Annotated in this window: 57 protein-coding genes (2 of these 57 cut by a window edge); 26 read left to right on the top strand and 31 right to left on the bottom strand. The window is 65.3% G+C overall.

Annotation, left to right across the window (positions count from 1 at the left end; all coding sequences use genetic code 11):
• The 5 genes from VAPA_RS03300 to VAPA_RS03280 all read right to left on the bottom strand — a co-directional run.
• Nucleotides 1-218: the 5' portion of an NAD-dependent epimerase/dehydratase family protein gene (locus VAPA_RS03300; protein ID WP_021005354.1), read on the bottom strand. The gene continues 682 nt to the left of window position 1, outside the view; only the first 218 of its 900 coding nucleotides appear in the window; its start codon is at nt 216-218; its stop codon lies off the left edge, out of view.
• A 16-nt stretch (nt 219-234) separates the two neighbouring features.
• Entirely contained in the window at nt 235-2,115 is a 1,881-nt protein-coding gene (locus VAPA_RS03295) for a TRAP transporter large permease (RefSeq protein WP_021005353.1), read from the bottom strand.
• Nucleotides 2,116-2,131: 16 nt separating this feature from the next.
• On the bottom strand, nt 2,132-3,142 hold the full coding sequence (locus tag VAPA_RS03290) for a TRAP transporter substrate-binding protein (RefSeq protein ID WP_021005352.1): 1,011 nt from the start codon (nt 3,140-3,142) through the stop codon (nt 2,132-2,134).
• An 86-nt stretch (nt 3,143-3,228) separates the two neighbouring features.
• On the bottom strand, nt 3,229-3,999 hold the full coding sequence (locus tag VAPA_RS03285) for an SDR family NAD(P)-dependent oxidoreductase (protein WP_021005351.1): 771 nt from the start codon (nt 3,997-3,999) through the stop codon (nt 3,229-3,231).
• 5 nt (nt 4,000-4,004) lie between these two features.
• Nucleotides 4,005-4,526 carry a VOC family protein gene (locus VAPA_RS03280; RefSeq protein WP_230558950.1) on the bottom strand — a complete coding sequence of 174 codons (522 nt, stop codon included), beginning with the start codon at nt 4,524-4,526 and terminating at the stop codon, nt 4,005-4,007.
• Nucleotides 4,527-4,822: 296 nt separating this feature from the next.
• Between VAPA_RS03280 and VAPA_RS03275 the strand changes: the two genes are divergently transcribed.
• From VAPA_RS03275 to VAPA_RS03260, 4 genes are all read left to right on the top strand, one after another.
• A complete protein-coding gene (locus VAPA_RS03275; RefSeq protein ID WP_207917619.1) occupies nt 4,823-5,599 on the top strand; it encodes an HTD2 family dehydratase in 777 nt (258 codons plus the stop codon).
• Entirely contained in the window at nt 5,599-6,807 is a 1,209-nt protein-coding gene (locus VAPA_RS03270; protein WP_021005348.1) for a CaiB/BaiF CoA transferase family protein, read from the top strand. Before VAPA_RS03275 ends, VAPA_RS03270 begins: the two co-directional genes overlap by 1 nt.
• A 7-nt stretch (nt 6,808-6,814) precedes the next feature.
• Nucleotides 6,815-7,819 (top strand): Bug family tripartite tricarboxylate transporter substrate binding protein, encoded by a 1,005-nt coding sequence (locus VAPA_RS03265; protein WP_021005347.1) that lies wholly within the window; start codon nt 6,815-6,817, stop codon nt 7,817-7,819.
• Nucleotides 7,820-7,994: 175 nt separating this feature from the next.
• Nucleotides 7,995-8,864 (top strand): IclR family transcriptional regulator, encoded by an 870-nt coding sequence (locus VAPA_RS03260; RefSeq protein WP_021005346.1) that lies wholly within the window; start codon nt 7,995-7,997, stop codon nt 8,862-8,864.
• A 649-nt stretch (nt 8,865-9,513) separates the two neighbouring features.
• Here VAPA_RS03260 and VAPA_RS03255 read toward each other — a convergent pair.
• From VAPA_RS03255 to VAPA_RS03235, 5 genes are all read right to left on the bottom strand, one after another.
• Nucleotides 9,514-10,344 carry a metallophosphoesterase gene (locus tag VAPA_RS03255; protein WP_021005345.1) on the bottom strand — a complete coding sequence of 277 codons (831 nt, stop codon included), beginning with the start codon at nt 10,342-10,344 and terminating at the stop codon, nt 9,514-9,516.
• A 47-nt stretch (nt 10,345-10,391) separates the two neighbouring features.
• Entirely contained in the window at nt 10,392-11,261 is an 870-nt protein-coding gene (locus tag VAPA_RS03250) for a metallophosphoesterase (RefSeq protein ID WP_021005344.1), read from the bottom strand.
• A 106-nt stretch (nt 11,262-11,367) separates the two neighbouring features.
• On the bottom strand, nt 11,368-11,859 hold the full coding sequence (locus tag VAPA_RS03245; protein ID WP_021005343.1) for an HAD domain-containing protein: 492 nt from the start codon (nt 11,857-11,859) through the stop codon (nt 11,368-11,370).
• Complete coding sequence (locus VAPA_RS03240; protein WP_021005342.1) at nt 11,856-12,266, bottom strand: hypothetical protein; 411 nt, start codon at nt 12,264-12,266, stop codon at nt 11,856-11,858. The genes VAPA_RS03245 and VAPA_RS03240 overlap by 4 nt, the downstream gene beginning before the upstream one ends.
• A 17-nt stretch (nt 12,267-12,283) precedes the next feature.
• On the bottom strand, nt 12,284-12,688 hold the full coding sequence (locus VAPA_RS03235; RefSeq protein ID WP_155248045.1) for a hypothetical protein: 405 nt from the start codon (nt 12,686-12,688) through the stop codon (nt 12,284-12,286).
• Nucleotides 12,689-14,192: 1,504 nt separating this feature from the next.
• Between VAPA_RS03235 and VAPA_RS03230 the strand changes: the two genes are divergently transcribed.
• Genes VAPA_RS03230 through VAPA_RS33725 form a run of 4 tightly spaced genes read left to right on the top strand, consistent with a single transcriptional unit; the run spans nt 14,193 to nt 20,394 of the window.
• Nucleotides 14,193-15,167, top strand: a complete 975-nt coding sequence (locus VAPA_RS03230; RefSeq protein ID WP_021005340.1) for a PDDEXK family nuclease — start codon at nt 14,193-14,195, stop codon at nt 15,165-15,167.
• Nucleotides 15,164-17,530, top strand: a complete 2,367-nt coding sequence (locus VAPA_RS34805) for a hypothetical protein (protein WP_021005339.1) — start codon at nt 15,164-15,166, stop codon at nt 17,528-17,530. The genes VAPA_RS03230 and VAPA_RS34805 overlap by 4 nt, the downstream gene beginning before the upstream one ends.
• Entirely contained in the window at nt 17,527-19,062 is a 1,536-nt protein-coding gene (locus tag VAPA_RS03220; protein WP_021005338.1) for an ATP-binding protein, read from the top strand. The genes VAPA_RS34805 and VAPA_RS03220 overlap by 4 nt, the downstream gene beginning before the upstream one ends.
• Before the next feature lie 6 nt (nt 19,063-19,068).
• Nucleotides 19,069-20,394: a TniQ family protein gene (locus VAPA_RS33725; RefSeq protein ID WP_021005337.1), complete on the top strand. Its 1,326-nt coding sequence runs from the start codon at nt 19,069-19,071 to the stop codon at nt 20,392-20,394.
• A gap of 112 nt (nt 20,395-20,506) precedes the next feature.
• Here VAPA_RS33725 and VAPA_RS34380 read toward each other — a convergent pair whose 3' ends face one another.
• The 3 genes from VAPA_RS34380 to VAPA_RS03210 all read right to left on the bottom strand — a co-directional run bounded on the left by VAPA_RS34380 (nt 20,507) and on the right by VAPA_RS03210 (nt 23,550).
• The gene (locus VAPA_RS34380; RefSeq protein ID WP_155248044.1) at nt 20,507-21,664 is read right to left on the bottom strand and encodes a TnsD family Tn7-like transposition protein; all 1,158 of its coding nucleotides are present in this window, start codon (nt 21,662-21,664) and stop codon (nt 20,507-20,509) included.
• A gap of 954 nt (nt 21,665-22,618) precedes the next feature.
• Nucleotides 22,619-23,104, bottom strand: coding sequence for a ferritin-like domain-containing protein (locus VAPA_RS03215; protein WP_021005335.1), 486 nt, complete (start codon nt 23,102-23,104; stop codon nt 22,619-22,621).
• Nucleotides 23,105-23,292: 188 nt separating this feature from the next.
• On the bottom strand, nt 23,293-23,550 hold the full coding sequence (locus tag VAPA_RS03210; RefSeq protein WP_021005334.1) for a hypothetical protein: 258 nt from the start codon (nt 23,548-23,550) through the stop codon (nt 23,293-23,295).
• A 196-nt stretch (nt 23,551-23,746) separates the two neighbouring features.
• Between VAPA_RS03210 and VAPA_RS03205 the strand changes: the two genes are divergently transcribed.
• Entirely contained in the window at nt 23,747-24,091 is a 345-nt protein-coding gene (locus VAPA_RS03205) for a hypothetical protein (protein WP_021005333.1), read from the top strand.
• Between the two features lie 16 nt (nt 24,092-24,107).
• Nucleotides 24,108-24,335, top strand: coding sequence for a hypothetical protein (locus VAPA_RS03200; protein WP_021005332.1), 228 nt, complete (start codon nt 24,108-24,110; stop codon nt 24,333-24,335).
• Between the two features lie 29 nt (nt 24,336-24,364).
• Here VAPA_RS03200 and VAPA_RS03195 read toward each other — a convergent pair whose 3' ends face one another.
• Nucleotides 24,365-24,817 (bottom strand): hypothetical protein, encoded by a 453-nt coding sequence (locus tag VAPA_RS03195; RefSeq protein WP_021005331.1) that lies wholly within the window; start codon nt 24,815-24,817, stop codon nt 24,365-24,367.
• A 20-nt stretch (nt 24,818-24,837) separates the two neighbouring features.
• Nucleotides 24,838-25,200: a hypothetical protein gene (locus VAPA_RS03190; protein WP_021005330.1), complete on the bottom strand. Its 363-nt coding sequence runs from the start codon at nt 25,198-25,200 to the stop codon at nt 24,838-24,840.
• Between the two features lie 256 nt (nt 25,201-25,456).
• On the opposite strand from VAPA_RS03190, the gene VAPA_RS03185 reads away from it, so the two are divergent.
• The gene (locus VAPA_RS03185) at nt 25,457-25,906 is read left to right on the top strand and encodes a beta/gamma crystallin domain-containing protein (RefSeq protein ID WP_021005329.1); all 450 of its coding nucleotides are present in this window, start codon (nt 25,457-25,459) and stop codon (nt 25,904-25,906) included.
• 21 nt (nt 25,907-25,927) lie between these two features.
• On the opposite strand, the gene VAPA_RS03180 is transcribed toward VAPA_RS03185, so the two are convergent.
• Entirely contained in the window at nt 25,928-27,325 is a 1,398-nt protein-coding gene (locus VAPA_RS03180) for an aminotransferase-like domain-containing protein (RefSeq protein ID WP_021005328.1), read from the bottom strand.
• Nucleotides 27,326-27,676: 351 nt separating this feature from the next.
• Here VAPA_RS03180 and VAPA_RS03175 point away from each other — a divergent pair, with 351 nt between their 5' ends.
• From VAPA_RS03175 to VAPA_RS03145, 7 genes are read left to right on the top strand one after another with little or no spacing between them, the layout of a single operon-like run.
• A complete protein-coding gene (locus tag VAPA_RS03175; protein WP_018904096.1) occupies nt 27,677-28,159 on the top strand; it encodes an MSMEG_0572/Sll0783 family nitrogen starvation response protein in 483 nt (160 codons plus the stop codon).
• A 15-nt stretch (nt 28,160-28,174) separates the two neighbouring features.
• Nucleotides 28,175-29,227, top strand: coding sequence for a Nit6803 family nitrilase (locus VAPA_RS03170; protein WP_021005326.1), 1,053 nt, complete (start codon nt 28,175-28,177; stop codon nt 29,225-29,227).
• Complete coding sequence (locus tag VAPA_RS03165) at nt 29,190-30,272, top strand: MSMEG_0568 family radical SAM protein (RefSeq protein ID WP_021005325.1); 1,083 nt, start codon at nt 29,190-29,192, stop codon at nt 30,270-30,272. The genes VAPA_RS03170 and VAPA_RS03165 overlap by 38 nt, the downstream gene beginning before the upstream one ends.
• Nucleotides 30,273-30,274: 2 nt before the next feature.
• The gene (locus VAPA_RS03160) at nt 30,275-30,835 is read left to right on the top strand and encodes an MSMEG_0567/Sll0786 family nitrogen starvation N-acetyltransferase (RefSeq protein WP_021005324.1); all 561 of its coding nucleotides are present in this window, start codon (nt 30,275-30,277) and stop codon (nt 30,833-30,835) included.
• Entirely contained in the window at nt 30,832-31,830 is a 999-nt protein-coding gene (locus tag VAPA_RS03155) for a sll0787 family AIR synthase-like protein (protein WP_021005323.1), read from the top strand. Before VAPA_RS03160 ends, VAPA_RS03155 begins: the two co-directional genes overlap by 4 nt.
• Nucleotides 31,821-32,105 carry an MSMEG_0570 family nitrogen starvation response protein gene (locus tag VAPA_RS03150; protein ID WP_041945989.1) on the top strand — a complete coding sequence of 95 codons (285 nt, stop codon included), beginning with the start codon at nt 31,821-31,823 and terminating at the stop codon, nt 32,103-32,105. Before VAPA_RS03155 ends, VAPA_RS03150 begins: the two co-directional genes overlap by 10 nt.
• 35 nt (nt 32,106-32,140) lie before the next feature.
• Nucleotides 32,141-33,472 (top strand): MSMEG_0569 family flavin-dependent oxidoreductase, encoded by a 1,332-nt coding sequence (locus tag VAPA_RS03145; RefSeq protein WP_021005321.1) that lies wholly within the window; start codon nt 32,141-32,143, stop codon nt 33,470-33,472.
• 20 nt (nt 33,473-33,492) lie between these two features.
• Here VAPA_RS03145 and VAPA_RS03140 read toward each other — a convergent pair whose 3' ends face one another.
• Complete coding sequence (locus tag VAPA_RS03140; protein ID WP_021005320.1) at nt 33,493-34,176, bottom strand: response regulator; 684 nt, start codon at nt 34,174-34,176, stop codon at nt 33,493-33,495.
• 263 nt (nt 34,177-34,439) lie between these two features.
• Here VAPA_RS03140 and VAPA_RS03135 point away from each other — a divergent pair, with 263 nt between their 5' ends.
• Nucleotides 34,440-35,768 (top strand): DotU family type IV/VI secretion system protein, encoded by a 1,329-nt coding sequence (locus tag VAPA_RS03135; protein WP_021005319.1) that lies wholly within the window; start codon nt 34,440-34,442, stop codon nt 35,766-35,768.
• Between the two features lie 22 nt (nt 35,769-35,790).
• Entirely contained in the window at nt 35,791-36,909 is a 1,119-nt protein-coding gene (locus VAPA_RS03130) for a type VI secretion system protein (protein WP_021005318.1), read from the top strand.
• A gap of 19 nt (nt 36,910-36,928) precedes the next feature.
• On the opposite strand, the gene tssJ is transcribed toward VAPA_RS03130, so the two are convergent.
• Complete coding sequence (tssJ, locus tag VAPA_RS03125; protein ID WP_021005317.1) at nt 36,929-37,441, bottom strand: type VI secretion system lipoprotein TssJ; 513 nt, start codon at nt 37,439-37,441, stop codon at nt 36,929-36,931.
• Between the two features lie 71 nt (nt 37,442-37,512).
• Here tssJ and tssA point away from each other — a divergent pair, with 71 nt between their 5' ends.
• The 6 genes from tssA (at nt 37,513) to VAPA_RS03095 (ending at nt 42,491) form a co-directional block, all read left to right on the top strand.
• The gene (gene tssA, locus VAPA_RS03120; RefSeq protein ID WP_021005316.1) at nt 37,513-38,544 is read left to right on the top strand and encodes a type VI secretion system protein TssA; all 1,032 of its coding nucleotides are present in this window, start codon (nt 37,513-37,515) and stop codon (nt 38,542-38,544) included.
• 72 nt (nt 38,545-38,616) lie between these two features.
• On the top strand, nt 38,617-39,135 hold the full coding sequence (gene tssB / locus VAPA_RS03115) for a type VI secretion system contractile sheath small subunit (RefSeq protein ID WP_012745713.1): 519 nt from the start codon (nt 38,617-38,619) through the stop codon (nt 39,133-39,135).
• A gap of 40 nt (nt 39,136-39,175) precedes the next feature.
• Nucleotides 39,176-40,669: a type VI secretion system contractile sheath large subunit gene (gene tssC, locus VAPA_RS03110; protein WP_018904086.1), complete on the top strand. Its 1,494-nt coding sequence runs from the start codon at nt 39,176-39,178 to the stop codon at nt 40,667-40,669.
• Between the two features lie 143 nt (nt 40,670-40,812).
• Nucleotides 40,813-41,295 carry an Hcp family type VI secretion system effector gene (locus VAPA_RS03105; RefSeq protein ID WP_021005315.1) on the top strand — a complete coding sequence of 161 codons (483 nt, stop codon included), beginning with the start codon at nt 40,813-40,815 and terminating at the stop codon, nt 41,293-41,295.
• Nucleotides 41,296-41,366: 71 nt separating this feature from the next.
• Nucleotides 41,367-41,927, top strand: coding sequence for a hypothetical protein (locus tag VAPA_RS03100; RefSeq protein ID WP_021005314.1), 561 nt, complete (start codon nt 41,367-41,369; stop codon nt 41,925-41,927).
• 27 nt (nt 41,928-41,954) lie between these two features.
• On the top strand, nt 41,955-42,491 hold the full coding sequence (locus VAPA_RS03095) for a peptidoglycan recognition protein family protein (RefSeq protein ID WP_021005313.1): 537 nt from the start codon (nt 41,955-41,957) through the stop codon (nt 42,489-42,491).
• A 22-nt stretch (nt 42,492-42,513) separates the two neighbouring features.
• Here the strand turns inward: VAPA_RS03095 and VAPA_RS03090 are convergent, their stop codons facing one another.
• From VAPA_RS03090 to VAPA_RS03035, 13 genes are all read right to left on the bottom strand, one after another.
• A complete protein-coding gene (locus VAPA_RS03090) occupies nt 42,514-43,353 on the bottom strand; it encodes a PP2C family protein-serine/threonine phosphatase (RefSeq protein WP_021005312.1) in 840 nt (279 codons plus the stop codon).
• Between the two features lie 75 nt (nt 43,354-43,428).
• On the bottom strand, nt 43,429-45,105 hold the full coding sequence (gene tagH / locus VAPA_RS03085; protein WP_021005311.1) for a type VI secretion system-associated FHA domain protein TagH: 1,677 nt from the start codon (nt 45,103-45,105) through the stop codon (nt 43,429-43,431).
• Nucleotides 45,106-45,218: 113 nt separating this feature from the next.
• A complete protein-coding gene (locus tag VAPA_RS34800) occupies nt 45,219-45,386 on the bottom strand; it encodes a hypothetical protein (protein ID WP_196232539.1) in 168 nt (55 codons plus the stop codon).
• Nucleotides 45,383-46,666: a TIGR02270 family protein gene (locus VAPA_RS03080; protein ID WP_021005310.1), complete on the bottom strand. Its 1,284-nt coding sequence runs from the start codon at nt 46,664-46,666 to the stop codon at nt 45,383-45,385. Before VAPA_RS03080 ends, VAPA_RS34800 begins: the two co-directional genes overlap by 4 nt.
• Before the next feature lie 20 nt (nt 46,667-46,686).
• On the bottom strand, nt 46,687-47,571 hold the full coding sequence (locus VAPA_RS03075) for a hypothetical protein (RefSeq protein WP_021005309.1): 885 nt from the start codon (nt 47,569-47,571) through the stop codon (nt 46,687-46,689).
• A 14-nt stretch (nt 47,572-47,585) separates the two neighbouring features.
• Complete coding sequence (locus tag VAPA_RS03070) at nt 47,586-48,734, bottom strand: PAAR-like domain-containing protein (RefSeq protein ID WP_021005308.1); 1,149 nt, start codon at nt 48,732-48,734, stop codon at nt 47,586-47,588.
• Between the two features lie 73 nt (nt 48,735-48,807).
• Nucleotides 48,808-49,851, bottom strand: coding sequence for a thiolase-like domain-containing protein (locus VAPA_RS03065; protein ID WP_021005307.1), 1,044 nt, complete (start codon nt 49,849-49,851; stop codon nt 48,808-48,810).
• Nucleotides 49,848-50,972, bottom strand: coding sequence for a DUF2169 family type VI secretion system accessory protein (locus VAPA_RS03060; protein WP_021005306.1), 1,125 nt, complete (start codon nt 50,970-50,972; stop codon nt 49,848-49,850). The genes VAPA_RS03065 and VAPA_RS03060 overlap by 4 nt, the downstream gene beginning before the upstream one ends.
• A 16-nt stretch (nt 50,973-50,988) precedes the next feature.
• The gene (locus tag VAPA_RS03055) at nt 50,989-51,471 is read right to left on the bottom strand and encodes a DUF6484 domain-containing protein (protein WP_021005305.1); all 483 of its coding nucleotides are present in this window, start codon (nt 51,469-51,471) and stop codon (nt 50,989-50,991) included.
• 21 nt (nt 51,472-51,492) lie between these two features.
• Nucleotides 51,493-53,871 (bottom strand): type VI secretion system Vgr family protein, encoded by a 2,379-nt coding sequence (locus VAPA_RS03050; RefSeq protein ID WP_021005304.1) that lies wholly within the window; start codon nt 53,869-53,871, stop codon nt 51,493-51,495.
• Between the two features lie 46 nt (nt 53,872-53,917).
• Entirely contained in the window at nt 53,918-54,313 is a 396-nt protein-coding gene (locus VAPA_RS03045) for a DUF4150 domain-containing protein (protein ID WP_021005303.1), read from the bottom strand.
• Nucleotides 54,314-54,325: 12 nt separating this feature from the next.
• Entirely contained in the window at nt 54,326-55,006 is a 681-nt protein-coding gene (locus VAPA_RS03040) for a DUF3540 domain-containing protein (protein ID WP_021005302.1), read from the bottom strand.
• A 41-nt stretch (nt 55,007-55,047) separates the two neighbouring features.
• On the bottom strand, nt 55,048-55,193 hold the end of the coding sequence (locus VAPA_RS03035) for a pentapeptide repeat-containing protein (protein WP_021005301.1). 907 nt of this gene lie beyond the right edge of the window; 146 of the gene's 1,053 nt are visible here — the last part of the coding sequence; the start codon falls outside the window, past its right edge — the gene reads right to left on this strand; its stop codon occupies nt 55,048-55,050.

Genomic DNA, 55,193 nt, shown 5'->3' with positions numbered 1-55,193 from the left:
TTGGCGGTGTTTACGACGCCATCCGCGTCGCGTGCCTCGCGGGCCAGGACTTCGCTGTCGTCCAGGCTGCCGGGAACGGGCTCGACGCCTCGCGTGCGGAGAAGGTCGGCCTTTGCGCCGTCGCGCACCAGCCCCCGAACAACATGGCCGTCGGCGACCAGTCGCGCGGCGATGCTGCCCCCGATATAGCCGGCGGCGCCGGTCATGAACACTTTCATCGTGGAGGTCCTCGCGCTACAGGGCAATGGTCGAAAGCGCCGGGACGGTCGCGATCACGATCACGCCGACGAGCAGGGCCGCCATGTAGGGCCAGATGGCCCGCATGACCTCCTCCGGCCGGCCTTCCCCGATCCGGCAGGCCACGTAGAAGCCCACGCCGACGGGCGGCAACATCAGGCCGATGTTCATCGAGGAGACGATGACCATGGCGTATTGGATGTCGTGGATCCCGAGCTTTTTCGCGATGGGAAACATGATCGGCGCAAGCAGCAGGACCGCTGGCAGCCCTTCCAGCAGACATCCGAGCACCACGAAGATCACGATGGAGGCGGCCATGAAGGCGAACGCACCGCCGGGCATCGTCGTCAGGAACTGCGACATCACCTGCACCACGCCGCTTTGGGTAATGCCCCACGCCATCGCTGACGCTGTGCCCAGGATCATCAGAATCGCTCCGCTCAACGCGGCCGTTTCGACCAGCATTCCGTAGAGCCTTCCGAAACGAAGGCCACCATAGAGCACATGTCCGACGATCAGCGCGTAGATCACGGCGATGGTGGACACCTCGGTTGCCGTCGCCACGCCCTCGCCCACTGCGCTGCGAATCAGGAAGGGAAGTGCAAGCGCCGGAGCGGCGATCAGTGCCAGGCGTCCGATCTTGTTCCACGCCGGTCGCTTCGTGCCATCGGTCTGCTCTTTCCTGGCCTTCCAGCGCGCAACGGCCACTAGCGTCAGCAGCAGCACCATCGCAATCACGAACCCGCTCTGGAACAGACCGGCGATGGATACGCCGGCCACCGACCCGAGAACGATCAGCACGATGCTCGGCGGCACGGTGTCCGCCATTGCCGCCCCCGTTCCCAGAAGCGCCACCATCTCGGGTCGCTTGTTCCCGCGCCGCGTCATTTCGGGGAACAGCGCCGGAGCGACTGTCGCCATGTCGGAGACCTTAGAGCCCGAGATGCCGGACACGATGAAGAGCGACCCCAGCAGCACATAGGACATGCCCGCCTTGATGTGTCCGATGAGGGCCGCGAGGATGTCGATGATGGCCTTCCCCATGCCAGTCGCGTCCAGGATGCACCCCAGCAGCACGAAAACGGGAACCGAGACGAGAACGAGATTTGACATGCCTTCGTCCATCCGGCCGACGATTACACCGATCGGGACCGCGGTCCCGAACGCGAGGTACCCCATGACGCCAATCCCGAAACAGAAGGCGATCGGTGTCCCTGCGGCCAGCAGCAGTGCCACGACGCCGACCAGGAACAGGACCAGGCTTCCCACCTTGAACTGGGCGATGAACGGCGACAAAAGGTAGAACGCTAGGGCGGCGCCGCCGACCATGACAGCGGCCCCTGCCAACTGGGCCTTGGGAACCGTGCGAGCCACGTGCAGCAGGACCACGGCGAGCATGAGCAGGGCGCCGACCGCGATGGCGCCGACGCGGAAGGTGTTCGGGATGTGCAGGGTCTGCATCTCGATCACCCATTCCTGCTTCGCGTGCTCGATCGCAGGCGGAATAAGCGCGATCAGGAACGCGGCAACGCACACAAGCGCGACTGCATTCACGAATTCACGGGTTCTCGGCGACAGCCTGTCCACGAATGTCGCCAATCGGAGATGCTCGTTTCTGTGCATCGCGATGGCCGCACCGATCATCCCGACCCAGATGAATGCCATCGACACGGTCTCGTCGATCCAGTCGATGGGCTGGGAGAAGACGTACCGGGACACGACTCCGCCGAACAGGAGCAGAACGATGCCTGCGATCAGGAGGGCGGCGACGACCTCGAGTGGGATGATCCAGCCGGATTTCGGTCGGCTCTCGCCCTCTGCGGGAAACATCCCGTCCTCCAGCATAGGCATGGCGCCTGCTTGGCTTGCGTGAGTCATGTCTCTTCCTTCCTGCTCAGGCCAGCTTGCCTGCGTACTTCTCGAGCAAGGCCCAGGTTTCATCGCCGAACTTGCTCTTCCATTCCTTGTAAGCCCCGGCCTTCTGCAGCGCTTCGCGGAACGGTTTGGGATCGACATTGTTGAACACCAATCCGCGCTTGCTCAGGCTTTCCTGGAGCGAGGTATTGAGGCTGGCCATGGCGGCGCGCGTCTTCACGGCGTGCGCTTCGAAGGCGCGGGCAGCAATCTGACGCAGGTTCTCGGGCACCACGCTCCAGGTACGCGGGTTGGCAGCGATCCAGAAGCACTCCCACGCATGTCCTGTGAGCGAGCAGTACTTCTGGACTTCATAGAAGCGCTGGGCCTCGATGATGGCGAGCCCATTCTCCTGGCCGTCCACGACCTTGGTTTGCAGCGCCGTATAGGCCTCGCCGATGCCGATGGTCGTGGGAGACGCCCCGAGCGCCTTGAAAGTCTGCTGGAGCACCGGCGTCGCAGGTACGCGGAGCTTCACGCCCTGCAGGTCCTGCACCGTCTTGACGGGCTTGGTGCTCATCGTGACATGACGGAACCCGTGATCCCATGCCTTGCCCAGCGGCACCAGGTTGACTTTCGTGAAGCCGGCGCGGATGTGGGCGCCCAGGTCACCGTCCATGGCGCGGAAAGCGGACTCCAGGTCGGGGAACACGAACGGCGTCACGGCTACTGCTGCACTGGGAATCAGAGTCGCGAAGACACCGCTTGCCGTCGCCATCATCTCGATGGCACCCGAGCGAACCTGAGAGATCATGTCCGTGTCGCTGCCGAGTTGGCTGTTAGGGAACACCTCGATGGCCAACTGGCCATTGGACTCCTTCAGGATCTCCGCGCAGGCGGCTTGCAAGCCCACGACGGTGGGATGCGATTGCGCGAGCGAGATGCCCAGCTTCATCGAGATCTTGTTGCCTTGCGCGAACGCCAAGCCTGGCATTGAGGTCGCGACGGCAGCGCTGGCCAGCGTCTTGAGGGCAGTACGACGTTGCATCATTTTTTGTCTCCTAGTCTGGCCATTTGCGGCCGATGGGTTGAGAAGCGCGGCTCGCGCGCATGGTGGAAACGGTGGGCTTCTCGCCCCTAGTGGATATGGCTTCCGCCATTGACGTCCAGCGTGGCCCCCGTGACGTAGGCAGAGAGATCGGAGGCCAGGAAAAGGCAGACGCCGGCCGCCTCTCTGGTCGTCCCGGTACGTCGCAGCGGAATGCCATCGATGATGCCCAGCAGCCTCTCGTCCGAGAGGCCGTCCAACATGGTCGTCTCGATCATCGCGGGGCAGATCACATTGGCGCGAATGCCTTGCGCCCCATATTCGCGTGCGATGGTTCGGGTAAGGCTGATCACGCCACCCTTGGCTGCTGCATAGTGCGCGCCGCCCACGAGACCACCTCCTCGCTGCGCAGCCGCTGACGCGACATTGACGATCACCCCATTCTGTTTTTGCAAGAAGAAGTTAAGCACGCTCTTGCAAAGGTTGAATGCGCCCTTGAGGTTCACGTCGACCACGAGGTCATACTCCTGCTCGCTGATCTCCACGAGGGGCTTCGCCCTGACGATTCCGGCGCTGTTGACGAGGCAATCGACGGTTCCAAAGCGCTTGATCGCCGCGCTGACCATTTGGTCGCAGTCTGCGGCGTTCGCTATGTCACATCGAACGGCGAGCACTTCGGCATCGGAGCGTGTCGCTTGGCGGATCGACGCCTCGAGAGCCGCACCTGAGCGTTCGTCAATCGCCACGTCGACGATGACAACTTTCGCTCCATGTTCAACAAACAGTTCCGCGGTTGCGTAGCCGATACCGCATGTCGACGCGGCGCCAGCCACGATGCAGACTTTGTCTTTCAGCAGCATGGAGTTCACTTGCCGAACACGCCCGGCTGGTGCACCTCGATGACATTGCCGTCCGGGTCCTGCAGGAAGACCTGGTACCAACCCGGGATCGCCCAAGTGCCGTAGTCCGAATAGCGGATCCCCAGTTCGTCGCACCTGCGCATGAAGCCCTTGATGTCGTCGGTCCGGAAGCAGAAGTGACCATGAGCCATCGGATTGACGAACTGCTTCATCTTGAAGCCTGTATCGAGGTCGCGCTCTGCCCAGTGAAACTCGATCGCGCCGTCGCTCAGAAAGTCGACCTTGCCGGTGTAGGGGCGGCTCGGGGATTGGCCGCTGACGACCGTGTGTTCTTCATCCTTGATCGTTCCGAGGTCGAACAGCGTTTGATAGAACTTGGTGAGCCTGGGCAGGCTGTCAGTGCACAGATTCATGTGATGGAACTTGAAGTTCATGTGTGGTCCTTTTGAGAAGTCGAAGGGATGCGCCACGCGCGGCGGTGTCTTGGCAGTCACTTGGAACGTCGCCGCAAATGTCACGGTGTTCACGCAGTTCGCGCCTTAGCGAAACGGTCGTTCGTGCCCGACAGTCGAAGCACGGCGCAACGATATTTAAATTCATGGGTGAAGTCAATCATGCATAGGTGAAAACACCTAAGTCGAGATCGCACCCATTTCTCCCTGGCTTGTCGACGACTACACTTCACAGGTGCATAGTTAATTGCATATACGAATCGTTGCACGTCGAAATCACGCATCGGCAACGTCGTCATCTGTAGGCGTGAAAAACGGGGACAACCTTGACTGAACTTGGAGATGCAATCACACGCGAAGAGTGCTGCAACGTGGCCACGGTACGTCGCGTGGCTGCGATGCTGGATCTCGATCCGGATGACTTCCGTGAAGGCGCCCCGCTACCACGGGGTTGGCACTTCATCCTGCTCGGGGCGGACACAAGAAGGTCTGCCCTGCGTGTCGATGGCTTCCCCGGACTCGGCGTCCCGATGCCTGACCTCGGCCTCCCGCGATTGATGCTGGGGGCACGCACGGTCGCCTTTCATAGCGACATCCCGATCGGCGCGAGCTTGAAGAGAACAAGTTCGGTGAGAAGTCTCCGACAGAAGGAGACGACATCTGGGTCCATGGCCATCGTGACCATTGGTCACGAGCTGAATCTCGATGGCCACGCGAATCCTGCCGTCAGCGAAACCCAGACCTACCTCTTGTTGCCGGCCTCGAAGCTGTCGCCCGGCAAGGTCGACAGGCTGCCGCCTGTGTCGGCCGAGCGAATCACAACCGCCGTGGCCGATGAAACCCTGCTCTTCCAGTACTCCGCCCTCGGCTTCAACTCCCACAAGATTCATATCGATCGGGCGCATGCCCGGGATGTGGAGGGCTTCCCCGATCTTGTGGTCAACGGCGGCCTTGCCACGCTCCTGCTGACCGAGTTTCTCCGCAAGGATCTCCTCGTCGTTCCTTCAGCAATCCGAGTTCGCCACCTGGCCCCTTTGTACTGTGGGCGGACGGTGACCCTGGCAGCCGATCGAGACGGCAGCGCATGGCACCTGAAGGCCTTCGACGACCTCAACACCCACGCAGTCGATATGGAGGTAGACATTTAATGAACTTCGAACCCCTAAAGGGCGTACGCGTCCTGGACCTGACCAGCGTCGTGGTCGGCCCTGTTTGCACCTGGCGACTGGGTCAGTATGGCGCCGAGATCGTGAAGATCGAGAGCCCCGAAGGCGATCTGATGCGCGGACTGGGGGGGCTGTCGCCGACGGGCCAGCACTCAGGTGCCTACCTGCACTTCAACCGCGGCAAGCGCAACATCTGCCTCGACCTGAAGAAGGAAGGCGCCGGGCAAGTCATCGAAAGGCTCATTGCGTCGGCCGACGTCATCGTCGCCAATATGCGCCCCCAAGCACTCGAGCGATTGGGCCTCGACGCGGCGACCGTGCGCGCCAAGCATCCCGACAAGGTCTACTGCCTGATCACCGGCTACGGCACCGATGGTCCGTACGCGGGCCGGCCCACGTACGACAGTGTCGTGCAGGCCGCGACGGGGATGGCGGGTCTGATGCTTGCGCGCGACGGAGAGCCGGCTTACGTTCCGATGCTGATCTGCGATCACGTGGCCGGCGAGATCGCGGCGGGTGCGATCCTTGCCGCCATCGTGGAGCGAAGGGCCAGCGGTTCGGGCTGCAGCATCGAGGTGCCGATGTTCGAAACCATGGCCACCTTTGTTCTCCAAGAGCATCTTGCACAGCACAGCTTCGACCCGCCCGTGGGCCCACCCGGCGACCTGCGACTGCTGAGTCCGCACAACAAGCCGGTGAAGACCGCGGATGGGTGGATCTCGTTCACCATCAATACCAACCCGCAGGTCCGCGCGTTCCTCAAGGCCACCGACCGGCAGCAGTTGCTGGACGACCCGAGGTTCACGAACGTGGCGGCGCGCGCACGCCATGTCGCTGAATGGTTCGAAGTCCGCGGCGCACCATTGACGAGCCGGACGACGGCCGAGTGGCTCGATGTCTTGCGCGCTGCGGATATCGCCGTGCAACCCTGCCACACCCTTGAGACGCTGCCTCATGATCCTCACCTTGAGGCCGTCGGATTGATCGGTTTCGAGCAACATCCGACTGAAGGCCGAACGGCGGCGATCCGGTCGTCGATCCGCTTCGAGGGCGCCTATCCACCTCGACGCTCGCCAGCGCAGCCCCGCGGCGCGAACACCTGCGAATTGCTGCGCGAGATCGGCTACGAAGACGATGCCATAGAGGCGCTGCTATCCGCCGGCGCGGCACAGGCCGCGTCCTCCACCTAATCGCACGATGGACGCAAACCACTTCGCCCGCCCCAGCCGCTGCCTGGACCGTCGGCAACTGCTCAAATCGGCAGCCGCCGGCCTCGTCGCACTGCCGTTCGGTGTGCATTCGCAGGACTACCCGTCGCGGCCGATCCGCCTGGTCGTCCCGTTCCCTCCAGGCGGGCCCACCGACGTGCTCGCCCGCATCGTCGCGACGCGCCTGGCCGGGAGGCTGGGGCAGCCTGTCATCATTGACAACAAGCCCGGCGCGAGTGGGATGATCGGGGCCGATGCGGTCGCAAAGGCAGTTCCGGACGGCTACACCCTGCTGGCAAACGCCTCGATTCATGTCATCAACCCGAGCCTGTACGCGAAGCCGCGCTACGACGCACTCGCCGATTTCGCAGCCATCAGCAATCTCGCCGATGTGCCGCTGGTGCTCGGCGTGCATCCAAAGGTCCCGGCGCGGTCGGTGAAGGAACTGGTCGCGCTGGCCAAATCCTCCAGAACGCCCCTCGCCTTTGCTTCGGCGGGCAATGCGACGTCCCAGCACCTCTCCGGCGAAGCCTTCAAGATCGCAGCCGGCATCGACATGCTGCACGTTCCGTATAAGGGCAGCGCGCCCGCATTGACGGACCTGGTGGGTGGGCAGGTCCAGTTGATGTTCGACTCGCTTCCCTCGAGCATGCCGTTCATCAAGTCAGGCGCGATCCGCCCGTTGGCGGTGACGACGCCTCGGCGGTCCTCGGCATTGCCGGATGTGCCGACGGTCGCCGAGAGCGGATACCCCGGTTTCAGCATCAGTACCTGGTACGGGATGTGGGCGCCGTCGGCCACGCCGACCCCAGTCGTTGAACACCTGTCGAGGGAAATCGCAGCCATTGTTCGGCTGCCAGAGGTGCGCGAGCAGTTCGCCAGCCTGGGGGCCGAGCCGATCGGCAACACGCCCAAAGAGTTCGCCGCGTTCGCAAAGGCGGAGCTTTCGAAATGGGCCGGGATCGTCAAGCAATCCGGGGCGAAGGTCGAGTGAAGCCCGAGGCGATCGACGTCTTCACCCCAACGTGCTTGCTCGACTGCACCAGGCTCCCCGGCAAGAATGACCGCAGCATGCCGTGCCGGCCTTCTTGGACGCTGACGCACAATAAAGAAATGAACCCCAGCCGAATCATGCCGATGTTGCCCTGGGCAACGGACGGAGGTACGAGATGAAAGACGATGCGAATGAAGTGACTACGGTGGCCGAAGCCGAGAGCCGGTCTTACTCGGCTCCAGCCCTGGAAAAGGGGCTCGACATCCTCGAGGCCCTGTGCCGAAGCGAGCAACCCCTCTCGCAAAAAGATATCGCGCAGCGCCTGGGTCGCAGCCTCGGCGAGATCTACCGGATGGTCGCCTGCCTGGTCAACCGCAACTACGTGACGCTCGTCGACGAGACCTGCTATGGAATCACGACCAAACTGTTCGAGCTCGCTCACATCAATCCGCCGACGCACCGGCTTCTCTTCGAAGCCACACCGATCATGCAAAGACTGGCGGGCGAACTCGATCAGTCTTGTCACCTCACGATCTACGGTCAGGGCAAGCAGGTGGTTTTGTGCAAGATCGATACCCCCAGTGGCATGGGTTTTGCCGTCCGTGCCGGGGCGGAACTCGACGTACTGATCTCCGCATCTGGCCGCGTCCTGCTGGCGTTCCAAGATGAGGAGACGCGCAAGCTGCGCATCGAGGAATCGCTCCAGCGGCGACCGGAGCAAGCAAACCAGCAGATAGGCACCATCCTCGATTCGATCCGCGCCACTGGCTTTGAGTCGATTCCGAGCGTGCAGGTCCGCGGCCTCTACGCCATCAGCTTCCCGATTCTCGACACGCAGGGGCAAGCAATCGCCGCACTCACCGTGCCGTACGCCGAGCGGATCGATCAGGTACAGCGAAAGTCGATTCCAGAGGTCACCCAGGCGCTAGGCATCGCCGCTCGCACCTTGTCAGCACGGATAGGAGGGATGGTTTCGTCGGCCGGCCTGAAGGCCACGGAAAAAGAAAGCATCCTCAAGCGGACGAAGCGGCCCGGCGAACACTGACCCAGCGTGCTCCTCGATTCAGCCGAATCCATGCTGAGGAACGCACTCACGACAGCACCTTCGCGAACGAACCAGACCAGAGGCAGCCCATTGGGCGAACCCACGTGAGACTCACGAACGACTTACAGTCGTTTCTGGGCCGCTGAACCGCGCGCATCAAAGCCCTTATTCGGTAAAAGATCGCGACCCCGGCTCCTGAGTTGAGCGAGAAAGGTTTTCGGGGCACCGGCTCAGCAGGGTCTGGACGAACTCCGAGAACACCCGTACTCGTGGAATATCGGAGCGGCCCGGAGGCCATACGAGCCAAATATCACCCCGGGTCGCGTCGCACCCTTCAAGGACTGCCTGAAGCCGTCCGCCCTTAAAGGTGGCCGGCAACCTGATAGATCGGTAACTGCACCAACCCCAATCCACCCAGGGCTTGGGGACACGCCGTTTGCGCAATGCCGCCGCGGGCGGAGGCAGCATCTCCCCGGGAGATGTGATCGCTTTCCCTCCAGGAGGCGAAGGGGCACTGACCGGCGGCCGTGCGGACTCGATGATGATCGACCGTGTCTGGTCGCCCTGGCTTTCGTGCAGGAAAGCGACGAGCTCGGCCCCCGGATCGTGGCGACCAGGAACTCGCCCTTGACAGGAAAAGCGGCGTCGCTCACAGGTCGACCACCCAGCCAGGATTGAAGTTCTTGTTCTCGAACTCCCCATGCCAGTTCAGGTAGCCACGCGGATTGCACACCACCCGGCATGCGCCCACTTGGTAGTCGAAGCTGTCGTGCGTGTGCCCGTGCACCCACAGCACGGGCACGTTGAAGAATTCGGACGGCATTTCGCTGACGAAGCCACCGGAAGCCCAATCCTCAGCGAAGCGCGGCGCGAGTGAATTGCGATGCGGCGCATGGTGCGTCACCACCACCGTGGACCCGTCGAACGGCTCGGCAAGCTTTCGGCGCAGCCAGGCACGGTGCCGCCGATGGATCCGCAAGGTGTCCATCGGTACCAGACGCCGCGTGCCCCGGGAATTCGAAGTCAATGGATCGTCGATGCGGATGGCCGAGTAGTCGGCCAGGACGCGTGAGCATTCCGTCATCGAGCGAAAGCGGTCGGACAGAAGGCGCACTGGCTGCCCGGCAAACCCTGGGCTGTCGATTCGCAGGCGGAAGTCCGTCCACAGCGTGCAACCGAGGAAGCGCACACCGGCGATCACGACGTCGTCGCAATCGAGGAAATGAGTACCGTGCTCGTTGGCTTGGCGCCGCATGTCGACCTGCTCCTGGTCCATCACGGATTCGTAGTACTCGTGATTGCCGGCGATCTGCACGATCGGCTTGTCGCCGAACCGTGCCGGGTTACGCAGCCAGCACGCGGCCACGCGTCCGGGTGCCACGATGTCGCCCGCCAGGATGGCCACGTCGTAGTCCAGGCCCTTCGGCACCTCGAAGGTCTCGAACTCGGCATGCAGGTCGGACAGGATGAGCAGCTTCATGTTTGCGGCAGTGGAGTGTGTCTTATCGTTGCGGCGCCTCGCGCGCCTCAGACGACACCGCCGTGTTGAATTGCGTTGAGAATCGAGCGCACTTTGTCCGAACCACCCGCGGCTGCGAAAGCTGTTGGCGTTTGGCCATCGAGCCATTCGTGTGGCTTGTCCAGCCAAGCTAGGGCCGCTGCACCGAACACCTGGGTGGCGAGATCCAGCAAGTCTTGTGGAGCACTTCCCAACCCGGTCTCATCCCGCGGCCACGCCAAGTGCGAGCCCATGTCAACTCCGAACGCGCGGAATGGCGCCGCAGCGGTCATCAGACCCTCAGCCACATAATTAATGTCCCGATGGTGGTGGCCATGGATCACCAGTTGGACACCGAGCGTCTCGGCGAGTTCGTCGATCGCCTGCCAGCCGTGCGGATGTGCAGCCGCCGCCTCGTGCGTCACCAGGATGTCGGCGGGCGGGCTCCGCAGCAGCCGCTGGTAGTCCTCCGGAAAGATCGTGGATCGGTGCCGACGGGCGATGCCATCCCTCCACCGCTCCTCAGGGCGCATGGACCGGCGCAGCGCATCTGCCGAGAAGAACGCGGCCTCCTCGACCGGCCGCCGCGGATCCCAGATCTTGCTGCGGAAGAGGCCGCCCAGGCCCGCGATCTTGTACCCGGCGATCTCGACGATGCGCCCATGGAGGTTACGATCCGCGAGTTCCGAACCAAACAGGTTGTCGTAGTCCAGATCCGAGTCCGTGTCGTGATTCCCGTGGATGAAATAAACCTTGGTGCGGTCGAGGATCGGCGCCAGTTCGACGTGCAGAGGCTGCTGCGCCTGGAGATCGCCCAGCAGCACGATCGCCTCGGGCCGAAACCGCTCGACTGCGGCGATCACCGGCTCGAAGTTGCCGTGCGGATCGCCGAAGAACATCAGCGTTGCTGTCGACCGTTGATGCTCGGACTGTGCGTGGAGGTCTGACGGGACAAGAGGTTTCATTCATGTGCCTCGCGAAGTAGCGATGAAGCTCGAACTGCACTCAGCGGCCAGCAGCGAACCGCAGGAAGTGCGAGCGCAGTTCCTGGAAGCTGTCTTGATCGAACGCCCGCTGGGGATCTGTGAGCACGACCCGTTCGAAGCCCGCTTCAAAGCTCAGTGGCCAATCGTCAAGTGCGACCCACTCTGCGTCACTGCGACCGTTCCCATCGAGCCAGGCCTCGATCTCCAACTGGCGCCGGTGGTGGACGGCCACATTGGGGCCGATCTGCGGCGTCGCTCCGATGATCCGATGCTGTATATCGGCGCTGAAATACCGCTGCAGTTGCTCGATGCTTTCGGCGCGCCGCCAATCCGACGAGATGATGACGTCGACAGACTTGAACTCTCGTAGGAGTTCCTCCAGAAGCGGCAGATGACTGAAGAACCGGCTGCTGAACGAATAGTCCGCGCCGACACGATGGAGAACGCCATCGACATCCAGGAACAGCAGATTGCTGAAGCCGCCAGTGCGGCAAATGCGGGGGGAAGTCATCCAACAAACCCCTCGCGAAATGACTCCAGCAGATTGAGCACATCGGCGGCGCGCCCTTCGGCCACCAGCGACTCAGCTGTCTTGTAGTTGAACGGCGCGAGCGGCTCGTTTCTATACTGGAAGATGGCGTCATGCAGGTCCCCATCCGAGACCGCAGCCACGGCTGCCAGCACTTGCAGGCTCGTACGGATATACGACTGGATGCTCTCCGTCACAGGCGCGTGGATGACCGTGCTTCGATGGACATGTGCGTTGTTGGCGAAGGAGTCGAGCGCCAAGCCCATTATCTTGATGAATTTCGCCGGCGACAGAATCTGGCACCCGTCCACCACATCGCAAAACTGTCGGGCTGCGGTGTCTTGGCTTCCCGAATCGTGCGGCGGTCGTTGAGTTGGAGTCTGGTCCATGGCTTTTCCTCCACTCACTATGAAGCAATATTGCGATGCCACCGATTCGGCCGGATAGCCTGAACCCCGGGCGTTGCCGCCAACTCCCGAATCTGCTCGGCGGTGGCCTCCACCACAAAGGAGCCACTGAGATCATTACGACGAGCCAAGCCGTCAAGACCGAGGCGTTTCAAGGCTTGCTCGATCTCCCCCATGGCCACTGGCGCGGTATCGCTGACCTTCTTGGCACGCCGCTTGAGCAATGTCGCCGCGGGCGGAGGCAGCATGCGCCGAGGAGACGAGACTGGGTGCTTTCCAGGGCGCGCGGGCGCACTCACGGTCGGTCGTTCGGCCTCGATGAGGATTGACTTCGTCTGGCCATCCGAGCTGTCCTGCAGGAAAGCGACGAGTTCGGCACCCTGGATAGCGGTGGTGGTCGTCATGGTGTTATCCATCCATCTGAAATGAGGCCGGTCCTCCGTGCCTAATTTTCACGAGCTCGCGCCCGTAGAGACAGTGGTGTCTCATAGGTCGACGATCTGCGTGAGATTGAGCCCTTGATTTCCTGACTACGGCCAAGTTGCCAAGGAACATCAATTTGGGCATCGCGCCCAAGGGAGAGAGGAGGAGGAAACTGGTTCGGCTGAACATTCTGGGCTCCTAGATGGAGCCAAAACTGTCAGCTCCTTAAGACTGGGGAACGCGGGCGAGAAGAGGCGATGGCACCACTGCTATTCGGCTCGCCGACTGATCAGGACATCCCGAGCGAATCACCACGTGCATAGCCACACCTGCGTCGATGCTGACGCGTTTGGCGGTTGTGGGCGAGAGCTTGAACATGGGGATTCGTAAAGTCAAAAGTGATCTATGACGAGCCATCTTAGCTTCTGACACTGCCTGCACGCAACTGGTCCATGACGATTCCCCACTCTTCTTCTGCGCTAGGTGGAAATGCTGCCACCCTCCGATCAAATGACATCGTCGCTCTTCTTGTAGAGGAGACTATTTCGCACACATGATTTTTTTTAATTTTCATGCGGACTTTAATTCCTCCGTGAAGTAGTACTGCACGGAGCAAATAACTCAATGGTGACAACGACTTACGACCTAATATCGTTGACTTTTACGCGACTTCGCGACCAGAATGCATCCGTGAGCACACTGCCATCTTCAGCTATTGCTAGTCCGTCCCAGTCCGGGACTCCGATAGCGCAACGCGCTCAGGCAGAGGCCACTGTCGAGCAGCGCACATTCGAGCTTCTCTTTGCAAGGTTTGGACCATTGGTCTCAGCCGATGATGCTTGGAAAACATTGAGTTTCCCCACGCTGGACTCGTTCAACCGAGCCATCCAGCGCAAACGCCTTCCGCTGAGGTTAATAAGGCCGCCAGGACGTCGGAAAGCATTCGTTTCGACCGCGGATTTGGCAACGTATCTCGCTGGGCTTGCGAGCAAAGCCGCAACCTGAGGAGAACTGCACCCAGAAAAGCAAAACGCCGACCCTCTTTCGATAAGCCGGCGCCCGCCGACACCCGGAGATGTCTAAGGTTTTTCAAGGGACCCTGACGACAGTATCTCTCTGGGCTTAGGTGGCGTCAAGGATAGCCACGCCCGTCAATTCACGACGGGCGCCCGGAGAGAAAATGTTGAACTTCATAAATTCGGGCGTTTCACGCCCATTTCCGCCTTTCCCAATTCGATGCCCATATCGGCGTTGCTCGCGGGACGGCTTCTCCCCAGTTACGCCGCCACCGCGTCCAACGACCTTGACGACGCGCTTGCGGCCACGCGCCGGTCGAGCGGACCGATGCCGTTGGCTGGCCGCAGGTTGTGAAGTCGCGAACCTGCATGCATCGACGGCTCTCATGATCGAACGCGGAATCGCCTCCGGCGCCGATCGTTGGGGGCCTGGCAGAAATTCGCACGCCCCGGGTTACCGGAGGTCGGCATGAGTTCGCGCATCGCTGGCTTCCGGGCGGCGGAATTCGTCATTCCGCGCCGACGCCCTGCGCCGCAATCCGGACTCATGACGTGGAAAAAACTGGTGCAGCTGATACGGGAAGGATTTGGCCAAGGTCACCTGCACGACTACAAGCCTTGGCTCCGGGTGACCAAGAAGGACTACTCGCCCAGTTCGTTCATCGGCCATTTGCCTTCGCCAGGCACGGGGCATAAGCACCACTATCGCGCGAACGGAGAACGATCGATGCTGTTGCTTCTGAAGTGGTTGGGCGCCATTGACACGCGGGACCAGTATCCGGCATGGCCCTGGGCTCACAACCACGCGATCTGCGGTCTTCCTGGGACCGAGTTGATTCGGGTTCGAGGACTCATGGACATTGCCAACGACCTTGGTGTCGAGCACGGCCTGTATGTTGGCACCGATGTGCCTTACGTCGCCACGATCGACATCCTGGCAACTTGGCAACACGCCGACGGCAATTACTACCTCACGGCGCACGACTGCAAGCCAGAAGAACTCATGCGCCAAGACGGCGACTTCAGCCGGCTGAAGCAGCGTCTTGCGCTGATACACAGGTACTGCGAGGAGTCGTCCATTCGCTACTGCCTGACACATTCCGAACGGCTATCGCCCGAGCTCCTTCGAAGCTTGGACGTTCTGCATCCACTATTGACACAAGATGCGATGGTGGCTTTGCGTCAGTCGCATCTGTATCAGACGGTGGTCAACGCGTGCATGCGGCGAGCCTACGAGCGCCCCGTCCATGCAGTCGTCACCGAACTCGCGACACGATTGGTGCTGGATTTCGAAGCATGCAAGCAGGCGCTTGCTGCGGCTATCTGGTTCCAGGACCTGGATCACGACGTGTCCCAGCCGCTGGAGACCTGGCATCCGCTGATCCCCGGTGGGCGCAAACTGCGTCGCGAGCTTTTTGCTTCCTGGGTGGGGGCCGCTCGATGAACTTGGACCTTCCTCCTGATATCAAGCTCGGCGCGGTCTTGGACAACCTGCTCGAAAGCATTGAACCGACCAGTTTGACTGGCTTGGCCGACTTGACCGGCCCGACCCGCATCATTGGACTTCTTCCGCAAGAAAACAAGGTGTGGCTGATCGATTTTCCCCGCAAGTCAAAGAGCGATCCCAATCAAATGGAGTACTACGTGGGCAGCCCACGTTGCGCTCCGCTTTCCGATCTCGTTGACGCCTTGAACGGGAAGTTGATCTACAAACTCAACCTGACAACCACCTCGCTCACAGACGATCAGCGACGAAGCTACTGCGGGGGACGGGCACTGAAGAGCCTGGAGAAGGATTTCAAACGTCGTGACAAACGCTATGAAGTCCTGCGTCCGCTACTGCAGCCGGCCGGCGAGGGAACACCACTTCGTTCAGCGCTGGAAATGCTGAGAGACACTTCGCTTCCCAAGCAGATCAGAAAGCGGGCGAAGGCGTGCGGCAGGTCGCCAGCGACCTTGTACTGCTGGCTCAACAGGTATTGGGCCTTGGGCAGCAAGGCCAGCGCACTCGAATCCGGTTTTGGCCGGTGCGGAAACCCCGGCCATCCCAAGGCACAGCAGGCAAAGCTAGGCCGAGGAACCCGCCTGTTCAATGCAGGCCGAATCAAGTCTCGTGGGTATGCGCTTGACAAAGGTGGCGGCAAGGACGCGCACGAGGACCTGAACAGCGACAAGCAGAAGCTGGCGTTCTTCTATCGCCTGATCAAGCACGACGTCAGCCGTCGCGACGCGTACCTCATGGCTTGCAGCACGTACTGGGCCGAGCATGAGATCCAACCGGACGGGTCGAAGAAGGTCAGCATGCTGCCCAAGTGGGAGCGGCCCACCTTCGGTCAGTTCATCCGGTGGGGAAAAATCCTGAATGACGACCGTACCGTCACGGAAATTCTCCTCGGCGTGCGCAAGTTCAGTCAACGTTTCGATGCCCGCGGCGGCTCCGTTCAGGACGTCGCGGCGGTTGTCGGCCAGCGCGGGGTCTTCGATGCGACTTCGACCGACGTTTTTCTCACGTCGTTCATCAGTCGCCTGAAGAAACTTCCGGCAATGACCCGAAGCCTGATCAAAGATGTCGGAAGTACCTTGATCGTTGGGTTGAATTGCAGTTGGGAGCCTCCCTCCCCGAACACTGCCATGAAAACCATCCTGCACGCCGCCAGTTCCAAGGTGGAGTTCTGCCGCAGGTTCGGAATCATCATCACGGAAGATGAATGGCCCGCGATTCTGCATCGCACCTACACCGCCGACCACGGCGAAATGAAGGGCCACGCGATCGACGCCGCCTCCACCCAGTTCGGCTTCGGGCTCAACTATCCGCCCACGATGCGCGGAGACCTGAAGGGAGACATCGAAAGTCAACATCACACCGACCACAAGATGCTCGACGAGAAGGCGCCCGGCAATACCGCCGGAGGCACACACACGAAGCGGGGCGAGGAGCACGCGGCGCAGCGCGCGTTGTGGAACTATTACGAGTACATGCGAGAGCTGATTTGGCACATTCTGGAATACAACAACCAGGAGGTTCCGGACTTCCAGCCTCTTGCGATGCTCAGAGAGAACCCGGAGATCCGACCGACGCGACTCAACATTTTTAACTGGCTGCGCACCCGCTTGAGCGCCGAGATCTCATGCGACGTTGACGAACTCCGCGCGTTCATGCTTCCTGACCACAAGGCGATCATCAGAAAGAACGGCGTCTACCTCACCGCTAAAGTCCACGGACGGGAACAGATCCTCCCGCGGATGCGCTTCACAAGCCCCGCCCTGATGGCGACGAATCTTCTCTCGGAGGTTCGCCGACGAAAGGAGGTTCTTCATGTGCTGATCAAGCTGGATGAAGCGGATCTGACCGTGGCATGGCTTCCAACCAAGTCGGGGATGATCAAGCTCAACTGCGCTGTCAGAGACTCCGAATGGCGACGCGTGACGCTTGCGGACTGGGTATCGATACAAGAGGAACTGCAGTTGGACGTCGATCTTGCCGCCGGGACAGACGAACAGTTTGCCGCCGACAAGGCATTGCGCCGGCAATCTACGACCCACCAAGCCAAGGGCGAATTGGCCAAGGAAATGGACGCACTCGACGCCAAGCCCAGCAAGAAATCCTTCCGCGACGGACTGCGTGGCAATCTCGCGGAAGAGATGAAGCGGTTGCGCAACGCGGAGAAATCTGCGGACACTGCGGGGTTCGCGCCGGAGGGCGCAGAACCGGATGGCCAACCCCAAAGCGAACCCGTAAGCGATCGCCAGGAAAAATCCGCGGCTTCTCGAGCGATGGAGATGGCAAACGAGGAGGAGTTCCAATGACCATCGCAACCTCCGCACTCCACGAACGCCCCGAATTGCTTCTCGGCCCCAACCCATTCATCGAGGCACTTCCGCCCTTCGTTCCGTACGACCAATGGGCAAACAACCTGCGGAACTATCCGCTCGATGGCCACGATTGGCGACCGCTGCGCCCGGGGGCACGCGAGGCGCTGCTCAGTTTCTCGGCCAAGCACTTCGTACCGATCCGAACCATCTTGGACATTGCGTCGGGGTTGCAGGATCTGCTGCGGAGATCCTTGGTGTTGACCAATCCGTTAGACCCCAACGAGCGGCGGCGCAGAAACACGGTGCTACTGAGCACTTCGTTGAAAGAGATGCGTCGCGTGGCAAGCCTCGATGCAGCAGGCGCGATCATCAAGGGCATGACGGGCATGGGCAAGTCCCGAATCGTCGCGCGCGTGCTGGAGATCATTGCACCGGAACAAGTGATTCGGCATGGCCCATCAGAGGAGTGTAAATGGACGAAGCTGGACCAATTGATTTGGGTCTACGTCAATCATGCATCGAACGGGTCTCGCGGGGGATTGCTGAAGCTCATTCTGTCTGCAATCGACGTGGCTTTGGGCAGCGATTACTACGTCCAACATCATAAGAAGGAGAACATCGACAGTCTCCTGGCCACAGTGGCCCGAACGCTTTCGAATCATCGCGTTGCGCTCTTGGTGATCGACGAAAAACAAAAGCAGAACTTTGATGACAGCCCGTGGGGAATCGAGTTCATCCTCTTCTATTTGATGCTGATGAACCTCGGCATTTCCGTGGTGATGGTTGGAAGCCCGCTGGCTTTCGTCAACCTGGAAGGCTTTTCCCAGGTGCAGCGACGATTTTCCATCGGTGGAATCCACGAACTCATTCCTGCCTCCAGCGCGGACTCGCCTTGGTGGAAGGATGACTTTGTTCCCCGCATGCGGTGCTTCTCGCTGCTTGAGAGCGATGCTATGGAAAAAAGCGTGCGAGACAAGGTGGAATTCGATCTCACGGGAGGCATCCCAGGCTTGTATGTCGCGCTGGATGCGGCGAGCCAAAGGGCGGCACTGCGCAGGAGCAGCGCTCTGAGTTCGGCTGAATTGGCCCTGGAGGACATCCATGCAGGCGCCGATTCAGCCACCTTTCGCGATCTCAAAGACATCGCACTGGCCGCAACAGGGAAGGAAAGTGATAGCCCCTCTAAAACCGCATATCTGGACATACCGGAAACTCAGGACAAGGCAGGCACCGAAAGCGCCGCGACACCGGCTGGCAGGCAGGCTCCGCAAGTTCCATTGGTGCGTGACGCCTCCACCCACGCCGCAGTCCAGCGTTTGCTTCGAGCTCACAAAGCAAGTCTCACTCGGCAGCACAACAGCACGGCGGCCCGCTTGAAATCCATGGCGAATCTGTCCGAAGAAGAGGTGGCCATGCTGGGTTTCAGCGCTGACCTGATCGAGGCTGCCCTGAAAACGAAGGATGATCAGGCGACATCGGCACCTCAGCCAAAAAGACCGAAGCCCACGTCCTCCAGCGACAAGTGAGTCCCCGTGAAGCTCGGCTTTCTCCCAGCCCTGGAGCCCGACGAGACTTTGTACAGTTTCTGCGCGGCCGTGCACGTCATGAATGGCGGCGTGAATTGCGAGGAGACTTCGCTCGCCTTGCTGGGCGTGCGGCATGGGGCCCGGCAACACGATTTTCCGGCGGGTATCAACCGTCTCCCCCTTGGGCCAGAGCGAGGGCTACCTGCCTCTCTCGAGATAGCCCGTCATCACACAATTGCCGGGTACTACTTACCGTTCGTCAGCAATGCGTCCAAGCGCGCTGTCGCTGCGACACTGGCCGACGGCGCCGCGCAGCATGTGCGTCGAATGCTTGACGGATCGTCTCGCACACTTCGACCGGAGCATCCCCTGAAGTTTTGCGGGCAATGCGTTCGCGCGGACTTCGCTGAAGTCGGCCGCCCTTATTGGCATGTGTCGCATCAGTTTCCCACCACATGGACCTGCAGCATCCACGGTTCGGCTCTGAGTGTGATTCAAGGGCGAAACAAGCGATGGCTGATCCCAGAAGAGAGTTGCGCTCCGGGGCATCCAGAGCCTCGGGAAGCTGACCTGCTGCTCACATCGATCGGGGAAGCGCTTCGCGGCGTGGCCGACATAGACATGCACACGCTGAGGCTTGCGACGCAGGCACGCTTGCGTCAACTGGGAATCATGCATGCATCGACACGCAGCGTCCGGCATTCGCGCTTGGCCAGTTGGTTCAGGTCAACGCGAACATCCGAACGATTGAGCCGGGGGCCGAACTGGGTCGCTTCGTTGGCGGATGGCGAGTGGATTGCGGGCCAGCTATGGAGGCACAAGAACACACACGCTGTCCGGTGGGTCGTGTTGTGGAGTGCACTTAGCTGGCCAGACGCACCCGCGGCCGCACAATCCTTCCGAGATGCGGTGAATGGACGTCGCCTAGACGAAGCCGGACAGATCGCGCTTTTCGAGGCCGCGTTGCCCTCGGTGGGAACACCGCCTTATGTGGTGGACGCTTTTGCACAAGCCGGCAGCTACGGCGAAGTGATGAGCATGCTGCGGGCCTCACGGACCGACGTGGTGAGATGGTTGGAGGCCGACCCCAACCTTCGTCGTTCTTGGCGGGCGCGTCTGAAAGAGGAGAAGCTGAGTATGGCAGTGCAGGCTCTTCGAGCGGAAATAGCATTGCACCCACACCATTCGCGGCAGGAGGTGGAGCGCAACTGCGGTGCGGAGATGCGATGGCTGCGAGAGCACGCGCCAGATCAGTTGCGAAAAATTCTGACGCAGGTCCCTTCTCGGTCGGAACGCCAGTTGGTGCTGTTTAACCCAACAAGCCACGTATGAAACGGCCGCGTGCAGCCGCGCGTCCATTGCCATGAGATATCTTCCTCGGCCACTTCTTCGAGTTGCGAATGCATTGCAGAAGCGAGACGACGACCGAGGCCGTGAGGTAGTTTTATTTTCTCTTTGGATCCCTGACTGTGGGTGGCAGGTGCTCTTCGAGCCACTCAGGATCTCTATGCCGAAGCCAATTGATTGAGCTGGAGCACGCTCGGACCAACTCTGACCGCAGCAGATGAGGGTTCAAGGCACGCATCCGGAGAACCGCTGTCTTCGATAACGCGGTGCGTTCATCGTCGTCCCGGTATCGGCTCTTGAGAACCGGCTCGGGAAGTACCAGCGGCTCAGCTCCCCGATACCATTCGAACCTCGACTGGGATTTGGCTTGGAAGGGAACATGCAGGTCGCACCAGGCCCGTTCATTTTGGAGTAGCCACGTCATGGCTCGGCGTTGCTCCTTGTAGACTTCGGATCTTCCCGCTCCGGGCTTGTGCCGCAGGAACTCCAAGACGACGTTTTGATACGCCTGCCGGCGTTCCTTTTCATTGTCGAAATAGGAAAACCATCCCTGCACTCCTCCGCTTGACGGGAGCAGCGACGGAAGTTCCGCGGCGAGCCATTCCGAGTCGTGTCGAGTCAACCATCTGTATCGGCTCGGGAACAGCTTGGCTGCCTCGGTTCTTGTCAGATTCGCATTGACGGCTTTGGCATCTAGCAGGGCCTGACGACTGACAGCGAGCAGTTCGTCATGCTTTGTTTCCTTCAAAGGACTGTCAGCCCGTCTCTGTTGCCGACCATTCTTGCCGGTCTTTTGCAGAAGGCTGGATATCTCGCGGGGGAGTGACCTGAGAAAGCGCCGGAGTCTTCCAATCGTGACCATTCGCGCACCAACCACTGCCGAGACGGCGTCACCAGCGATTAGGCGATCTATCACTCCTTGTGGAATGGCACTGGCCGCCGCAAGTCGAGCAAGAAGTTCAAAGCGACCATTAACTTCTGACAATTCTTCGGATGCGGCATTTCCTGAGGTCGGGTTCTTGTTCATCAACGAACAGGCCGCGCTGAAAACCAGCAAACGAGATAGCCATATCCGAGAACTCATCGCGAGCCCCAACTCCTGGCCGACGAAATCCCCCGGCAAGGTGTAGCCCAAGACTGAAGATAACTCCGCTATCGAACTCACGTCCCAAAGCTCGATGAGATGACCCTCTACGCTCGCCACGGCGATCTCTGCATTTACAAACTCGGCATTCGTCGCGTTAACCCAGTCCACCCATCGGGAAGGTTCCAGATCCGGGACCAAGCCGCTGAATACTCTTGAGCACAGTCGCCCCAACAACAGTTGCCCCCGGCACAGTTCGGGCGTTCTCACAGGGTACTGGGCGTACCCGCAATGCCTACACGGGTCGATCGGCAGTCGGAAGTCGGCACCTCGTTCGAATGCGTGTGAGCAAGACGGGCAGATTGACACTAGGTGCTGCGAGTGTTCGACGCAGTGGCTCAGAAATGGAAGTTGGTGCAGGACTCTCCACCCGGGGATTTCCCCTTGGACAAGATCCGAGTCGATGCAGGCGTAGCATTTTCTCAGTGCACCAGAAGCTCCCAGAGACGAGAGAGGACCGCTCTTGGTGTCGAGGTAGGCCGCAATCGGCACCCTGCGGCAGTTGGCTAGGTCTTCCGCCCATTTCTTGTTCGCGTCTTCTGTCAGCAAGCGACTGTAAAAACCGAACAATGTGTGGCGCATCAGCACATCCTGGCCCGAAATTTTCCCCCCAAAGATGCGTCTAGCGATGTCCTCGTGCCCTGCACCTAGCAGGTTGGGCGGATCCGGCGCCCGTTCTCGATCACCGTAGAAGTCGTGCCTTGTCCGGCTGTTTGTCGACGCTGAGGTACGCCGATGAAATGCGAGCAATGAGGCGAGTGCCACCCCCTCGGTCAGCTGCGGAACAACAGCCGGCTGGGCTGTTTTGCACTCTATTTCTCCATGCTTGCGGCGAACATCCACGGATTCACCGCAATTTCTGAACTTTACAGCACCAAGCTGCAAGTGAGAGAAGGCTGCTCTCGAGGGAAAACGATCCAGAGCTGTTTTGAACTCTATTTGGTCGTACCAGGGTGAGGTCGCAGTGAATGGGGGTCAAGGACAAGGCCGACGGAGTTGCAGGACGCTGTCCATTTTGCCCCGTGCGGCCCTGCCGGGCAGCGCAGCCCCTTTGCCCTTTATGACTTACTTGCTCTTGCCGCGCATCTCGTCGCGCAGCCGCTTGATCTGGTCGTGGTTGCGCTTGGCGCCTTCGGACTGCTGCTGGATCACCGCGCGCACGTCGGCCGGCAGGTCCTCCTTCAGCGCCTTGCGGTAGCGCGCCACCGCGGCGTCTTCACCGCGCTCGCATTCTTCGAGCATGGAGAGCGCGCTGTTGGCGCCCACCGTGCCCTTCACGTGCACCCAGCCGCGGTGCATGGCACCGGTCGCCGTGCCGCCCTTGTCGGGCGAGCCGCCGAAACGCTGGATAAGCTGGACCACTTCTCCCGCGGCCTTGGCGCATTCGGCCGAGCGGCTCTGGAAGACCTGCTTGAGCTGCGGCGAATCGACCTCCTCGGCACAGGCGCGGAAGCCGTATTCGCCGTCGCGCGAGTTCTCCAGAAGATCGTTCAGCACCTCGACCACGTCCTCGGTGGTGGCGGTGTCCGCGGTGTTCGTGTAGTTGGCCATGTCATGACTCCTTCGTAGGCCTCGTCGGAATGGAGGCGGGTTGAGAAATGCCAGCGCCAAGCTGCTGCACTGCGTGGGCTGGTTCCATGAAGAAATGGTGTTCGAGCAAGCGAGGACCGGTGTCGGCTTCGCCTGACGTCCGCTGTAGGCGTTTTTCGGGGCGCGGCGCCCCCGATGCATTCACCGGCTCATTCCTCGCGGAATGCCTTTTCGGCGCGGCCGGGCTGGCTGCCCGGCGAACTGCCGTGGTTGCCGCTTTCGCCTACCGCGGCATCGCCGGGGGTGGGCGGCTTTCTTTTCTCGGTGATGGCCGGGCCGTTGTTGGGCCCCACGGGCTCGCCGTTTTCCGCCGGCGTCCTGGCCTCGCGCTTCATGCTGCGCTCGGCGGGCACGGGCTGGCCGTAGGCCGGCGCATTCGCTGGTTCGGTGGATCGTCTTCGAGTCACGCTGGATTCCTCCTTTGCCAGAAAATTCCACCGTGCGCCGCAGTGCCGGACGCGTGCGTAGGAAGGCAGCGCGTCTGCGGCGCAAGCGAATCGCGCGCAGGCCCGCCACCGGCGCGGGAATGCTGTCCCTGCCTACAAGCACGCGGCGAGGCTGCGCGAGAAAGGAGGCTCGCAGCTTCTTTTCGAGGATTCCTCCATGCACAGCCAACCATTGCGCTTCTTCCACTACGGCCTCGCGGCCGCCGCCCTGGCCGCGGCGGCGGCGGCGGCCCAGCCCACCGGCACGCCCAAGGGCACGCGCGCTCCGCCGGTGAGCGATGCGGAAAAACCGCCGGCCACGCGCCCCGCGGACCAGCCCGGCGGCGCGACCGACCAGCGCCAGCTCGGCGCCGACAAGGGCCCGGCCAGCCCGCGCACGCAGACCTCGCGCCCGCCCTCGGCCGGCTCGCCCGGTGGCCTCGCACCCACGCGCGATGCCGATCCTTCCAAGGAGCAGCGCAGCGACGGCAGCCACCGCCATGCGCGCCCCGCGCCGCAATAGCAAGGCAGATAAAACCATGACTTCCACCACGCAGATCGACGCCCGCATCGCTGGCGATGTGGCCTTTCGCGCCGGCGACGGCCCGCAGCTGAAGATTCCGAAGGGGAACTGCCAGGTCTTGATGGCCGACGACAGCGTCGTGCTCACCTGGACCGACCAGGGCCAGTCGCTGACCGCGGCCATTCCCAAGCTCGAATTCGACCGCTACATCCAGGACGGCGCGATCGTGCTGGGCCGGGGCTGACAGACTGACAGACGGCCCCGCCCCCGCGCTCACTCCTCGCGCAGGCTGCTGGCGCGCGCGTCGAGCGCCTGCGCATACGACGCGGCTTCCTCGGGCGTCATGGAGCCCTCGAGCTCGGCCAGCTCGAGCTGTTCGAAGTCGTAGGCAATCCATTCGAACAGGTGGGACCTGGGCATGTCGTCGAAGCTCTCGCTGTCGCTCCACGACTGCAGGCGCATGGGCGCGCTTTCCAGCAGCAGGCGCAGGTAGAGCGCGCGCGCAATCTTGATTTTCGCGATCTGCTGTGGATCGTCGATCAGCAGGCGCAGCTGCGCGAGCACCTGCTCGCAGCGCTGCACCCGGCGGTGCGACCCGCCGATCGCGGCTTCGCACGACGCGGGACAGGCCGCCCTCGCCTGCCAGGCGCGGTGGAATTCGCGCGTGATCCGGGCGTAGGCAAGCTGCTGGAGCCCGTGGAGCGCGCAGTCAAGTTGGCCGGGCATGGCGTTGCACCGAACTCGCCTCAGGCGGGCTTGTTGCCGGCGTCCTCCGCTTCTTCGTCGTCGATGTCGTTTTCTTCTTCCGTGCCGGCGAGCTCGGCGGCCGGGCCCGCGTCCTCGGTGCGGTCCGGCAGGATGTCCGCATCGGGCGCCGACGGCGGAGCGTCCGCCGACGCACGCTCGCCGGTGCCCTCGGCATCGGTGCTGCTTTCATGCGCAATGGGAATGGCGCCTTCCGCGGCGTCTTCGGGAATGGCGCTGCGTTCGCGCGAGGTGCGCACGTCGCTTCCGCTGTCGCTCGTGTCGCTGGGGCCCAGGCTGTCGACGTCGGTACCCTTCGGTTCCTCCGGCGGGCGTTCGCCTCCCAGGATGCTGCTCGTGGCCATGGCTTCCTTCGATGTTGAACAAAAGAATTGGATGGGTGCGAATCGCCAGACTGGACATCCGCAGCACCGGCCGGCGTAGGAAAGGGGCGCATCCGGGCCGCAGCCATTCGCGGAGATTTCGCGCCCGGCGTTGCGCGCGGCAAACGCCGCTGTCGCGGCGCGGAGACGGGAGCTTGGGCTTTGCTCCTACGCGGCGGGAAACCGTGGCCGCTAGCCTGAGCGGCTCGCTTCCCAACCGCAGCAACCATCCCATCCAATGAAGAATTTCCGCTACCTCATGATTGCCGGCGCCGTGGCGCTCGGTGCCTGCTCCCACATGGCCAGCCCCACGCGCTCGGCCGGCCCCACCGCCTCCGCGGCCAACCAGCCCGATCCCACGATCCTGCTCGTGCCCGTGCGCATCGAGGACCCCGCGCTGGCCTCGGGCTGCTGGGCCCAGTTCTATACCGGCCGCAACTTCCAGGGCGACATGCTGACGCTGGTGGGACCGGCCGAGGTCCAGAGCATGGACCGCGGCACCGCACGGCAGCTCAAGCGCGACATCGACAGCGTCAGCGTGGGCCCGCGCGCCACGCTGAAGGTGTACGAGCATGCGATGTTCAGGGACCGCACGGTCGACTTCCCGGCGAACAGCCGCGAGGGCGGCCTGATGCGCCAGCTCGGCTTCGGCGGCCGCATCGAGGCGATGAAGCTCGACTGCGCCTGAACACCGCCACGGCCGCCGCGCTCAGCCGCCGCGCAGCGTGGCGTGCGGATGCAGCGGATGCGCGAGCGTGTCGGCAATGAGCCGCAGCGCCTGGTCGCACTGCTCGCGCGACATCGGGCCGCCCAGGCAGATGCGCACCGCCTCGGGCGGATCGCCATCGGTGGAAAAGGCCGCGCTCGCCACCACGCCCACGTTCTGCGTGCGCAGGTAGGAGGCAAACTCCACCGGGCTCCAGCCCGGCGAGAGCGGCAGCCAGGCATGGAAGCCCTCGGGATGCGCCTGCAGTCCGCTGCCGCCGAGATGCCGCGCGGCCAGCGCCTGCCGCGCCATCGATTCGCCGCGCACGGCCTGCAGCATGGCCTCGGCGGTGCCGTCCTCGACCCACAGCGTGGTCAATGCGTTGGTGATGGGCGAGGCCATCACGGTGGTCGCGCGCATCGCGCCAGCCAGGCGCTGCGACTGGACCACGGTGGGCGAGCACACATAGGCGCTGCGCAGGCCCGCGCCAAAGCACTTGGAAAACCCGCTCACGTAGTAGGTGAGCCCGGGCGCCAGCGTGGCGAGCGCGGCCGGGGTCTGGCGCGGCAGCATGCCGTAGGCGTCGTCCTCGATGATCGGCACCGCATAGCGCAGCGCCACGTCGGCCAGGGCCTCGCGCCGTGCGCGCGACACGGTGCCCGCGGTCGGGTTCAGCAGCGTGGGGTTGCAGTAGAGCGCCTTGGGCTTGAGCGTCCGGCAGGCGTGCTCGAAGGCATCGGCAATGGGGCCGTCGTCATCGAGCTGCAGCGCATGCAGCTGCACGCCCAGCTGCGCCGCGATGGCCTTCACGCCGGGGTAGGTGAGCGACTCCACGCAGATCAGCTCGCCCGGCCGCGCGAGCTGCGAGAACAGCGCCGTGAGCACGCCGTGGATGCCGGGGCACACGAGGATGCGGTCGATGCCGGCGTCGGGCACGAAGGGCCGCAGCCAGTGCATCGCGGCCTCGCGGTCGTGCGCGGTGCCGCCGAAGTCCTGGTAGCGCAGCAGGTCGTGCAGGTCGGCCTCGGCGAAGGCGCGGCTCGCGCTGTCGTGCAGCCGCGCCATCAGGTGCTCGTCGTCGGGCTCGGGCGGCATGTTCATCGTCATCTCGGCGCCGCTGCCGCCGCGCAGCCGCAGGCTCGGGCTGCCCGAGCGGATGAAGGTGCCGGTGCCGGCGCGCGAATCGATCAGGCCGCGCTTGCGCGCCTCGGCATAGCCGCGCGCCACCGTCGTGTAGTTGAGCTCCAGCTCGGCCGCGAGCTCGCGCAAGGTGGGCAGCCGGTCGCGCACGGCGAGGCGGCCGGTCTTGATGTCGTCGGCGATCAGTTCGGCCAGCAGCAGGTAGGCCGGCTTGGCGGTGTTGCGCAGCTGCTTGCGCCAGTGGGCGGTGATCGTGGTCATCGGCAAAGTTGATTGCATCCATTGATTGCATCGGGCCACCGATCAGGCACGCAGGAACCGCGCCCGCTCCAGGGGGGCCGGATGCCTCGATCAGGTGCGATCAACCCCGTTGATCGGGTGCATTGATCGCATGGCGGATGCGTCTTTCCGGTGCAGGCAGGGCCGTGCCGGCCGCCTCTGCAGGGGGTTTTTCGGGCGCCCCAGAAAAGTTTTCGGGCGCCCAGGCCGCACCCGGGCGGATTGATCGCGCATTGATCGCATGCGCCGCGCCGGGCGCTGGCACATCGCCTGCGAAGAGAGAGGCACGCAAGACCTGCGTTCATCCCCCTTTTCCTTCAACCGGAGTACCCCATGCCCAAAGTCACCCGCCCCCGCAACGAGAAAGGCGAGTTCCTCGTCGACTACGAAGAGAAGGTGTTCGAAGACGTCAAGGCCGAGCCCGGCGAGAAGGCGCTCGTCACTTTCCACACCGTGGCCTTCGAGGGTTCGATCGGCTTCGTCAACCTGCTGCAGGCCACGCGGCTGCGGCGCAAGGGCTACGAGACCTCGGTCCTGCTCTACGGGCCCGGCGTGACGCTGGGCGTGCAGCGCGGCTTTCCGACGCTGGGCGACGAGGCCTTCCCGGGCCACCAGAACTTCAACAAGCAGATCAGCAAGTTCATGGAAGAAGGCGGCAAGGTGTATGCCTGCCGCTTCGCGCTGCAGGCGCTGTACGGCCACGGCGAGGGCGCGCTGATCGAGGGCATCACGCCGATCAATCCGCTCGACGTGCTGGACCTCGTGCTGCTGCACAAGAAGGCCGGCGCCGTCATCCTGGACACCTGGACGCTGTAAGGCAGGACCCGAGCGATGGCTTCCCCAACCCGCATCGTGCGTGCCGCGGCGATCCAGATCGCGCCCGACTTCGAGCGCCCCGACGGCACGCTCGAGCGGGTGTGCAGCGCCATCGACGAGGCCGCGGCCAAGGGCGCGCAGCTCGCGGTCTTTCCCGAGACCTTCGTGCCCTACTACCCCTACTTCAGCTTCGTGCTGCCGCCGGTGCTGCAGGGTGCGCCGCACCTGCGGCTGGCGGAGCGCGCGGTGGTCGTGCCGGGCCCCGTCACGCAGGCCGTGGCCGAGCGGGCCCGCGCGCGAAACATGGTCGTGGTGCTCGGCGTGAACGAGCGCGACCACGGCAGCCTCTACAACACGCAGCTGGTGTTCGATGCCGACGGCACGCTGGCGCTCAAGCGCCGCAAGATCACGCCCACCTACCACGAGCGCATGGTCTGGGGCATGGGCGACGGCGCCGGCCTCAAGGTGGTCGACACGGCCGTCGGTCGCGTCGGCGCGCTCGCCTGCTGGGAGCACTACAACCCGCTCGCGCGCTACGCCTTGATGGCGCAGCACGAGGAGATCCACTGCGCGCAGTTCCCCGGCTCGCTGGTGGGCCCGATCTTCGCGGAGCAGATGGAAGTGACCATCCGCCATCACGCGCTGGAGTCGGGCTGCTTCGTGGTCAACGCCACCGGCTGGCTCAGCGACGAGCAGATCCGCAGCGTGACGCCCGACGCCAACCTGCAGAAGGCGCTGCGCGGCGGCTGCCACACCGCCATCGTCTCGCCCGAGGGCAAGCACCTCGCGCCGCCGCTCACCGAGGGCGAAGGCATGGTGGTCGCCGACCTCGACATGGCGCTGATCGCCAAGCGCAAGCGAATGATGGATTCGGTCGGCCACTACGCGCGGCCCGAGCTGCTGTCGCTCGCCATCAACGACCGGCCGGCGCAGACCACCGTGCCGATGCATGCCGCTTTTCCCACCCCCACCGTTCCACGGAGCCCCGACCATGACCACCACGACGACCCCGCCGGACAGCCGGCAGCTGATGACCGAACTCCAGTCCTTCGGGTTGCGGCTGGTTGATCCTTCCGCCGGCGTGGCGAGCCGCCGCGGCGGCGCCGGCCCGTCCGACCACAAGGCCGTGACGGTGGACGGCCACACGATCATGGTGCCGGTCCACACCTCCAGCGCGTGGCACTCGCCGTTCACGGCCGAGGCGCCGGATGCAGAGGGCGTGAGCCGCGTGATGCGCGGCAGCATTCCCATTGCGAGCATCAGCTTTCCGAAGCAGCCGCGGTTCTATGCAATGCAGACCTTCGATGGCGTGCCCTACTCGCACATTGCCACGCTGCACGGCAGCGACGTGCTCGCCACCACGGTGCTGCAGAGCTGCATCCGCTACGAGAGCCGCAGGAAGAGCTGCAAGTTCTGCGCGATCGGCCAGTCGCTCGCGGCCGGCCGAACCATCGCGCGCAAGACGCCCGAGCAGCTCGCCGAAGTGGCGCGCGCGGCCGTGCTGCTCGACGGCGTGAAGCACATGGTGATGACCACCGGCACGCCCAATGCCACCGATCGCGGCGCGGCCATCCTCTGCGAGAGCGCCTTCGCGATCAAGGCCGCGGTCGACATCCCGATCCAGGGCCAGTGCGAGCCGCCCGACGACGACCAGTGGTTCCACCGCATGAAGGCCGCGGGCATCGATACGCTGGGCATGCACCTGGAGGTGGTCACGCCCGAGGTGCGCGAACGCATCATGCCGGGCAAGGCCACGGTGCCGATCTCTCGCTACATGAGCGCCTTCGAGGCGGCGGTGGGCGTGTTCGGGCGGGGCCAGGTCAGCACCTACATCCTGGCCGGCCTGGGCGACACGCGCGAGGCCATCCTGGGCACCTGCGACCAGCTGCTCGCACGCGGCGTGTACCCCTTCGTCGTGCCCTTCGTGCCGATCAGCGGCACGCCGCTGGAGGACCATCCGGCGCCCTCGCCGAAGTTCATGAAGTCGCTACTGGCGCCGCTGGGCGAGCGCGTGGTGGCCGCGGGCCTGCGCTCGGCCGACATCAAGGCGGGCTGCGGCAAGTGCGGCGCCTGCTCCTCGCTGTCGGTCTACGAAAAAGAAAACGAAAGCTGAGCATGCTGTGCATCGACGACCTCAGCGGGCTCGACCCGCACTACGCGCCGGTCGAATACCTGGTGCGCGAAGCGGCCCAGCAGTGGGAACGCGACGAAGCCATGGCGCTGCGCCGGGCGGTGTTCTGCATCGAACAGGGCATCTTCGCGCGCGACGACCGCGACGCGATCGACGGCCATGCGCAGCTGCTGGTCGCCATGTCGTGCAACGGCGGCATGCCCGAGCAGGTGGTGGGCACGGTGCGCATCCACCGCGGCGAGGCACCGGGTGAATGGTGGGGCTCGCGCCTCGCGGTGCATCCCGCGTTCCGCAGCCAGGGCCACCTGGGCGCCACGCTGATACGGCTCGCGGTGTCGCGCGCCAACGCGCTCGGCTGCGATGAATTCTTCGCGCAGGTGCAGATGCAGAACGTTCCTCTGTTCCAGAAGCTGGGCTGGCAGATGCTCGAGGAGATCTCGGTGCACGGCCGCCCGCACGCACGCATGCAGGCGGGGCTCGCTTTCTACCCGCCCTGCCACGACCCGGTGAGCGGCTTCGTCACGCGCGCGAAGGTGCTGTCATGACGGATGTCCACGCCATCGCCGAAGCGCTGCGCGCCACGCGCGGCTTCGCCCACAAGCGCGACATCAGCGACGTGGTGTCGACCCTCGGCCGGTCGCTGCCCGGCGGCCATGCCGCGCTCGCGCAGGCCGTGCCCATTGGCGACGACTGCGCGGCCATCCCCGACGGGCACGGCGGCTACCTGCTGTTCGCGATCGAAGGCATGGTGGAAGACTTCATCGTGCGCATGCCGTGGTTCGCAGGCTACTGCGGCGTGATGGTCAACGTGAGCGACATCTATGCGATGGGCGGCCGCCCGACGGCGGTGGTCGATGCGCTGTGGAGCACCGGCATGGACCCTGCCGACGAGGTGCTGCGCGGCATGGCCGAGGCATCGGTGCGCTACGGCGTGCCGGTGGTGGGCGGCCACAGCAACAACCGCAGCGAACGGCCCCAGCTCGCGGTCGCGATCCTCGGCCACGCACGCAAGCTGCTCACGAGCTTCGATGCGAAGCCCGGCGACCTGCTGGTGATGGCGGCCGACCTGCGCGGCGCCTACGAGGAGCCCTTTCCCTACTGGAACGCTTCGACCACGGCGCCGGCCGCGCGGCTGCGCGCGGACCTCGAACTGCTGCCCTCCATCGCGGAAGACGGGCTCTGCCGCGCCGCGAAGGACATCAGCATGGCCGGTGCGGTGGGCACCGCGATGATGCTGCTGGAGTGCTCCGGCGTCGGCGCGCGCATCGACCTCGATGCACTGCCCAGGCCCGGCGGCGTGCCGCTGCTGCGCTGGCTTTCTTCTTTTCCGAGCTACGGCTTCGTGCTCAGCGTGCCGCCTTCGCAGGTCGCGCCGGTGCTCGGCCGCTTCGCCGCGTGCGACATCGCCTGCGCGGTGGTCGGCGAGGTCGATTCGACGCGGCAGGTGCGGTTGCAGGCAGGCGGCAACGAGGCCCTGCTGTGGGACTTCGGTAGTGATGCCTTCATCCAGCCACCGCATGAGGCGCTCGCATGCCCGTGATGCACTTCCAGGTGCGCTGGCCCGACGCCAGCGAAACGCGCTGCTACTCGCCCTCGTCCGTGGTGCAGGATTTCTTCGCGCCCGGCGAGCGCTATGCGCTCGAAGACTTCCTGCAGCGCTCGCGCGAGGCATTGGGCATCGCCTCCGAACGCGTGCGCGCCAAGTACGGCTTCGCGTGCTCGCAGGCCATGGACCAGCTCGCCGAGATCGAGCGCATCGCCACCCGCTTCACCGGCACCGCCGATGCCGAAGTCACCGTCGTCGCCTTCGATTGACGCCCCTGCATCCAGAGAGAAAGAAAGAAGACCCCATGTCCTATCCATTTGGCGGACGCAGCCACTACAGCGTCGTCATCGTCGGCGGCGGCCAGGCCGGCCTGTCGCTGAGCCACTGCCTGCAGCAGCGCGGGATCGACCACCTCGTGATCGAGAAGCGCAGCCTGGTGCACAGCTGGCGCACCCAGCGCTGGGATTCGTTCTGCCTGGTCACGCCCAACTGGCAGTGCCAGCTGCCGGGCTGGGCCTACGCCGGCGACGATCCGCACGGCTTCATGGTGAAGGACCAGATCAACGAATGGCTCGCCGGCTTCGTCGCGCAGGTGAAGGCGCCGGCCATCGAGGGCGTGACCGTCGAGCGCGTGGCGCGCGTGCCCGGCACGGGCGAGCGCGAGCGCTTCATGGTACAGACCGACGCCGGCCTCTACACCGCCGACCAGGTGGTGGTGGCCTCCGGCGGCTACCACCGCCCCATCGTGCCGCGCCTGGCCGAGAAGCTGCCGCCCCACGTGGTGCAGTACCACTCGGCGCAGTACCGCAACCCGGCGCAGTTGCCCGAGGGCGCGGTGCTGGTGGTGGGCTGCGGCCAGTCGGGCGCGCAGATCGCCGAGGACCTGCACCTGGCCGGCCGCAAGGTCTACCTTGCCACCGGCGATGCGCCGCGCTGCGCGCGCTTCTACCGCGGCCGCGAAGTGGTCGACTGGCTCGCCGACATGAAGTACTACGACATGCCCGTGACCGAGCATCCGCTGCGCGAGGGCGTGCGCGACAACACCAACCACTACGTGACCGGCCGCGACGGCGGCCGCGACATCGACCTGCGGCGCTTCGCGCTCGAAGGCATGGAGCTGTATGGCCTGCTCACCGGCCTGGGCGGCGACGGCACGCTGGAGTTCCAGCCCAACCTGCGCGAGCACCTGGACAGCGCCGACGCCACCTACAACCGCATCAACGCCTCGATCGACAAGTTCATTGCCTCCCGGGACATCGAGGCGCCGCCGCCCTCGGTCTACACGCCGGTGTGGGAGCCGCCCGAGGAGCGCACGCGCCTGGACCTCGCGGAAGCGGGCATTGCGAGCGTGCTCTGGTGCATCGGCTTCTCGCCCGACTTCGAGTGGGTGGATGCGCCGGTGTTCAACGGCCGCGGCGCGCCGGTGCACCAGCGCGGCGTGACGGGCGTTCCGGGGCTCTACTTCCTGGGGCTGCCGTGGCTGCACACCTGGGGATCCGGCCGCTTCTCGGGCGTGGCGCGCGACGCGGAGTTTCTCGCCGCGGCGATCGAAGAGAGGAAGAACGCGGCAGCGGCAGGCCGGGTCGACGCGCAGGAGGAAGAACCGGCCGGCGCCGGGCTGCGCGCCGCAGCCTAGGTGGCGGCTTGGCGCGCGGCTCAGGCCTGCTGCGCCTCGGTCAGCGCCTGCGCGGCCACCACGGCCTCGGTGCGGTTACGCACGTTGAGCGCGCGGAAGATGGCCGCCAGGTGGATCTTGACCGTGCCCTCGCTGATGCCGAGGCTGCGGCCGATGAGCTTGTTGGGCTTGCCCTGCGACAGCAGCTGCAGCACCTCGACCTGGCGCTCGGTGAGCACGCTGCGCAGGTGCTCGAGTGTCTGGGACGAAGCGCCTGCGGAGCGGGCATCGCCGTTCTGCGTGGACGCCACGCCGGCCACGATGCCGGGCGGCAGCGCCGTGAGCATCATCGGCGGCACGTACACGCCGCCGGCCAGCACCAGCCGCACGGCCGACAGCATGACCTCGGGCGAGTAGGCCTTGGGAATGAAGCCGAGCACGCCGCGCTCCAGCGCGCTGCGCATGATGGCCGGGTCTTCGTAGCCCGAGAGCACGATGACCGGCACGGCCGGATGGCGGCGGCGGATTTCGTCGATGTGCGCCTGGCCATCGGCGCCGGGCATGTTGAGGTCGATCAGGGCCAGGTCGAGCTCGTCGGTGGCGCCGGCAAGCAATTCGTCGACGCTCATCGCCAGGACGAACTCGATGCCGGGCTCGAGCTCCGACAACTTGGCCTTGACCGCCTCGATGACGAGCCGGTGGTCGTCGGCGATCAGAATTTTCATGGCATGTCCTAGTGTCCCCGGGTGTCCCAGCGTGCGTGCATTGAATTCAGCGGATGCCGAAGATACCGGCGATTGCCCCGCGCAGCAAGCCGGTTTGCCCGACGAACGGCATAGTCCCCAAGCGATATGGCGCCCACCGCCCGGCGTTCGGAAGATGGAATCCTTACTCGAAGGAACCGGGGACATGGGGATGTGCCATCGCAGCAGACGCCGGTGCAAGGCATCCTCCGCAATGCAGGCGCGGTGAGCGGGCGCGGTCATCCATGGTCCGGCTGCTCGACTGTTTTTCCGCATTCGTCTCCTTCGGCCTCGCCCTCGACGCATCGATTGCAGCCGGCCGCGCCGCGCCGCCCCCGCATGATGCCGCGCAGCAACAGGCGCGCCGGCTGCTCGACGCGGCACGCGCCAGCGCATCGGGCCAGCCCGCCGCGCAGGTCGAATCGGCGGTCTTTGCGATGGTCGCCTGGATCGACGAGATCCTGGCGCGCCACCCTGGAGCGGCCGCGGGCGCGGCGCCGCTGCAGGTGCAGCTGTTCAACTCGAACAATGCGCACAGCGAGTTCTTCCACCACCTGTCGGCGCTGGGCGCAGAAGACGACGAGCTGCGCGAGGTCTACTGGCATGGGCTGGTGCACGGCTTCAAGGGCCAGTACTACTTCGAAAGCGACGACCGCGGCGAGCTCGGCAAGCTGAAGGAACTGCACGGCCGCCAGCTGCGGCTCAGGCCCCTGGCGCTCGGCAGCCTGGTGCAGGACCGGATCACGCCGCAGCCCTATGGCGTGGCGGATCCGCCGGGTCCGCACGACCTGCACCGCCGCGACCGCACCCTGCTGCGCGCGGTCGGCGCGCTCGCGCTGCTGCTGCCGCTGCTCTATCTGCTGTGGTGGCAATGGCTGGCCGGGCCGCGCGCCGGCGAGCCGGAGCCGGCGCAGCGCATCGAGCAGCATCTCCAAAGCTATGCGTGCGCCGATCTCTCGGCTTCCGCCGGCAAGGGCGGCAGGCTGCATGTGAGCGGCTTCGTCTCGCTGCCGGCCGACGTCGAGCGGGTGGAGCGCGAGGTGGCCGGCCTGCTGCCCGACGTGGGCTCGCCCACCTTCGACGTCAGGCTGCGCGTGTGGCCCCACTGCGAGGTGTTCGCCATCCTGAAGCCCTACCAGCTGCGCAACCGCGAGAAGGCCCACGGACTGGGCGTGACGGCCGTGACGGCCCGCAACGGCCGGCTGCGCGAAGGAGACGACGTGCGCATGCAGGTGGCCGCGCCCAGGCACGACAGCTACCTGTGGGTGGACTACTACACCGCCGACGGTTCGGTCATGCACCTGAACACCGGCCAGGCACCGGTGCGGCTGCGCGCCGGCGAGAAGCTGGAGCTGGGCCGCGACATTCCCGCGAGCTGGCTGGTGGCCCCGCCCTTCGGCACCGTGCTGGTCACCGTGCTCTCGTCGCCCACGCCGTTCGACGGCGCCGCCGACCGGCCGCCGTACGAACTCGCTTCGGCCTACCTGCTGCGGCTGCGCGAGGCACTCGCGGCCCACAAGGGCAGCGAGCGGCTGCTGGCCGATTTCGAGTTCCTCGAAACCACTGCGCGTTGAGAACCTCAGCACGCTCCCCGCCATGCCCGCCGCGCTGTCGTCCGCCCATTTCTTCTGGCTCCTGCTCGCGCTGTGCCTGGCCGGTTTTGCACTGCTGTACGCCACGGTCCGCGACGCCGGCCGCGGTGCGCGCCGCCGTGCGCTGCGCCGGCGCATTGCCGCGCTCGGCCCACCGGCGGCCGAACCCGACGAAGCCGCGGTCGAAGCCATGAGGGACGCCATGTCGCACGCACGCCAGCTCCTGCGCCAGCCACCGCGGCAGCAAGCCGCGCCGGTGCCCTGGCTCCTCTTCCTCGGCGATGCGGCGGCCAACCTGCCGGGGCTGCTGGCGGCGGCCCATGCCGAGCACCTGGCACCTTCAGGCAGCGAACCTTTCGGCGAACCGTACTGGCGCTGGTGGCTCACCGGTTCGATGACGGCCATCGAGCTTCACCCGAGCGCCGTCAGCGACGTGGCCGCGGCGCCGCACACGCGCGCGCTGTGGCTCCAGGCACTCCTCGCACTGGCCGAGCGGCGCGACCGCGTGCCGATCAACGGCGTGGTGGTCTGCGTGGCAGCGAGCGAACTGCTGCACCCGGCCAGCGCAGGCATGAAGCCGCTGGCCACCAGGATGCGCCGGCTGCTCGACGAGGCCGCGGAGACCCTGCGCCTGCGGCTGCCGGTCTACCTGGTCGTGACCGGGCTGGAGCAGCTGGCCGGCTATGCCACGCTGCGCGGCGCGCTGCCGCCCGAGGTGCTCGCACAGGTGATCGGCCATCGCCTGGCCGGAGCTGCCGCCCATGGCGAGACGGCGGCCGAACGGCTCGATGCCCTGTTCGATCCCATGGCGCGCCAGCTGCATGCGCTGCGGATGGCGCTGCTGCGCGAACAGCCGAGTGCATCGGGCCGGCTCGCGATCCATGAGTTCGTCGAGGCGCTGCGTGCGCTGCAACCCGCATTGCGCCAGGTGGCCGACGCCCTGTTCGAAAGCCATGGCCGCGGCTCGCGCGGCCCGCGATGGCGCGGCCTCTATCTCACAGCCGCTGCATCGGGCGCGGCCGGCGGCGCGTTCGTGACCGATCTGTTCGAGCGCTTCCTGCCCGCCGACCAACCGCTCGCACGGCCCGGCCGTCCGCCGAACGCCAACGCGGCAAAGGCGTGAGTTGGTCCGCAGGCCGGGCTCACTTGCTGTCGATGCGGATCTGCCGGGCGCCGAAGGTCACGGTGAGCGTCTGCGGCTTGCCGGGCTCCACGGCGCGCACTTCGCGCCAGCGCGCACGGTCGAGGTCGCGGAACGCGGCCATCACGCCGATGGCCTTGGCATCGGCCGGCAGGGTGAGGTCGAGCTTCCTGCTTTCGCCCGGGCGCAGCAGCATCTCTTCGCGCTGCACCAGCTCGGCGCCAAGCGTGGCCTGGTCCTTTTCGAACAGCGAGAAGAAGTCGGCCCCTTCGAAGGGGCCGGGCGACTTCAGCGCATAGATGCGCACTGTAAGCGGCGATGCGCGGCCGCGCGCATCGGGGTTGGCATCGGAACCGGCCGCGAGCGTGATCGACACCGGCGTGACCACGGGCTTGCTTGCGCAGCCTGCGATCAGGGCACCGGTCAATACCAGGCCGCAGGCCAGTGCAAGACGCCGCGAGACCGCAGCAAAAGAGCGTCCATAGGACGAATGGTGTGTACCCAGCGTGCGCATGCTATTCCCTTCGTTGCATTGACCGGTTCGGACGCATCTTTGATTATCACCAGCCAACTCGAACAGGCAACATGCTGACCAACGAACTTGTCGACGCCCTGCTCACGCCCATCGGCGAGGCCTCGCCGTGCGGCGACGATCTGGAGTACGACGCGGCCTTCACCGCGCTCACCACCGCAGCGCAGGGCAAGCCCGAGCAGCAGTTCGGCGACACCGTCATTGCCGCGGTGGAACCGGAGTGGCGCGAGGTGGCCGAGCAGTCCGACGCGATCCTGCGCCGCAGCAAGGACGTGCGCGCCGCCGTGCTGCTGCTGCGCGCCTCCACGCGGCTGCAGGGCGTGGCCGGCTTCGTGGCCGGGCTCCAGCTGTTGATCGGCCTGCTCGACAAGTTCTGGGACGGCATACATCCAAAGCTCGATGCCGAGGACGACAACGATCCGACGATGCGCCTGAACGCGCTCGCGCCGCTCGGCGACGAGACGATGGTCCTGCGCGACCTGTACGACGCGCAGGTGGGCGTGGCGCCCGGCGTGGGCGCGATCCGCGTGCGCGACATCGCGGTGGCCAACAACGCTTTGAATGCGGTGGGCGGCGAAGCCACCTATTCGCCGGCACAGATCCAGGGCGGCCTCGAAGCGCTCCATGCCGAGCGGCCCGAACTGATCCAGGCCGCCATCGGCGTGCCCGGCCTGGTCGAGAAGCTGCAGGCCCTGCTGGTGGAGCGCACCGGCCGCTCCGACGCGATCGACCTCTCCCCGCTGCGCACCATCGGCCGCATGCTGCAGAAGGCCTGCAGCGCCGCCATCGGTGCACCGGAAGAAGCCGGCGCCGCCGAAGAAACACAAGGCGATTCCCCGCAGGCCGGCGGCGCGCCTCGGCCCGCTGCCGCGCGTGGCGAGATCCAGAGCCGGCAGGACGCACTGCAGATGCTGGACCGGGTGATCCGCTTTCTCGAACAGACCGAGCCCGGCAACCCCGCGCCGCTCCTGATCGAGCGCGCCAAGAAGCTCATCGGCGTGAGCTTTCTCGAAATCATGGCCAACCTCGCGCCCGGCGCGCTGGACACGATCGAGACCGTGACCGGCAAGCGCCCGTCCGAGTAGCCGCCATTTTCCGCCCCGTTTTTTTTTCCTGTTGATCGAACCGCCCCATCTACCCCCGCAAGGAGCATCGCCATGGCCAAGAGCAGTCAGAAATTCATCGCCCGCAACCGGGCGCCACGCGTGCAGATCGAATACGACGTGGAACTCTACGGCGCCGAGAAGAAGATCCAGCTGCCCTTCGTGATGGGCGTGCTGGCCGACCTGTCGGGCAAGCCGGCCGATCCGCTCGCGCCCGTGGCCGACCGCAAGTTCCTCGAGTTCGACGTCGACAACTTCGACTCGCGCATGAAGGCCATGAAGCCGCGCGCCGCCTTCGCGGTGGAGAACTCGCTCACCGGCGAAGGCGAACTCAAGGTCGAGCTCACCTTCGAGAACATGGAAGACTTCTCGCCCGCCGCCGTGGCCAGGAAGGTCGGCGCGCTCGACAAGCTGCTCGAGGCGCGCACCCAGCTGTCGAACCTCGTGACCTACATGGACGGCAAGAACGGCGCCGAGGAACTGCTGGCCAAGGTGCTCGAAGACCCGGCCCTGCTGCAGTCGCTGGCGGCCACCGCCAAGCCCGACGACGAAGCGGCCAAGCCGGCCGCCTGATCCCCCACACCCGACACACCGGACCCCGAGGAGAACCACCATGGCCGAAGCACTCGAGCAGAGCGCACTCAAGGATGTCGCCTATGCGGGCAGCGATTTTTCGTCGCTCCTGCAGAAGGAATTCAAGCCGCGCAGCGACGAAGCCAAGAGCGCCGTCGAAGCCGCGGTGCTCACGCTCGCGCAGCAGGCGCTGAGCAACAGCACCGTCATTGGCAAGGACGTGACCAAGTCGATCCAGTCGATGATCGCCGCGATCGACGCCAAGCTGACCGACCAGGTCAACAAGATCATCCACCACCCCGACTACCAGAAGCTCGAGAGTGCGTGGCGCGGCCTGCACTACATGGTGAACAACACCGAGACCGACGAGCACCTGAAGATCCGGGTGATGGACATCTCGAAGACGGACCTCGCCAAGAGCCTGAAGAAGTTCAAGGGCGCGGCCTGGGACCAGAGCCCGATGTTCAAGAAGATCTACGAGCAGGAATACGGCCAGTTCGGCGGCGAGCCCTTCGGCGCGCTGGTGGGCGACTACCACTTCGACCAGAGCCCGCCCGACATCGAGCTGCTCGGCGAGATGTCCAAGATCGCGGCTTCGGCGCATGCACCCTTCATCACCGGCGCGAGCCCCAACCTGATGCAGATGGAATCGTGGCAGGAGCTCGCCAACCCGCGCGACCTGACCAAGATCTTCCTCACGCCCGAGTACGCCGGCTGGCGGTCGCTGCGCGACTCCGACGACGCCAAGTACCTGGGCCTGTGCATGCCGCGCTTCCTCGCGCGCACGCCCTACGGCGCCAACACCAATCCGGTGGAGGAGTTCGACTTCGAGGAAGACACCGCCGGTGCCGACCACAGCAAGTACGCCTGGGCCAACGCAGCCTATGCGATGGCCACCAACATCAACCGCTCCTACAAGCTCTACGGCTGGGGTTCGCGCATCCGCGGCATCGAGTCGGGCGGCGCGGTGGAGAACCTGCCGCTGCACACCTTCCCGAGCGACGACGGCGGCGTGGACCAGAAGTGCCCGACCGAGATCGCCATCAGCGACCGGCGCGAGGCGGAACTGTCGAAGGCCGGCCTGCTCTCGCTGATCCACCGCAAGAACTCCGACTTCGCGGCCTTCATCGGTGCGCAGTCGCTGCACAAGCCGGCCGAGTACGACGACCCGGATGCCACGGCCAATGCCAATCTTGCGGCGCGCCTGCCCTACCTCTTTGCCTGCAACCGCTTCGCGCACTACCTCAAGTGCATCGTGCGCGACAAGGTCGGCAGCTTCAAAGAGCGCGACGACATGCAGCGCTGGCTCAACAAGTGGATCATGAACTACGTGGACGGCGACCCCGTCAACTCCTCTGAAGAGACCAAGGCCAGAAAGCCCCTGGCCGCTGCCGAGGTGGTGGTGGAAGAGGTCGAGGGCAACCCCGGCTACTACACCTCGAAGTTCTTCCTGCGCCCGCACTACCAGCTCGAAGGCCTCACGGTGTCGCTGCGGCTGGTGTCGAAGCTGCCCTCGGCCAAGGGCGGCAAGTAACGGGCGGCATATGCCGTCGGTGGGCCTTTGAAAACGGGGCCCATTGCTCGTTCTCTCCATAGCTCCCGGGCACCACCGCCGATCAGGCACCGCACGGAAGCCCTTTTTATCTCTGACTCGCACACAACTGAAAGGTAAGCATCATGGCTGCAGACATGTTTTTGAAGCTCGAAGGCGTCGACGGTGAATCCAAGGACGATTCGCACAAGAAGGAAATCGACGTTCTCTCCTGGAGCTGGGGTGCCAGCCAGTCCGGCACCGGCCACGTCGGCGGCGGCTCGGGCGCCGGCAAGGTGAGCGTGCAGGACCTCTCGGTCACCAAGTATGTGGATGCCTCCTCGCACCTGCTGCTGCTCGACTGCTGCAACGGCCAGCACATCAAGAAGGGCACGCTGGTGGTCCGCAAGGCCGGAGCCACGCCGCTCGAGTACGTCAAGCTCACGATGGAAGACATCATCGTCAGCAACATCCACACCGGCGGCAGCGGCGGCGAAGACCGCCTGACCGAAACCATCACGCTGAACTTCTCGAAGTTCAAGTACGAGTACACGCCGCAGAAGGCCGACGGCTCCGGCGACGGCACCAAGGAAACCGGCTGGGACATCGCCGCCAACAAGAAGGTCTGAGGCGTCTTGCGCCGCGGCCGCCCGGTGGACGGCGGCCGCCCCTTGATTGACCTTCCAGCCGGAGAGACGCCATGGCAACACTCAACGCCAAGGTCCTTCAGTGGGCCAGCGCACAGGTCGGCAAGCAGATCGGCGCGGGCGAATGCTGGGACCTGGCCAACAAGGCCCTGGGCCAGGCCGGCGCCGGCACCTCGTCGGATTTCGGCCCGATGGGCGCCGACGACGACTACATCTGGGGCGACGAGGTCGCGCTCAAGGATGCGCTGCCCGGCGACATCCTGCAGTACCGCGACTACGAGATGACGACGACCACCACGACCGACGTCACCTTCTCCGACGACTCGGGCTGGGTCGACGCCCCCTCGGTGACGGTCGGCCACCCGCACCACACCTCGGTGCTTTCCAAGAACCCGGGCACCGGCGCCATCACGGTGCTGGAGCAGAACTACAAGGGCAACAAGGAGGCGGTGCGCTCCAGCACGATCCGCTGGAAGGGCAGCTCGACCTCGACCACCACCCGGAAGCTGATGAAGCGGCAGGACAACGGCAAGATGGAATCGGCCGTCGTGGTGGTCACGGTGGACGTCACCGTGACCGGCACGCTCAAGGCCTATCGGCCGAAAAAGCCCTGACACCTGCGAACGGACAGGAGCTCGATCATGAGCAGCAAGTGGAACAACGACGACTATCACCCCTATGCGGATGAGTACTACCCGCTGAGCAAGCACTACGGCGGCCCGGGGGCCGCGGGCCTGATGAAGAAGACCAGCATCAGGGGGCTGATCATCCACATCACGGACGGCAACAGCCTGCTCAGCTCGCTCAAGACTACTTGGGAAAACCGATCGGCCTCGGCCCACTTCGCGGTAGACAAGGGCGGCACGATCGCGCAGTACATTCCGCTGTCGCAGCGCTCGTGGGCCGTCGACGGCTGGAAGGTGGACAACCTCTGGTACAGCGTGGAAAACGTCGCCGTCCACGGCGAAATCCTCACCGACATGCAGATCCGCATGTGCGGCTACCTGCTCGCGTGGCTCAACGGGGAATACGGGGTTCCGCTGAAGCTGGCGACCGCGCCGGACGACAGCGGCCTCTCGTACCACGCGATGTTCACCAAGTCGAAGCCCTGCCCCGGCAAGCCGGTCATCGCGCAGCTGCAGGACATCGTGGACGCCGCCGCCGGATTGAGCGGCTAGGCCCTCGCGGGCCCCAGGTTCGTCAGTCCAGCGGTTTGCCGGGCGACGCCGAAGGTTCTTCGATCGAAGCCGGCATCGTCTCTTCCTCGACCGCCGGCATCAGGCGCGTGGCATCGTCGACGTCATCGGGAATCACCCACAGCGTGAGCGCCGTGTAGTTGTCGTACCCCGGCTTGGCGTGCGCCTTGATCTGCGCGTCGAGCTGCTCGGTCCACTGGCTGGGCGTGCGCGAAGCGTGCAGCGTGTCGACCAGGCACTCATCGCCCAGCGGCTCCCACACGCCGTCGCTGCACAGCAGCAGCACGTCGCCCGGCATCAGGCGCATGCGGTCGGACACCGTGATGTCCGGAGCTTCCTCCACCGAGCCGAGCGCCGAGAGCAGCATGTTGCGTTGCGGATGCAGGCGCGCGCCTTCCTCGTCGAGCATGCCGCCGGCCACCATCTGCTGCACCAGGCTGTGGTCGGTGGTGCGCGCCACGATGGCACCGCCGCGGAACAGGTAGGCGCGGCTGTCGCCGCTGTGCACCCAGGCCAGCGCCTGGCTCTCCAGGTCGATGGCCGCGAAGACCACCGTGGAGCGCATGCCGGCGAGCTTGCCGCCTTCGGCCTGCCGCGCCACCACGTCGCGGTTGGCCTGTTCGACCAGCGTGCGCAAGGTGAACTCGTCCAGCCCCGGCGTCGCCGAGAAGCCGCCCAGCACGCTGCTGCGCGCCGTCGCTGCCGCTACATCGCCGCCGCCATGGCCGCCCGCGCCGTCGGCCACCAGGCAGGCGACGTAGCGTTCGTCGTGCCAGTGGCCATGGACGTCCTCGTTGTAGTTGCGGCCGCCCTGCCGGGACAGCGTGACGATTTCGATTTCCAAGCGGGGTGCCTCGCGTTTGCTGGTGCTGTTGTGGTTGCTGCGACCGACGTCGTCGTTCTTCTTTTTTCTTCGTCTTCACTGTCCGTCGGACTTGAGGCGCGCCATTTGCTCTTCGTAGGCCTCGAGGAAGGCCTTGCCGAAGAGGTTGTGGAAATCGTCTTCCGCCTCGCTCGCGATGCCGCCGTAGAGCGCGACGAACTGGTCCCAGAGCTTGGCCTTGCGGTTGGCGCTGAAGAGTGCGTCGAGCGCCGACCTTGCGCTGATCTTCTTCTCGAGCTCTTCGGGCTCGAAGCGCGCAATGACATGGGCCAGCGCCGCGCGCATGCCCACCATCACGCCGAACTGGTGGGCGCGCAGGTCGTTGAAGGCATCGCGCATCGCGGCCTCCGGGGGCATGAAGCCGCGCACGCCGGGCCCGAGCAGGTGCGCGAGCGCCACCTCCACCGTGGGCGAGAACTTGAGCGGGTTGTTGGCCTGCGCCGCGATCATCGTGACCTCGGCGCGCACCTCGCGCTTGAATTCCTGGCGCGTGAGCAGCAGCTGCAGCGTGCCCTCGGTGGCGCTGCGCAGGATGGATCCGATGCGCTCCATGAGGCCGGGCGTGAGCATCTCGGGCGCCTGGTGCGTGCTGGCGAGGCCGCGCAGGAAAGCGGCGAGCAGCTCGTCGTCGGAGGCGGTGCGCGGGACCGCGGCGGGCGCCCTCTGGACGGGGGGCGGTGGCGGTGGTGGCGGCAGCGGCTCGAACGGCCGGCTGGCGACCTCGGGGCCGCTGATGCGTATCGGCTGGCCCGTGATGTCGTCGAACCGCGGCAACGCTTCCGCCGGCGCGGCGGCCGGTTCTGGTGCGGGCGGCGGTGGCGGCGTGATCGCCTTCGGCGGCGTGAAGCCGAACTGGTCGATCGGCAGGTGGTCGGAGCGCGGCGTCGGCGTGGACGGCGCCGCGCTCTGCAATGCAGCCAGCGGATCGGCCGAAGAAGCCGTGTTCGGCTGCAGCAGCGGATCGGCCAGCGGCGACAGCGCGAGCGGGTCGCCGCCGATGCCGCCGCCACCGCCCATGCCGCCGAAGAGCTCGTCGATGCCGGCCGCCCTGCCGTGCGCGGGCGGCGCGCCGAGGTCGGAGAAATCGTCGAGCGCACCGAGACCTGCGGCCGGCGCAGAGGACGGCGTGGGCCCGAGCAGGTTGGCGAACGGATCGACCTGCGCGGCCTGCGCGTTGCGCGAGCCGCTTTCCATCGGGTCGGGAAAGAGCAGCGGATCCGCGCTCGCGGGCGCGGGGGCCCTGGCACGGGATGCGCCGGCCGCGGCGGGCGCGGCTGGCGCAGGCGATCCGAGCCCCGCAAGCAGGTCGGCAAAGGGATCGTCGCTGGTGCTGGACGCGGGGGCTGCGCCGAGCGGTGCCGACATCACGGTGTTGGGAATGGCCAATGCCGGTGGCGCTGCCGCGCTCATGCGCACACTGAGCTCGAAGCTGCCCACGACCAGCCGCGCGCCATCGGTGAGCGCTGCCTCCTTGCCCGAGCCCAACGATACGCCGTTGCACTGCATCGGATTGCTGCCGCGGTCGATGACGAAGTACTGCCCATCGCGGCACAGCACCTGGGCGTGCACGCGCGAGACCGTCCGGTCCGGGTCGTCGAGCACCAGCGTGTTGGTGTCGGCGCGTCCGATGGTGCCCCCGTTGGGCCCGAAATCGGCGGCGATGGGCTGCCCCGCCGGAGCGCCTTGCCGGGTGATGACAGCGATATGGATCATGAATCGGCCCCCGAGGCTCTATGCCCTTCTACGCCCGAACACAGCCCGCGCATGCACGGGCGAAAAAACTCAGAAGGAGTATTCATTCCGTGGAGCGGGTTGGCAATCTCGCCTTAAGAGGTATGCCATTGCAGCCAGGCGGCGACGGCGGTGAAGATGAGGGCGATGAGGAGCCAGGTGCGGGTGGCGGGGTCGAGCATGCCGCGCCCCTTTGCCCAACACCACCCGGCCATCGCCAGGAAGACGGCGGCGAGTGCGACCAGGATGTATTTCGCCGTCATGCGGCATCCGGGTCGCTCGCTTCGAGCCTGTGTTGCTGCCGCCACGCGGGCGCATCGGTGGGAAAGAGTGGCGTTCCGGGTTGCAGGAAGCACAGGTGCTCCGACGCCGCGCGACGCTGGCGCTGGCAGCCGCCCTTGCGCACCTGCAGGCCATGCGACCAGGACGGCGGCGCGCCCATGAAGTAGCGTGCGCCGGGCTCGAAGTTCTGCGCGTTGGCCGCCCACCATGCGCCGATCCTGTGCGCATCGGGCCAAGGCAGGCCATCGTCCTCATCCATCGCGACATCGGTGTCCGCGGGATCGTCCGTCGGCCCCGTCTCCAGGCCTTCGGCAGGCTTGCGGTACAGGTCGAGCATCTCGAGATCGAGGCCGGTGATCAGGCTGAAGGATTCTCCCGCCAGCCGCGACAGCGCCGGGTCGTCCATCCGGTCGATCAGCAGCGGCACGAACTGGGGGTCGCCGCTCACGCCCAGTCCGCGGATCAGCAAGCGCGCGTCCGCCTGCGCCTCGAAAAGTGCCTTCAGGAGGGGCATCGCCTGCTCCGGCGTCATCAGCTTCAGAAGCAGGTCGATCGCGGGCATGCGATGCGCTCCCGCTTCATGCGCCAACCGGTGGAGCGCATGGATCGCCGCGTGGCGGTCGCCGAGCAGCACGGCCGAACGCACGGCCTGGAAGCGGCAGTCTGCATTCGCGTCGCCCAGCGCGCGGAGGCAGGCGTCCAGCAGGTCGCGCCGCCCGCATTCGCCGGCGGTGCGCAGGCCCTGCGCGCGCAGGACCGGGTCGGGGTCGCCGAGTGCATCCGCCAATGCCGCGCCCGGATCGACCTGGTGAGCGTTGCAGGCCAAGATGCCGACCATCCGCCGGAATGCGCTGTCCGAATCCAGCAGCTCGCGGGTGATGTCCCGCAGCGATGCGGCAGCGGCCCACCCGAAGGCCGACAGCACGCCCGGCCTGCATTCCGGCAACGCCTGCGCCAGCGCGAGGATCTTGTCGAGACAGGGCTCGTCGCGGCTGTCGAGCGCCAGCGCCGTGGCAACGAAGACTTCACCGATGCCGGGCCGCGCCAGCGCGGTCGCGCACAGGTGCGCGCCGTATTCGCCGGCCACGGCCAGCCCGTCCAGGTGCGCGGCCAGTCGGTCGTCGAGTCGGCGCAGGTGATGCAGCCTGACGTGCGGCGCATCGACCATCTGCATGCGCACATTGCAAAGCACCGCGCCCTCTTCCACATGCTGCGCGACGACCTTTGCAACGGGTCGGTTCAACGCGAGATCGATCGTCATGGCGCCCGCACCCTGGCCGTTCATTCCCAGCGGCGCCATGCAGCGCCGTCGAACGAGAAGATGTTCTGCTGGCCAATGGACCACAGCACGCCCTCCGCATCGGTGAGCTTGTAGCAACTGTCGGGTGCATCGCGCCCGAAATCGACCGCCACCAGTGCGTCGTCCTGCAACACATACAAGGCGCTCATGCTCGCCACATAGAGCCGGTCCATGAACCAGCGAACGTCCCAGAAGTCGTCGATCAGCCCTTCGGTTTCAAGCACCTCCCAGTCCTCCCCGCGGCCGCGCAGCAGGGTTCCCGATTGGCCGCAGGCATAGACATGCCCGTCGCCGGCACAGCAGATGCCCGAGAGCACGACGTTCACGGGGCTCTCGCACTGCGTCCAGGCGCTGCCTTGCCAATGCCACACCTCGCCCTCCCACCCTGCGGCGTAGAGGTCGTTCGCGCCGAAACCGTCGATGGCCTCGAAGCCCGCGACGTCGTCGTCCCCCTCGACACCCGGAGCGTGCATGGCGCTCCACTGCCCCTCGCGAGCGCGCCTGAAGACTTCGCGATTCATGCCGGCGGCATAGGCATGGCCCTCGATGCAGGCGCAGGTGCGCAGGTCGAAGGCATCGCGGATCTTCTCGCTCCCCTCGTTCCCGCCCACATAGGTGAAGACCGCACCGTCGCCCGAGACGACGACGAGCTTTTCGCCGGGCAGCTTCGCGACGCACATGCCCGCTGCGCGCCATGGCAGGTCCTTCACATTGGCGATCTCGCCTTCGTCCACACTCACGAGCCGCGTGTGCGCAACCGCCTTCTTATGCAACTTCTTGTCCTGCAGCGCGAGATAGACAAGATCCTGAAAGCGCGCAGCACCGCGGGATATCAGGTTTTCCTTGGACAGGCCCAGTCGTGCCATGGCGTGTGTTCCTTTCAACGGGATGTCTTCGTGCCGAGCGCCTTGAGCGGGTTCAGCGCCGCCTCGCTGGCGGCGTCTGAACCCGAAGGCGAGTGCTTCACCTCGGCGTCCTTCAGGTCCTTGGAGCACATGTCCTTGTGACCCTCGTTCAATTGCGCCTTCAGGCACTTGTTGCTGCAGTTGGACGACTTGAACACCTTCTGCACGCTCTTGAGGCACAGGTTGAGCTCCTTGGCGAACGACTGCGTCGTGCCCGCGCCCACCTTGCGGCCCATGAACTTGTGCGACGCATGGCGCAGGCCATGGCTGCCTTCGGTGTTGCTCGGCCCTTCAGCGCACATGCAGGGCGCCGCGCTCATCTTGTACTTCTTCCAGCCCGGCAGCTTCTTCCCCTTGGAGACCGACGCCTCGTAGAAGGAGCTCTTCGGAATGACGTGGTCCGGCGTCTGGCTCGGGCAGCAGCCCTTCACGCCGTCCTTCTGCGCGTTGTAGGGAACGAGGCGGCACTTGCGCGCACGCAGGCATTTGTCGGCCGCCTCCTTGCCCTTGATGGCGTCCACCGACATCTTGTTCCAGTTGGCCCCGCGCGCACGCTGCTTCTTGATGCCGATGTTCATGCCGGCCGAGGCGCAGACGTTCTTGGTTCCCTGCTTCTTGAAGTCCTTGCAGGCCGCCTTCTCGCGATTGACTTCCTTCTCGCAGGCCGCCTTGGCAGCCCCCGGCGCCATCGACTCCAGGTGGGGCCACGGGATCGACTCGTTGCCGGGATACGACCTGTGGTTGTGCGTGGTGATGTCGAGGTGGCGCACCACGTTCTCGCCTTCGACCATCACGTCCATTGACCATCGCGAGAAATAGATCTTTCCCTTGTTGGTGCTGGTCACGAGCCCTTTCTTCGGCGCGCAGCCGGCCTCGTCGCCGCTGCTGGTCTTGAAGTAGCTCTTGTTCTTGAGCATGACCTGCTGGCCCGAGATCTTCACGGTCGTGGAACCGTCGGTGGTGTCGGACGAGAACCCCGTGTTGGGATACGGAAGCGGAACGCCCGGCGGCGTGGCGGGCGTCTGCGGCGGCGTGAAGCAGACGTCCGGGAACGCGCACATGGTCTTGCCGCTCGCGGCTTTGCACGAGATCTCCAGCGCATTCGCGAAGACCTTGTTGCTCATTGGTGCACCCTTGGCGCTGCGCGCCATCCCGCCAAGCGGGAGCGAGCTTGCTGGGGGCGGCCCGCCGCTGCGCTCATGTCGCGCAACCTTCGGCGTCGAAGCGCATGACGGCCGCCGCGCGTTGGCCCGCATCGTTGGCCATATGCACCAGGACGTCCGGACCCGGCGCATACCCTCCGCGGCAAGCGGCCTGCGCCACCGCCAGCGCCGCCACGCCGGCAACGGCACCTGCCTCGCCAATGCACTCCGCCGGATGCCAGAGGTCGAAGCTCTCCTTGCGCTGGCGCAGCGTGCGCGCGAGCGCCAGCGTCGCCTCCTTGAAGTAGTACTGCTCACCCGAGAGGTCGGTGATGCGGTAGTCGATCTCGTGCATCGCGCATCGCGCCTGCGCGAGCGCCGCCTCGATGGCCGCGCTCAGGCCGTCGGCCCGCAGCGGCTCGTCCGAGTCGATGTGCGCCTTCTCCATACCGAATCCGATGCCTGTGCACAGGAGGCCGTCACCGCCGGGGCGCCCGAGCAGCAACGCGCCCGCGCCCTCGCCGGGAATGAATCCGTTGGAGTTCCCGGCGGTCAGCAGCCGGTACCCACGCTCGTAGGCGCTCAGCGTCGGCCAGCTCAGAAGGCTGTCGGCGGCGACGACCAGCACGTTCGCCACGCCGTCGCTGCCGATCAGTCGTTGCGCCCGCGAAAACGCCACCAGCGCCCCCACCCGGCCATGGGCGACCACCAGCGAATCGGCCGAGAATCGCGCGCCCAGCAGGTCCTGCAGGTCGGTAAAGAGCAGGTCGTCCAGCCCCGCGAGCCGCCCGGGCCGCTCACGCTCGGCCACGCACAGGAGCAGCGGAATCTCGTCCCACAGGTCGGGCGCGACATCGGCGAGGCACTCCCGCGCCGCCAGCGCCGCCATGCGGGCCAGCTTGGCCCGCCCGCGCCACGGCTTCTCCAACGCCACCTCGTGCGCCATGATGCGTTCGCCCTCGGCATCGATGAACCGCGTCTCCACCGGGTTGGTGAGCTTGGCCCGGATCGCCGCGCAGGATGCGGGCGCCGACAGGCCCACACTGGTCACGAGGCCCGTGCGACGGATGGCGATCGGCATCGGGGGAATGTGGTTCATTCGACCTCGGCCGCGTCCTCGCGCTCCATCGGCACCATGACCACGGGGATCGGGAACGGCGCGGCTTCGCGCTGCTGCCACCATTCGCGGCCCTTCCTGCCCACCATGACCTGCGCGATCTCGAAGATGTCCTTCTTCAGCGGTCGCGTGACGCGCCAAGTCAGGCTGAACCGTCCTTCGTCCGGCTCGACGACGACCGTGTCCAGCGTGGCCACGTGGTCCTCCCGCTCGCCATCCCGCGTGAACACATGCACGGGCGCCGTCAGCTGCGGAATGGTGAAGCGGGTGAGCCCTTCGGGCGTCAGGTTGGCGAGCAGCACCTCGACCGGGCCGTTCCGGAAATGCTCTAGCGGCACCTGCTGGTCCCGGGGTGCCGACTGGAAATACTGGTCGTCGAAATCCGGTGGCAGGAACGGAAAGTGTCTGTCCCGCCACACATCGTCGTACGTTCCGGCGAAACGGGAGCGGGGCTCCCATCCGCGCCCCACGGGTCCGAAGGCCATTGGGCGATAGTCGCCGTCCGGGGCGCGCACGCTGCGGTCGATCTCCTCCGTGGCGGGCAGGGGGCGGCCTTCCACCCATTCCACCCGGATGTGCCGGTGAAAGCCCCGGCCTGCTGGATTGGGCATGAACGCAGCGTGCCGGGCCGGGTCTTCGTGCAGCAGGTCGGTGCCGCCGAACGCCACGTCGTAGGAAATCGGTTGTCGCACGAACACACCGGGCGGCGTGGGCATGGCACCGGACAGGCCGCACTCCCAATGGCGCGGCCCGACGACCGCCATCGTCTTGCTCCAGTTGCCCACGCGCATTCCCACCTCAACCCGCGTGGCGGGCCGGCCCTGGGGCGCATAGGCGCTTCCCAGCAGCAGGATGTCGCAGCGCGGCTTGCGCGGTGCGAAGTCCACTTCGCTGACCGGCGCGGACCGTCCGGGCTCGCCGGTGAAGGTGTCGGCCATGACCAGGGGCAATTGCGCTTCGTGCAGCTCGAAGCTTCCCTCTGGTGCATCCGGCGGCGGGATGCGGAAGGTCCCCTTGGCGACCACCACCAGCAGCTCCCGCCCGCTCGGCTCCACACCCAGGTTGTAGCCCGCGACCATGCGGGTGGCATTGACGAGTTCCACGCGCCCTGCTCCCGGATCAGTTCAACTGGACCGAACCGCCCTTGAGCCGGTTCACCCCTGTCGAGCGGCTCGATATGTAGGTGCCGTGAATCAGCACCTTGCCCTCGCGGGTCAGCGTGATGCTGGCCTTGCCGCAGCGCAGCACCAGCTCGCTCGTGGCGCTCACCAGCATGCGTTCGCCGTCGGCCTCGACGTCGACCTGGGCCGGCATTTCTGGCAAGGGCCATCCTTGCGCGCCGCGCAGCACGCCCATCACGATGGGGCGCGACGGGTCCGCGTCCTCGAACATCAGCACCACGTGCCGGCCGATGTGCGCGCCGTGCAGGTCGACCACGCTGCGCGCCCGAACGGCCGCCGTGCCGACCTGGCCCGTGAAAACGACAAGCGGCGTCTGCCCCTCGTCCGTGATGGCGATCAGTTCGCCCGTGACAACCGGGTTCCACGCCGCGATGGCCGCGGCCGCCTCCAGCTGCGCATCGATCAAGTCCCTGCCGCTCATGGTCGATCTCCTTGCATGCAGTCAGTTCTGCAGAATCTTCGAGCCCTTCATCACGATATTGCCGCTCGCCTTCGCGTTGATCTTCCCGGAGGCGTCGATCGTGATGTCCTTGCCCTTGATGACGATGGTCCCGTCCTTCTTCATCGTGATGCTCGCGCTGCCGGTGGTGATCGAGATGGAGTCGCCCGCGTCGATCACGAGGTTCTTGCCGACGGTGAGCGCATCGTCCTTCCCCACGCTGGTCGTGCGGCCCGCGCCCACGCTGCGCGATTCATCGGCGCCCACGGTGGTCGACAGATTCGCCCCCACATCCACCGACCGGTTCGCCCCGATGCTGCTCGACTGGTTCGCCCCCACATTGATCGTCTGGCTCGCCCCCACCGTCACCGCCTGCATCGCCCCCACCGTGATCTCCTGCGCTGCGCCGACGGTGATGGTCTCGTTGATCCCCACCGAATGCGTGCGCTGCAGCGCCACGGTCGCCGTCTCGCTCGCGCCCACCGTGATCGTGCGGTTCTGGCCGATGGAGATCGTCTCGTTCAGGTCCACCGTCTCCGTGCGGTTCTGGTGGATCGTGATGGTCTCGTCCTTGTCCACCGTCTCGGTGCGCTGGCCGTGCACGGCGATGGTCTCGTTGTTGTCCACCGTCTCGGTGCGGTCGTGCTTGACGTGCGTGGTCTCGTCGTGGTCGATGGTCTTGGTGCGGTCGTGGCCCACCCAATGGGTCTCGTCGTTTTCGACCTCGATGTCCTGGTTCTTCTCGGCGTGCAGGTACACCTGCTCCGACCCCTTCTTGTCCTCGAAGCGGAACTCGTTGCAGTTCGAGGCGCTGCCCTTGGGCGTGGAGCGCGTGCGAAAGCCGCTCTGCGTGTGCGAGCCGAACGGGATCGGCTGATCGTCGTTGTAGACGCGGCCCACGATGATCGGCCGGTCGGGGTCGCCGTTCAGGAAGTCGACGATCACCTCCTGCCCGATGCGCGGAATGAAGTACCCGCCCCAGCCCTTGCCTGCCCACGGCTGCGACACGCGCACCCAGCAGGTCGACTTCTCGTCGCTCTTGTCGTAGCGGTCCCAGTGGAAGTGCACCTTCACGCGGCCGAAGTCGTCGGCGTGGATCTCTTCGCCGTCCGGCCCCACCACGATGGCCGACTGCGGCCCTGGCATCACCACGCGCGGTGTGAGCCGCGGCGGACGGAACGGCACGTCGACCGGCAGCGCGGTGATCAGGAAGGCGCTGGTGCCCTGCGGGTCGGTGCGCAGCGCGGGTGCGTCGGCGATCAGTGCCTCGAGCGCGGGCCGCGCCTGGGCGTTCACGGCGTCGTCGTCGAGCGCCTCGCGCAGCGCCTGCTCGATGGGCATCCTCGGCGTGGCATGGGGAATGCTCTCGTAGCCGGGGTGGCTCGCCGCGAAGATGCAGGCCGCGATCACGTAGTCGCCATCCCGCGTGCCGTCGGGGTCCCCCTCGAAGGTGAAGCTGCGTCCCGCCGCCACGTCGGGCCAGGTGGTGAGCGCCCAGTGGCGCTGGCGGCGCGCGACGATCTCCTCGCCGCGCAGCTTGCCCTTGTCGTCCGCATCCCCGCCCGTGAAGTAGCCGCCGGCAAATTCGAAGGCTTCGAATTCGCCCAGCTCGTGCTTGTCGGGCTGGCCGCCCGCGGCCTCGAGTTTCTTCTTGATCGCCTTGAAGTCGCTGTCGCACGAGGCGTAGGTGCCGGTGTCGAACTGCCGCGCGCTCACCCAGCGCGAGATCTCGTTGTGGCGCGCCTCGGTGGTGTCGGTGGCCACATGGCGCAGGGTGCCTTCGACCGGCAGCTTGTCGTGCGCCATGTCGCTGGCGTCCGAAAGATGCATGGTGCCCGGCGCATCGTGCGCGTCGAACCAGTAGTAGATACCTTCGTCTTCCAGCAGGCGCGACAGGAACTGGTAGTCGCTCTCCTGGTGCTGCACGCAATAGCGCCGCGGGTTGTGCGTGCCGATCACGTTGCTCGCCCTGGTCTTCTTGAAGCGCTTGATCGGGCTGTCCTCGAACACCGCGTCGAGCACTTCGAGCACCTTCTTGTCCTGCAGGATGCGCGAGTTGATACGCTTGGTGAGCAGCCAGAACCACGAGCGCAGCCCGATGCGGTATTCGAAGTGCCGCCCCACGTGGCCCGTGCGCTCGAAGCGCACCGCATGGCCCTGGCAGTGGCGCTCGTGCATGCCGCCGTCCTTGTCCTGGAACTGGATGACCAGGTCGAAGGCGCGGCCCAGGATGTCCTTGGCGTCGAGCGCATGGTTCTTCGACAGCACGGTGAGTTCGTAGCTCGACGCGCGCGCGAGCGCCTCATGGCCGACGATGCGCCAGAACATCAGCTCGCCGTTGGCGGGCGAATCGCTTTCGATACGGAACTCGTGATCAGCCATGCAGGCCCCTCTCCCCTTCCGCGGCGCCCACGCGCCCTGTGTTGTCCTACGGTGCCAGCAGCACCACGAGCGGCTGGCTCGGCACGGTGCGCACGCCCGGACAGTTGGTGCTGTTTTGCAGCGAGACGCTGGTCAGACGCGTTGCCGGCATGCCCATCAGCAGCACGGTGAACGCGCCGGTCAGGTGACGGCTCGGGCCCATGACGGTGCCTGACGCCACACCCAGCAACACACCTGCGTTGTCGCCGTTGGTCATGGGAATGGTGGTGCCCAGGTTGTGCGCCGGTGCGCCCATGATCAGGATCGTGGGGCAGTTCGGAATCGCCATGGGGCCCATGGCGATGTTGGGATACGGCACCGGGATCGGGGATGGCGCGGCGGGTGTGATGCAGACATCGGGGAACCCCATGTCGGTGCCCATCAGTTGGCAGTTGGCGAACATGACCGCTGCTCCTCAGCCGAAGTGGATCTGCGCGCCCCGCGCCTTGACCAGTTCGCGACCATTGACCAGCGTGTGCTCGCCCTCGATACGCATCAACTGCGCGGCCTCGCATTCGACATGCGTGGCCGATACGCGGTCGATGCCCTCGGTGGTGCGCAGGTAGCTCTTGCTGAAGTGCTGGACTCGATCCATCACCGACGACAGCATCGCGCCGACGATCCGGATGCGGGTTCCGATGAAGCTCAACTCGCGGCCGACGACCTCCGCGGTTTCGGTGGACACGGTGACCTGGCGGGTGGACACATCCAGTGCGTCGGAGCTGACACCGACGCGCTTCGCATCGAGTTCGAGCGATCCGCCGTCCACGGCAATGCGCAGCCCGTCTCCGCAGCGCAGCACGTTGGGCGTGCCCTCCTCGCGCTGCAGCACCGCGGTGATCCAAACTTCGTCCGGCGCAATGCACAGGCATGCGACGCTGTCGCCCGCGGCCGGTTCGAGCAGGCAACTGGCCGCGCGCGTGGCGCGCAGCTGCTGGCCGCCACTGTTCACTCGCGGCCGCCCCTCGGCGTCGAAGGCCAGGATGCCCACGCACCAGGTGCCGCCGATGGGCGGAGCCGCACGCCGCTTCCGCGAGCGGGCGGTCGCGGTCGCGGTCGCGGTCGAAGACCGAGGGGGAGGCATCGTCGAGTTCATCTCTGCAATCCTTTCGTTTCTGATGGTCATCCGGGCGCCGTTTAGGCGAGCAACGGCTGCCAGCGTTCGGCTGCGGCCAGTTCCGGGTCGGACTCGATGGCGCTCGCGCGGTCGGTCATCTGCGCGTTCTCGGTATTGGCGCCGTGCAGCACGGTGCGCATGAGTCGGGAGCGGCGCAGGTCGGCGT

Source organism: Variovorax paradoxus B4 (assembly GCF_000463015.1).
Classification (GTDB): Bacteria; Pseudomonadota; Gammaproteobacteria; order Burkholderiales; family Burkholderiaceae_C; genus Variovorax; species Variovorax paradoxus_E.
Note: the sequence above shows the minus strand (reverse complement) of the source record. Positions and strands in the feature narration are given on the sequence as shown.

Bases quoted from the DNA above. Each gene is read 5' to 3' on its own strand.
- VAPA_RS03075 (WP_021005309.1), bottom strand. From the start codon at position 47,571: ATGGCACGACTGGGCCTGTCCAAGGAAAACCTGATATCCCGCGGTGCT.
- VAPA_RS03185 (WP_021005329.1), top strand. From the start codon at position 25,457: ATGAAGAATTTCCGCTACCTCATGATTGCCGGCGCCGTGGCGCTCGGT.
- VAPA_RS03260 (WP_021005346.1), top strand. From the start codon at position 7,995: ATGAAAGACGATGCGAATGAAGTGACTACGGTGGCCGAAGCCGAGAGC.
- VAPA_RS03050 (WP_021005304.1), bottom strand. From the start codon at position 53,871: ATGGCTGATCACGAGTTCCGTATCGAAAGCGATTCGCCCGCCAACGGC.
- VAPA_RS03220 (WP_021005338.1), top strand. From the start codon at position 17,527: ATGACCATCGCAACCTCCGCACTCCACGAACGCCCCGAATTGCTTCTC.
- VAPA_RS03195 (WP_021005331.1), bottom strand. From the start codon at position 24,817: ATGCCCGGCCAACTTGACTGCGCGCTCCACGGGCTCCAGCAGCTTGCC.
- VAPA_RS03255 (WP_021005345.1), bottom strand. From the start codon at position 10,344: ATGAAGCTGCTCATCCTGTCCGACCTGCATGCCGAGTTCGAGACCTTC.
- VAPA_RS03265 (WP_021005347.1), top strand. From the start codon at position 6,815: ATGGACGCAAACCACTTCGCCCGCCCCAGCCGCTGCCTGGACCGTCGG.
- VAPA_RS03200 (WP_021005332.1), top strand. From the start codon at position 24,108: ATGACTTCCACCACGCAGATCGACGCCCGCATCGCTGGCGATGTGGCC.
- tssB (WP_012745713.1), top strand. From the start codon at position 38,617: ATGGCCAAGAGCAGTCAGAAATTCATCGCCCGCAACCGGGCGCCACGC.
- VAPA_RS03100 (WP_021005314.1), top strand. From the start codon at position 41,367: ATGGCAACACTCAACGCCAAGGTCCTTCAGTGGGCCAGCGCACAGGTC.
- tssC (WP_018904086.1), top strand. From the start codon at position 39,176: ATGGCCGAAGCACTCGAGCAGAGCGCACTCAAGGATGTCGCCTATGCG.
- VAPA_RS03070 (WP_021005308.1), bottom strand. From the start codon at position 48,734: ATGAGCAACAAGGTCTTCGCGAATGCGCTGGAGATCTCGTGCAAAGCC.
- VAPA_RS03150 (WP_041945989.1), top strand. From the start codon at position 31,821: ATGCCCGTGATGCACTTCCAGGTGCGCTGGCCCGACGCCAGCGAAACG.
- VAPA_RS03285 (WP_021005351.1), bottom strand. From the start codon at position 3,999: ATGCTGCTGAAAGACAAAGTCTGCATCGTGGCTGGCGCCGCGTCGACA.
- VAPA_RS34800 (WP_196232539.1), bottom strand. From the start codon at position 45,386: ATGACGGCGAAATACATCCTGGTCGCACTCGCCGCCGTCTTCCTGGCG.
- VAPA_RS03080 (WP_021005310.1), bottom strand. From the start codon at position 46,666: ATGACGATCGATCTCGCGTTGAACCGACCCGTTGCAAAGGTCGTCGCG.
- VAPA_RS03165 (WP_021005325.1), top strand. From the start codon at position 29,190: ATGACCGAACTCCAGTCCTTCGGGTTGCGGCTGGTTGATCCTTCCGCC.
- VAPA_RS03105 (WP_021005315.1), top strand. From the start codon at position 40,813: ATGGCTGCAGACATGTTTTTGAAGCTCGAAGGCGTCGACGGTGAATCC.
- VAPA_RS03065 (WP_021005307.1), bottom strand. From the start codon at position 49,851: ATGAACCACATTCCCCCGATGCCGATCGCCATCCGTCGCACGGGCCTC.
- VAPA_RS03190 (WP_021005330.1), bottom strand. From the start codon at position 25,200: ATGGCCACGAGCAGCATCCTGGGAGGCGAACGCCCGCCGGAGGAACCG.
- VAPA_RS03055 (WP_021005305.1), bottom strand. From the start codon at position 51,471: ATGAGCGGCAGGGACTTGATCGATGCGCAGCTGGAGGCGGCCGCGGCC.
- tagH (WP_021005311.1), bottom strand. From the start codon at position 45,105: ATGATCCATATCGCTGTCATCACCCGGCAAGGCGCTCCGGCGGGGCAG.
- VAPA_RS03135 (WP_021005319.1), top strand. From the start codon at position 34,440: ATGGTCCGGCTGCTCGACTGTTTTTCCGCATTCGTCTCCTTCGGCCTC.
- VAPA_RS03045 (WP_021005303.1), bottom strand. From the start codon at position 54,313: ATGTTCGCCAACTGCCAACTGATGGGCACCGACATGGGGTTCCCCGAT.
- VAPA_RS03140 (WP_021005320.1), bottom strand. From the start codon at position 34,176: ATGAAAATTCTGATCGCCGACGACCACCGGCTCGTCATCGAGGCGGTC.
- VAPA_RS03180 (WP_021005328.1), bottom strand. From the start codon at position 27,325: ATGACCACGATCACCGCCCACTGGCGCAAGCAGCTGCGCAACACCGCC.
- VAPA_RS03130 (WP_021005318.1), top strand. From the start codon at position 35,791: ATGCCCGCCGCGCTGTCGTCCGCCCATTTCTTCTGGCTCCTGCTCGCG.
- VAPA_RS03240 (WP_021005342.1), bottom strand. From the start codon at position 12,266: ATGGACCAGACTCCAACTCAACGACCGCCGCACGATTCGGGAAGCCAA.
- VAPA_RS03095 (WP_021005313.1), top strand. From the start codon at position 41,955: ATGAGCAGCAAGTGGAACAACGACGACTATCACCCCTATGCGGATGAG.
- VAPA_RS34805 (WP_021005339.1), top strand. From the start codon at position 15,164: ATGAACTTGGACCTTCCTCCTGATATCAAGCTCGGCGCGGTCTTGGAC.
- VAPA_RS03175 (WP_018904096.1), top strand. From the start codon at position 27,677: ATGCCCAAAGTCACCCGCCCCCGCAACGAGAAAGGCGAGTTCCTCGTC.
- tssJ (WP_021005317.1), bottom strand. From the start codon at position 37,441: ATGCGCACGCTGGGTACACACCATTCGTCCTATGGACGCTCTTTTGCT.
- VAPA_RS03245 (WP_021005343.1), bottom strand. From the start codon at position 11,859: ATGACTTCCCCCCGCATTTGCCGCACTGGCGGCTTCAGCAATCTGCTG.
- tssA (WP_021005316.1), top strand. From the start codon at position 37,513: ATGCTGACCAACGAACTTGTCGACGCCCTGCTCACGCCCATCGGCGAG.
- VAPA_RS03145 (WP_021005321.1), top strand. From the start codon at position 32,141: ATGTCCTATCCATTTGGCGGACGCAGCCACTACAGCGTCGTCATCGTC.
- VAPA_RS03170 (WP_021005326.1), top strand. From the start codon at position 28,175: ATGGCTTCCCCAACCCGCATCGTGCGTGCCGCGGCGATCCAGATCGCG.
- VAPA_RS03290 (WP_021005352.1), bottom strand. From the start codon at position 3,142: ATGATGCAACGTCGTACTGCCCTCAAGACGCTGGCCAGCGCTGCCGTC.
- VAPA_RS03230 (WP_021005340.1), top strand. From the start codon at position 14,193: ATGAGTTCGCGCATCGCTGGCTTCCGGGCGGCGGAATTCGTCATTCCG.
- VAPA_RS03205 (WP_021005333.1), top strand. From the start codon at position 23,747: ATGCACAGCCAACCATTGCGCTTCTTCCACTACGGCCTCGCGGCCGCC.
- VAPA_RS03040 (WP_021005302.1), bottom strand. From the start codon at position 55,006: ATGAACTCGACGATGCCTCCCCCTCGGTCTTCGACCGCGACCGCGACC.
- VAPA_RS03215 (WP_021005335.1), bottom strand. From the start codon at position 23,104: ATGGCCAACTACACGAACACCGCGGACACCGCCACCACCGAGGACGTG.
- VAPA_RS03270 (WP_021005348.1), top strand. From the start codon at position 5,599: ATGAACTTCGAACCCCTAAAGGGCGTACGCGTCCTGGACCTGACCAGC.
- VAPA_RS03235 (WP_155248045.1), bottom strand. From the start codon at position 12,688: ATGACGACCACCACCGCTATCCAGGGTGCCGAACTCGTCGCTTTCCTG.
- VAPA_RS03295 (WP_021005353.1), bottom strand. From the start codon at position 2,115: ATGACTCACGCAAGCCAAGCAGGCGCCATGCCTATGCTGGAGGACGGG.
- VAPA_RS03160 (WP_021005324.1), top strand. From the start codon at position 30,275: ATGCTGTGCATCGACGACCTCAGCGGGCTCGACCCGCACTACGCGCCG.
- VAPA_RS03250 (WP_021005344.1), bottom strand. From the start codon at position 11,261: ATGTTCTTCGGCGATCCGCACGGCAACTTCGAGCCGGTGATCGCCGCA.
- VAPA_RS03155 (WP_021005323.1), top strand. From the start codon at position 30,832: ATGACGGATGTCCACGCCATCGCCGAAGCGCTGCGCGCCACGCGCGGC.